The following is a 54,728-nucleotide window of genomic DNA, read 5'->3' as shown; positions in this document are numbered from 1 at the left end:
GCGTATCCTCGACGGCCAGATGGGCAATACCGCCCTGGCGCTGCTCAAGCATCCAGCGATTCCCGCCGGCCGGCTGATGACCGAGCTGGTGTTCCGCACCCACTGCCCGGCGCCCAAGCGGCTGCACCTCAACCGCTTCCTGCCAGCCACCGCGGTGCGCGTGCTACTCGACGAGTCCGGCGCCAACCTCTCCGACAAGGTCTCGTTCAGCGGACTGTCCAAGAACCTGCAGAAGGTCAAGAAGGCAGTCGCCCGCGATCTGATCAAGAGCCGCCACGATCAGCTGCGTGAACTACTGGCTCAGGGTGAAGCCGAAGCCGAGCGCGAGCTACCCAGCATTGTCGAGGCGGCCCAGACCCGTATGCGCGACACGCTTGACGCCGAACTGGCGCGGCTGAAGGCGCTGGCCGAACGCAACCCGGCCGTGCGCGCCGATGAACTTCAGGCCCTGATCGACGAACGCAGCGCCCTCGACGCGGCGATCGAAGGCACCCGCCTGAGGCTCGATGCGGTGCGCGTGATCGTGACCGTCGACCACGACAGCCGCTGAACCGGCTCGGCGGCGTTCAGTCGAGGATTGCCGCCAGCGCCTTGTCCAGGGTCGGATAGGTGAAAGTGAATCCGGCCGCTTCCAGGCGCGCCGGGCGCATGTCGGCGCCGGTCAGCAGTAACTGCGACATCTCGCCAAAGGCGGCCTTGAGCACCACTGCCGGCACCGGGAAGATCGCCGGACGCCCCAGCTGTCGCGCCAGTGCTCGGCTAAAGGCGGCATTGGTCACCGGATGCGGCGCCGAGCCGTTGAAGGGCCCCTCCAGCTCATCGCGTTCGAGCAGAAACTCGATGGCCCGCACCAGATCCTCGCGATGCACCCAGGGCATGAACTGGCGCCCATCGCCGAAACGCCCGCCCAACCCCAGCTTGAACGGCGGCAGCATCTTCTGCAGGCTGCCACCGCCCTGGTCGAGCACCAGCCCAATGCGCAGCAGCGCAACCCGGGTGCCGTGCTCCGTCGCCCCCCGCGCCACGCTCTCCCAGCGCTCGCAAAGCCGATGCGCAAATTCGTCATGGGGGACCGTCTCCTCGGTGACCGGCTGCTGGCCGGGCTCTCCCTGTTTTGGCTGGGCGCCGTAGAAGCCCATCGCCGACGCCGATACCAGCACCCGAGGTGCCTGACCGCTAGCCGCCAGCTTGGCGCACAGCATCACCAGATCCTGGGTAACGTCGACCCGCGAGTCGATCAGGCGGCGCTTCTGCTCATCACTCCAGCGCTTGGCGGCAATCGACTCACCGGCCAGGTTGACCAGCGCCTCGGGGGTCGCCTCGAGAGACTCCAATACGTTGCCGATGACCTGGGTACCCGCCGGCAACCGCCGGCGGGCGGCGTCCGGGTCGCGAGACACCACCATCAGCTCGTGCCCGGCCTCCGCCAGTCGCTGGCACAGCCGCTGCCCAACGAAACCGCTGCCGCCGGTGATCAAGATGCGCATGGCCAAGCTCCCTTTTCCGAGTCAATGATAGGTTTGCCACAAGTTATACAACTCTTGTACCACACCTGATAATCTAACGGACATCCTTTCAACGACATGGATAACGCCATGCCTCCGTCTCTTTCAAGCATAGCGGTGATCGGCGCCGGCATCGCCGGCCTCAGCTGTGCACGCACGTTGCGCGCCGCTGGCCACACAGTCACCGTGTTCGACAAAAGCCGCGGCCCCGGCGGCCGCCTCTCCAGTCGTCGCGCCCCAGGCGCCATCGTCGACCTCGGCGCCCAGTACTTCACCGCCCGCGATCCGCTCTTTCAGGCCGAGCTGACCCACTGGCTCGATCGTGGCCTGGTTCGCCCCTGGCCCACATCGCTGTGGCGTATCGACGCCCAGGGTTGGCAGCCACACCGCGATACCCACCCGCGATACTGTGCCGTACCACGCATGAGTGCACTCACCCGCCACCTAGCCGAGGGCCTCGAGCTGGTCAGCGAGGCACGCATCGTCGACCTCGAGCGGCGGCCGAGCGGCTGGTATCTCCAGGACGATCGGCAGCATCGTTACGGCCCCTTTCAGCGCCTGGCCATCAGCGCTCCGGCGCCTCAGGCCGAAGCGCTGGTGGCGGCACACGACGCCGTCCTGGCCAAGGCGTGCCACCGCGTCGAGCAATTAGCCTGCTGGGCCGGCTATGCGCTGTTCGATACCCCGCTGCCCAACCTCGAGGGGGTCGAGCGCGACTGGCAGGCGGCATTCGTCAATCACGGTCCGCTGCGCTTCGTGGCGCGCAACGATCATAAGCCGGGCCGCGGCGAACAGGGCGAGAGCCTGACCCTGCTGGCCACCGCCGAATGGAGCCAGACATGGCTGGAACAGCCCGCCGAGCGGGTCGCCGACGCCCTCTATGCGGCTCTGCGCGAGCTACTACCGGCCAGTGTCCAGCCTGCGGCTCCACGGCTGCTGGCAGCACACCGCTGGCGCTATGCCCAACCGCTTAGTGGCGCAGCGGGTCCCGGCTTCCGTCTCGGCCAGGATGGCCTTGCACTGTGCGGGGACGGCTGGTTGGGTCCGCGGGTCGAAGACGCCTGGTGCTCCGGTCATCGCCTCGCCCAGCGCTGGCTTGCCATGCCCCAGCGTGATCATGCTGCCAGCCGCTCCCAACGTTGATATAGCGAGTCTCGCTGTCGGTCAGCGGCAAGGCTAGAATAGCCTCGCTTTATACAGGGGCATTGCCCTGTACAATATTTTGCACCATCCTGTACATAAGATACGTTATGGTGATCGCTGCCATTGATCACCCCTATGAACGAGAGGCATCAGAGCGCATGAGTGACAAGGCGACCCACCCGGCCGATGCGCCGCTTTACCCGATTCGCGAAGTCTCGCGCCTGACCGGTGTGAACTCGGTGACCCTGCGCGCCTGGGAGCGTCGCTACGCCTTGATCTGTCCGCAGCGTACGCCCAAGGGACATCGACTGTATGCCCGCGATGACATCCAGCGCATCGAGAGTATCCTGCAGTGGCTCAATCGCGGCGTACCGGTCAGCCAGGTGCGTGAACTGCTCGACCAGCCGCGTAGCGTCGACGCCCCGGAACCCGCCGCCGGTGACTGGCCCAGTCAGCGCCAGCAGCTGATCGCCGCCGTCGAAAGCCTCGACCTGACGCGCCTCGATACGCTCTATAACCAGTGCATGGCGCTCTATCCGGTCAGCACCTGCCTCAGCGAGCTGTTGAAACCGGTGGTCGAGTCACTCGAGGAGCACTGGGACGAACAGCTCGGTGCTGCCCTGCAGCGCCGCACTCTGGAAGCCTTCCTGCGCACCCGCATCGGCACCCGGATCTACCATGCCAACCTGGGCAGCCAGGGCACCACCGTGCTGATCAACCGCCTGCCCGATGATCAGGGCACGCTGTGGGACCTGCTGATCGCGCTGGCCGCCAGTCAGGCCGGTTATCGGGTGCAGCTATTCGATGCACCGCTGCCGCTCAACGAGCTGCCGCTGGCGATGGAGCGTCTCAAGGCTGGCGCACTGCTGCTGTGCAGCGGTCAGTCCGAGCGCGCCGACCTGATCCGCCGCCAGCTGCCGCGCCTCGCCGACCAGCTCGAGGTGCCGGTGGGCCTGTGCGGCCCCATCGCCCGGATCCGCGCCAGCGATCTCGCCGACAGCCAGATCGCCGTGCTCGGCGATGATCCGCTACAGGCCATGACGCGTCTGACACCGCTGCTGCGCAACTGACCCCGCGCCGGTTGAACAAGGATGTCCGCCATGAACGCTCGCCTCGTCTGGTTTCGCAGCGACCTGCGCACCCATGACAACACCGCCCTCAGTGAGGCTGCCGCCCAAGGACCGGTGATTGCCGTGTTCCTGCGCTGCCTCGAGCAGTGGCAGCAGCACGGCCACGGCGCCAACAAGCTCGACTTCTGGGGACGCGGCGTGGCTGCCCTGCGCGAGGATCTGGCCGGGCTCAATATCCCGCTGCTGCATCGCGATATCGACCGTTTCGATGCCGCTCCCGAGGCGCTGCTGGCGATCGCCCGCGAGCACGGCGCCTGCGCGCTGCACTTCAACGCCGAGTATCCGCTGGATGAGCAGCGCCGCGATGCGGCGGTGATCAGCGGCTTGGAGTCCGCCGGCCTGACGGTGCATGCTCACCGTGATGCGGTGGCCTTCACCCCCGGTGAGCTGCTCACCGGTCAGGGTGACTATTACAGCGTATTCACGCCCTTCGCCAAGGCCTGGCACCGCCAGCTCGATGGTAATCGCCTGGCGCTGCGCAACGCCCCCGCACCTCAGCCGCGCCTGCCCGTGGACAGCGACCCGCTACCGCCCCTGCCTCGTCTCGACGATAGCCCCATCGACGGCCGCCATTGGCCCGCCGGCCAGAGCGCCGCCGCCGACCGCCTGGAGCGCTTCCTGCGCTATCGCGGCAGGCACTACCGCGACCAGCGCGACTTTCCGGCGGTACGCGGCACCAGTGAGTTATCCCCCTACCTGGCGCTGGGGATGATGTCCCACCGTCAGTGCCTGCAGGCGGTGATGGGCGAGAATGGCGGCCAGCTGGCCGACGGCGATGCTGGCCTTACCGCCTGGGTTAGCGAGCTGATCTGGCGCGAGTTCTATCAACATATCGTGGTCGGGTTTCCGCGGGTATGCCAGCATCGCGCCTTCCAACAGCACACCGAAGCCCTCGCCTGGCGCGACGACGAGGCCGGCTTCACCGCCTGGTGCGAGGGGCGCACCGGCTATCCGCTGGTTGACGCGGCCATGCGCCAACTGGTGCAGACTGGCTGGATGCATAACCGCTTGCGGATGGTCACCGCCATGTTCCTGACCAAGCACCTGCTGATCGACTGGCGGCGCGGTGAGCGTTTTTTCCTGCGTCATCTGATCGACGGCGAGTTCGCCGCCAACAACGGCGGCTGGCAGTGGGCCGCCTCCACCGGCACCGACGCCGCCCCCTACTTTCGCATCTTCAACCCCACTACCCAGTCGACGCGCTTCGATCCGCAGGCCGATTTCATTACCGAATTTGTACCGGAGTTGTCCAGCGTGCCCGTCAAGAAGCGCCACGCCCCCGTCAGCGACCTGCTCGACAGCGCCGCTTACCCGCCCCCGATCGTCGACCACAGAGCCGCCCGGGCACGCGCACTGGATGCCTTCAAGGCACTGAAAGACTGACCCTCCCTGGACCACCTCGAACGGAGCCAGCCCATGCACCGGGACCCGACCCTGGAGTCGTTCTGCGACTTCTTCAACAAGCTCGACAAAACCTCTACAAAAATGCTGCCAGAGGTATACACTAGGGATGTGGTGTTCCAAGATCCCCTGCATCGCATCACCGGGATCGAGGCCCTGATCGGCTACTTCGATCGGCTCTATGCCAATGTCGAGACGTGCCACTTCGCATTCGGCGAGCGCCAACGTCAGGCCGACACCGCCTTCGTCACCTGGACCATGACCCTGCGTCATCCCAGGCTCGCCGGCGGACGGGACTACCACGTAGAGGGCTGTTCGCAGCTGCATTTCGCAGCAAGCGACGGCCCTGACGGCGAGCGGGTCTGCCGGCATCGCGACTACTTCGATGCCGGCGCCCTGCTCTATGAACGGCTGCCGCTGCTCGGCAGCGTGATTCGCCAGGTAAAGCGCCGCGCCGGCTAGGCATTGAGATAAGCAGTGCATCCAGCCTCGCTTCGGCCGCGTACCTGACAATGACGGCCGATGCCGTCGAATCGATGGCCAGGAGGAGGCATGACCGCACTGCAACAACCGCGCCGCATCTGGTTGACCGGGGCAACGTCCGGTATCGGACTGGCGCTTGCCGAGCGGCTGCTGGCCGACGGTCACCGCGTGGCGCTGAGCGCCCGCAATGTCGACAAGCTCGACGCATTGGCATCAGGCTTCGACAAGGCGTTGGTGGTACCTCTCGACGTCAGTGATCGTAACGCTGTGCGCGTCGCCGGTCAGCACCTCGAGACCCAGCTCGGCGGCCTCGATCTGGCGATACTCAACGCCGGCACCTGCGAATATCTCGATGCCCGCCACTTCGACGTGGATCTGGTCGAACGGGTATTCGCCCCCAATTTCTTTGGCGCCCTTTACGCCATGGAGTCGGCACTGCCGCTGCTACGCCGCGCCCGCGACCAGGACGGCAGTCGCCCGCTGCTGGCCGCCACCTCTAGCGCCTCGGCCTACCTGCCACTGCCCCGCGCCGAGGCCTATGGCGCTTCCAAGGCAGCGCTCAGTTATTTTCTGGAATCGCTGCGCCTCGATCTTGATGCCGAAGGCATCGACGTCAGCGTGATCCATCCGGGCTTCGTCAAGACGCCGCTCACCGACCGCAACGACTTCCCGATGCCGATGCGCATCAGCGCCGAACAGGCCGCTACGGCTATCGTCAAGGGCCTCGACCGACGCCAGCTCGACATCCACTTCCCGCGTCGCTTCACCAATCTAGTGAGGCTGATGGGCATCCTGCCGCCGCGGCTGCGCCGACGCCTGGGCCTGCGCATGGTGAAAGCCCCCCAGGCCGATGAGCAGACCAGCGGAGGTGACGCATGACGTCGCGCCAGCGTATCGCCATCGTCGGCAGTGGCATCAGCGGCATGGCCGCGGGCCACTATCTCGCCGCCCGACACGAGGTAACCCTGTTCGAGGCCGACAGTCGGCTCGGCGGTCACACCGCGACCATCGATGTCAGTCTCGATGACCGCGACTACGCCATCGACACCGGCTTCATCGTCTTCAATGATTGGACCTACCCGCACTTCCAGCAGCTGATGGCCACACTCGGGGTGGCCAGTCAGCCCACCGAGATGAGCTTTTCGGTGCACGAGACCGGGCGCGACTTCGAGTACAACGGCCATACTCTGGCGACACTGTTCGCCCAGCGGCGCAACCTGCTGCGTCCGCGCTTCTACCGGATGCTCCGCGACATCCTGCGCTTCAACCGCCAGGCCAGCGACGATCTCGCCGCCGAACGCCTCGATCCCGCCATGACCCTGGGCGACTACCTCGATGCTGGCGGCTACGGCGAGGACTTCCGCACCCGCTACCTGCTGCCCATGGGTGCCGCTATCTGGTCGGCGAGCATCGCCGACCTGATGGCCTTTCCGCTGCAGTTCTTCGTCGGATTTTTCCGCCATCATGGCCTGCTGTCGGTCAGCGATCGCCCCCAGTGGTACACCCTGGTGGGCGGTTCCCGCGCCTATATTCCGGCGCTGACAGCGCCCTATCGTGAGCGCATTCGACTGGCCAGCCCGGTACAAGCGATTCGCCGCGACGCCCGAGGGGTCACCCTGACCAGCCGGCACGGCGAGGAGCGCTTCGACCAAGTGGTGCTGGCCTGCCACGCCGACCAGGCGCTGGCCATGCTCAGCGACCCGAGCGCAGAGGAGCGCGAGATTCTCGCCGCGCTGCCGTATCGATCCAACGAGGTGGTGCTGCACACCGATACTCGGCTGTTGCCGCGCCGACAGCGCGCCTGGGCCAGCTGGAACTACCGTCTCGACGGTCGCGACGCCGATGCCCGTGTGTCGGTGACCTATGACATGAATATCCTCCAGCGCCTCGAGGCGCCACACACCTTCTGCGTGACGCTCAACGACAGCGAGGCCATCGATCCAGACAAGGTGCTGGGTCGCTTCGACTATGCCCACCCCCAGTTCACCCTAACCGGGGAGGCCGCCAAGGCCCGCCACGCCGAGATCTCCGGACCGGCTCGCCGCACCCATTTCTGCGGTGCCTACTGGCGCAGCGGCTTTCACGAAGATGGCGTGTGGAGCGCGCTGCGCGTGGCCAGGGGGCTGGGCTGCAACGAGCAGGCCCACTCGGCCAACGCCGGGCGGATCACCGATGCAGGCATCCCGGCATGATGGCGACCCCTCACTCACGTATCTACCGCGGCGAGCTGCGCCATCGCCGCTTTACGCCACGATCTCACGCCTTTCGCTATCAGGTGTGGATGGCATGGCTCGATCTCGACGAGTTGCCGGCGCTGTTCGACGGCGTACCCGGCTTCAGCGCCCGCCGTCCCGCGCTGGCGCGCTTCCGCCGCGAAGACTATCTGTCGCCTCACGATCGGCCACTGGCCGAGGTAGTGCGCGAAGAACTGGCTCGACAGCTGGGCAGTGCACCGGACGGCCGCATCTGCCTGCTGACTCAGCTGCGCACCCTGGGGATGGGATTCAACCCGATCTCGCTGTATTACGCCTACGACGCTGCCGGCGCGTTGCGAGCGGTGCTCGGCGAGGTCAGCAACACGCCCTGGCGCGAGCGCACGCGCTACGCCTGCGCCGTGGACCCGGCACGCCACAGCCACGCCGCCGAATTCGCCAAGGCAATGCATGTGTCGCCCTTCAATCCCATGGACATGACCTACCGCTGGCGCTTCAACGACCCGGGAGAGCGGCTGATGATGCATATGGAGAACTGGAAGGACGACCGCTGCCACTTCGACGCCACCCTGACCCTGGAGGCGCGACCGGCGACACGCGGCGTGCTGCTGACCAGCCTGGCTCGCCAGCCTTGGATGAGCCTCAAGACCCTGGCCGGCATCCATTTCGAGGCGCTGCGGCTATGGGCCAAGGGCGTCCCGGTTCATGACCACCCCCATCGCGAGGAGACACCGTCGTGAGTACGACACGCTCTGCCACCTCATCGGATCTGCCGCGTCACGGCAGCCGCCTGACCCGTCTCGTCAAGCCGCGCCTGCTGGCCCAGCTGGACGCCCTGGAAGGCGGCCAGGTCACCGTGATCGAAGGCGACCATTGCCAGCGGCTGGGCCGCGGGGGGCCCCTCAAGGCCACTGTCCGCGTGCGGCGCGCTGACGCCTGGAAGCGCCTTGCGCTGGGCGGCACGGTAGGGGCTGCTGAGGCCTACATGGACGGCGACTGGGACTGCGACGACCTGGTCACCCTGACGCGGCTGTTTGCCGCCAACCTCGAACGCGTCAATGGCGAGGTCGAGAACGGTAGCGCACGCCTCGGCCGCTGGCTGCTGAGCGCGCTCTATGGCCTGCAGCGCAACACCCTGAGCGGCTCGAAGCGCAACATCTCGGCCCACTACGACCTCGGCAACGACCTGTTCGAGACCTTTCTCGACCGCGAGCACTGGATGTACTCGAGCGCGTTGTTTCCTCACGCCGAGGCAAGCCTCGAGCAAGCCTCAACCCACAAGCTCGAGGTGATGCTCGACAAGCTCGATGTCCAGTCCCATCACCATCTACTGGAGATCGGTACCGGCTGGGGCGGGCTGGCGATTCACGCCGCCAAGACGCGCGGCTGCCGGGTGACCACCACCACCATCTCCGCCGAGCAGTATGCGCATACCGCGCAGCGCATCGAGGCGGAGGGACTCGGCGGGCAGATCACCCTGCTGCTGCAGGACTATCGAGAGCTGCAGGGGCGTTACGACCGCCTGATATCGGTGGAGATGATCGAGGCGGTAGGCCATCAGTATCTGGATACCTATCTGGCCACCCTCGACCGGCTGCTCGCCGACGACGGCCAAGCGATGCTGCAGGCCATCACTATCCGTGATCAGCGCTTCGAGGCGGCCAAGCGCGAGATGGATTTCATCAAGCGTTACATCTTTCCGGGCGGTTTCCTGCCCTCACATCACGCCATCCTTGCCAGCCTCAGCCGGCGCACCAGCCTCAACGTGCTGGCGCTGGATGAGATCGGCCTGCACTACGCTCGCACCCTGCGCGAGTGGCGCCAGCGCTTCGAGGCCAGCATCGACACCATTCGCCGCCTAGGCTACGACGAACGCTTCATCCGCATGTGGCGCTACTACCTGTGCTACTGCGAGGGCGGTTTTCTGGAACGCACCATCGGCACCTGCCATCTGTTGCTGGCCAAGCCCGGCGCGCGCCCGGCACCGCTGACCGGCGCCGTATGAGCCTCAAGGACCCGCAGGTACGGCGTGCGTTGTATAACGTGGCGGCTTTCCAGGTCGGCTGGTTCAGCTGTGTGCTGGGGGGCTCGCGGATCGGTGGGCTAGTGGCCGCGCTCATCATCAGCGCTCACCTGCTGCGACTGGCGGGTCCTGGGGAGTGGCGCTGGCTGGTCGGCTTCGCCGCCCTCGGGCTGCTGGTAGACGGCGGTTTGAGCCTGGCTGGCGGCTTCGTTTTCGGCGCCGACCACTGGGGGGTGCTGCCGCTATGGCTGTGGCTGCTGTGGCCGCTGTTCGCGACCCTGTTGCATCATTCGCTGCGCTGGCTGTGGCAGCGTCCGTGGCTGGCGGTCCTCGGCGGCGCCACCAGCGGCCCGTCGTCGTATTTCGCCGGGGCTCACCTGGCCGGCGTCGAGCTAGCGCCTTGGCTGCTGCCGGCACAGGCCGTCGTCTGGGCCCTGCTGTGCCTGTGGCTGTGCCGTCGGATCGGCCAGGTGCAGCTGCCTGACCGGGCTCAGGCCGGCTGAGCTTCGCGTAGCTGTGAGGCCTCGAGCTCCTCTGCCGGCAGCGGCCGCGAGAACAGGAAGCCCTGCACCAGAGGACAGCCGTGCTGGAGCAGGAATTCGCGCTGGGCCTCGGTCTCCACGCCTTCCGCGATGACGACCAGATCGAGGCCTCGCGCCATCGCCAGGACAGCGCTGACGATCGAGGCATCCGCCGGATCGTCGGGGAGGGCGCGGATGAACGCACGGTCGAGCTTTAGCTTGTCCACGGGCAGCCGCTTGAGATAGCTCAACGATGAGTAGCCGGTCCCGAAGTCATCGATGGCGATCTGGTGGCCCAAGGTGCGTAACGCCTCCATACGGGGGTAGATGTCGCCTGCCCGATCATCGAGCAGCACCGACTCGGTCAATTCGAGCCCCAGCAGGCTAGCCGGCAGCTGATGCTGCGTCAGGCAGGCGGCCAGCCGTGATTCGAGATCCCCCTGGATCAGTTGAATCGCCGAGATATTGATCCACAGCGGCACCGCCGGCATACCTGCCGCACGCCAGCTGGCCAACTGCGCCACGGCGCGCTCCACCACCCAGTTGCCCAGCGCACTCATCATGCCATGGCGTTCGGCCAGGGGGATGAAATCGCCGGGAGAGATCATGCCGTGCTGGGGATGTCGCCAGCGCAGCAGCGCCTCCATGCCGGCTATCTCACCGCTATCGAGACGGTGCTGGGTCTGGTAGTGCAGCTCGAGCTGGCTGCCGCTGGCCAGCGCCGCGCGCAGGTCGTTGACCAGCGCCAGCTGACGGTCGCCGGCGACATCCAGCGAGGGGCGGAAGCGCTGGTCGTGATTGCGGCCGTGGCGCTTGGCGCTGTACAGCGCCGACTCCAGGCGCTGGAATAGCACCCCGGAGTCGCGACCATCCTCAGGCGCCCGACAGCTGCCGATGGTCAAACCCAGCCGCAGGCTATGGCCATTGAGCTCGAATGGCTCGCTGAGATGGGCACGCAGACCGGCGACCCACTTGTCGTGATCGTCGAAGGTCGTGGTGCGAATCACCATGAACTCGTCACCGCCCAGGCGGCCGACCACGCCGCCCGCGACATGCCCGGCGAGGCGCTGGCCGAAGCGCGCCAGCAGCCGGTCGCCGAGGTCGACGCCCATGGCATCGTTGACCGCCTTGAACCCGTCGATATCGATCAGCGCGATATCCAGGCCCTCGCCGGCGCGCAGGTGACGCAGCCGTGAGGTCATCAGGTCGTGCAGGCGACGCCGGTTGGGCAGGCCGGTCAGCGGATCCTCGAAGCCGATCCGGCGCAGGTCCTGCTCGCGGGCCTTGTGGCGCGAGATATCGGTGAACATGCCGACATAGTGGCTGATGCGACCGCGCTCATCCGGGCAGGCCTGAACGCGCAGCCACTCGGGGTATTCGTCGCCGTGCTTGCGGCGGTTCCAGATTTCGCCTTCCCAGCGGCCGGTGGTGGTCAACGACTGCCAATAACGCTCGTAGAACACCTTGTCATGACGCCCGGCGGAGAGCATTGACGGGTCCTGGCCCTCGACGTCCTCACTGGCATAGCCAGTGATCTTGGTGAAGGCCGGATTGACCGCGACGATGCGGTTACGCGCATCGCTGATCATCACGCCATCCTCCGAGAGCATCAACGCCGCCTCGGAGAGGCGTGCACGGCGGTGCTCGTGGCGCACCTGGCGCCAGGCATCGAACAGACCGAGCGCGATGATCGTCACCACCGTCAGGCGCAGCCACACACCCGGCAGCCAGCTCACTGCAGCCAGGCCAGCCAGAGCCAGCCAGACCAGCGGCCGGCTAAGCGAGAAGCGCGGCCACATGGCACAATGTCGTGAAATCTGGAATCAATGCGTTACCCTGTCGCCGTGGCTGGTTGTCATCATCATTAGGTTATCGGCATCATGCTCCCAGGCTGAAGGGCAATGCAAAAAATGCCTGCCAACGCATAAGCCGACGGCTGGCGTGCAATCGCCGCCCGCTGTCAGTAGAATGCAGCCAGCTCCGCGCGCCGCGGTTCACAATAAATTCGACTCTCGGAACGACTCAGTGACCAAGCAAGAATCCTATAGCCGTGACGAGCTGCTGGCATGCAGCCGAGGCGAACTGTTCGGCCCGGGCAATGCCCAGCTGCCGGCCCCCAACATGCTGATGCTCGATCGCATCGTGCGCATCAACGAGGCAGGCGGTGATCACGGTAAAGGCGAGCTGATCGCCGAGCTCGATATCACCCCCGATCTATGGTTCTTCGACTGCCACTTCCCCGGCGACCCGGTGATGCCCGGCTGCCTGGGCCTCGATGCCATGTGGCAGCTGGTCGGATTCTATCTCGGCTGGCTCGGCCACCCCGGCCGAGGCCGCGCGCTGGGCTGCGGTGACGTCAAGTTCTCCGGCCAGATCCTGCCCGAGGCCAAGAAGGTCACCTACCATATCAATATCAAGCGCATCATCACCCGGCGCCTGATTCTGGGCATGGCCGACGGCACCGTGACCGTCGACGGCCGCGATATCTATCAGGCCAACGACCTGCGCGTCGGCCTGTTCACCTCCACCGCGAATTTCTGACAGGAGGCTTCCATGCGACGAGTGGTAGTCACCGGACTTGGCATCGTGTCGTGCCTCGGCAACGACCGGGATCAGGTCCTCGATGCGCTCAAGGCAGGGCGCTCGGGCATTCGCTTCAAGGATGAATACGCCGAGCGCGGCTTTCGTAGTCAGGTCGCCGGCGTGGTCGATATCGACCTCGATGCCCTGATCGACCGCAAGCTGCGCCGCTTCATGGGCGACGCCGCGGCTTATGCCTACGTTTCCATGGCCCAGGCTATCGAGGATGCCGGGCTGACCCCCGAGCAGGTATCCCACGAGCGCAGCGGCCTGATTGCCGGCTCCGGCGGTGCCTCCAGCGCCAACCAGGTCGAGGCCGCCGACGTGATGCGCGAGAAGGGCCTGCGCCGCGTGGGGCCCTATCGGGTGACCCGCACCATGGGCAGCACCGTCTCCGCCTGCCTGGCCACGCCGTTCAAGATCAAGGGCGTCAATTACTCGATCTCCTCGGCCTGCGCCACCTCGGCCCACTGCATCGGCAGCGCCGTAGAACAGATCCAGCTCGGCAAGCAGGACGTGGTGTTTGCCGGCGGCGGCGAGGAGGAGCACTGGACCCTGTCGTGCCTGTTCGACGCCATGGGCGCGCTCTCGACGCACTACAACGACACCCCGACCAAGGCCTCGCGGCCCTACGACACGGCCCGCGACGGCTTCGTCATCGCCGGCGGCGGTGGCATGCTGGTGCTCGAGGAGCTCGAACACGCCAAGGCCCGCGGCGCCAAGATATATGCTGAGGTCACCGGCTACGGTGCCACCTCCGATGGTCACGACATGGTAGCCCCCTCCGGCGAGGGCGCCGCGCGCTGCATGCGTCAGGCGTTGGCCACCGTGAATGGCCCCATCGACTACATCAATACCCACGGCACCTCGACGCCGGTGGGCGATGTCGCCGAGCTCAAGGCGATCCGCGAGGTGTTCGGTGACCAGACCCCGGCGATGAGTTCGACCAAGTCGCTGACCGGCCACTCGCTGGGCGCCACCGGCGTGCAGGAAGCGATTTATTCGCTGCTGATGATGGAGAATGACTTCATCGCCGCCTCGGCCAATGTCGATGATCTCGACGAGCAGGCCGCCGGCTTCGATATCGTCACCCAGCGTCGTGATAGCGCCCAGGTCAACCGGGTACTCTCCAACAGCTTCGGCTTCGGCGGCACCAACGCCTGCCTGGTGCTGGAGACGTTCAACGACTGATCGCATCCACACCGCCAATCTTGTGCAAACGATAACGGCGCCTCGAGAGGCGCCGTTATCGTTGCGGCATCAGCTGGACAGCCGACACCAGGCCAGACGTCATCAGCCGGGCAGCGCTTCGCCGCGCCCGACCGCCGCAGCGGGCCGCGGCACCTCGGAAATGTCCGTCAGCTGCTCCTCGATCCACGCCTCGACCTCGGCCAATACCGTTTCGGGACTGCGCCCGCGGGTATCGATCGGCTCACCGACCCGCACCGACAGCCGCCCGGGATTCTTCACCCAGTGGCGCCCAGGCCAGCGCTCACCGGCGTTATGCGCCACCGGCAGCACCGGCATGCCGGCGCGGCAAGCGATCACCACGCCACTCTTGTTGTAGTGGCGCCGCTTGCCCGGCGCGACTCGCGTACCCTCGGGGAAGATCAGCACCGACAGCCCCTCCTCCAGGCGCTGCTTGCCCTGGCTCAGCACCTGACGCATGGCCCTGGCCGGTTTGGAGCGATCCAGGGCGATGGGATGCAGCAGCCGCAGCCCCCAGCCGAATATCGGGATATTCAGCAGCTCGCGTTTGAGCACCGTGCATACCGGCGGCTTGAGCACCTGCAGAAACAGCGTCTCCCACTCGCACTGGTGGTTGGCGAGGATCACGCAGGGCGCATCGGGCAGGTGCTCACGGCCACGGATGTCGTAGCGCACCCCGCAGCTGATCCGGAACCAGGCAATGATAGTGTGGTTATACAGGTTCAGCAGGCGATAGCGACCGCCCAGCGGCAGCAACGGCGCCAGCGGCAGGAACAGTACCCCGCACACCAACATGGTCAAAAAATACCCGGCATAGAACAGCAGGCTGCGCAGCAGGTTCATGACGCCGCTCCACCGCTGCGACTGTGGCACCAGGCATCGAGCATGCGCCCGACCTCGAGCCGCCAGGGTTTCTGATGCACGCCGAAAGCCTCCAGCACCCGTCGGCAGTTGAGCACCCGACGCAGCGGCTGGTCGTGGTGGTGCTTGAGCGCCTTGAGCGGCCCCAGCTCGACCTTCTCCCCCAGCCCTTCGAGCCGCGTAGCAAGCTGAGTGCGCACCATCGAGGCGAAGGTATAGCCGCTGACCGGTTCGGTGCCCGCCAAGTGATAGGCGCCCCAGGCCTGAGCACCGCAGTGTTGCTGGTGCAGCATGCCGAACAGGGCCATGGCCGCGGCATCCGCCGAGGTCGGACAGAAGATCACATCCTCAGCCACCCGCACCTCATCACCGGCCAGCAGGCTATCGATCAGCTCACTGAGCCAGGCACTGGCGCCATCCAGGGCAAACAGCGGCCCCAGGCGAACGATCAGATGCTCGGCGTACTGCTGGCGAATCCGATCGCCGACCTGAATCAGCCGCCTCAGACTCTCATCCCGCGGCGCCGGAATCACATGCTCGTCGATCGGTGCGTCGTGACCATCCTCGTAGAGCTGATCGGAGACACACCACACCAGCGGCGTGCGCGTCACCCGACAGGCTTCCAGGCACGCCTCCACCGCCTCGGCGTGGGCGACCACTGCCGCCGGCTCGGCGCTGATCGGCCTGGCCAGCGGCGGAATCACCAACGCATCTGGCGCCAGCTCGGTGAGCGCCTCGGCGCTGATCGCCGGTCGCTCCTCTATCATCAGCCGGGTGTCACTGCGCCGGTTGGCCTCGCGCGCCAGCGCCAGGCTCAGGCAGTGGCCGGCATCGAGTATCAGCAGTTTCACGATCAGAACGGGATTTCGTCGTCGAAGTCGTCGAAACTGCCCGGCGCCGGCGCGCCATAGTTATTGCCCTGCTGCTGACCGCCTTGGGCCGGCGGCTGCTGAGGCGCAGGCTGTGGCGCCGGCTGCTGTGGCCGCGGCTGACCGCCGCCCTGGCCAAAGCCGCCTTGGGGCGGCGGCTGCGGGGCATTGCCGCCCTGCTGACCATATCCCCCCTGCTGGCCGTAACCGCCTTGCTGCGGCATATTGCCCTGCTGCTGGAAATCGCCGCCCTGGCCGCCGCCGCGGCTGTCGAGCATCTGCATATCATTGCAGACGATCTCGGTGCTATAGCGGTCCTGACCGTCCTGACCCTGCCACTTGCGGGTCTGCAGGCGGCCCTCGACGTAGATCCGCGAGCCTTTCTTGACGTACTGCTGGGCGATCTCGGCCAGCTTGTTGAACAGCACCACGGTGTGCCATTCGGTACGCTCCTGACGCTGACCGCTCTGACGGTCGGTCCAGCTGTCAGTGGTGGCAATGCGCAGATTGGCCACCGGGTTGCCGGAAGGCAGGAAGCGCACCTCCGGGTCCTGACCGAGATTCCCGATCAGAATGACCTTGTTTACTCCACGAGCCATGTCTCGCTCCTTGATTGCCGGGCGACGCCAGGACGCCCCTGTGACTTGTTGACCACCAGCCAGCGGCTAGTGGTTTCGCTTGATCCCCGCCACGCGGGCCAGGGCATCGCTGTCGAGACGCTGGCGATCGACCTTGAGATAGGCCAGTCGCTCTTCCGGCACCACCAGTACGTCCTCCACCCCGGCCACGTCGGCAAAACGCTCCATCAGCGTCTCCAGGGCATCGCCATGCGCTTGCTCGTCCAACGCTACCACCTCACTGGCCAGATGGCGCGGTGCCGGCATCCCCCAGATCGCCGCCAGCCACCCCAGGCCAACCAGCGCACTGCCATAGAATACCGCATCAAGGCCCCACTGTTGGGCCAAGGCACCACCCAGCACGCCGCCGAGAAAGGCCCCCAGGAACTGGCTGGTGGAGTAGACCCCCATGGCAGTGCCCTTGGCCCCCGCCGGTGCCAGCTTGCTAAGCATCGAGGGCAGCGTCGCCTCGAGCAGGTTGAACGCGGTAAAGAAGCCCAGCAGCAGCAGCCCAAGCGACACCCAGGTGACCGGCAACGCTCCAAGCCCCAGCAAACACAGCGCCATGCTGGCCACCGCCACCAAGAATACCCCGCGCATGCGCTGGCGTTTCTCGGCAACGATCACCAGCGGCACCATCACCACGAAGGCCAGCGCCATCACCGCAAAATAGACCCAGCCGTGGTGCGGCAAGGCAATGCCGACCTCCAGCAGGCGAAACGGCACGGCGACAAAGATCGCCATCAGGATCAGGTGCAGGGCAAAGATCGAGATATCCAACCGCACCAAGTCGCTACGCCCCAGGGTGGCCTTGAGCTGAGCGCGGTCGAGCAGCACGTCGCGATGGCGCAGCCGTCGCGGTGCCTGGGGCACCAGCCGCCACAGTACCAGCAGACTCACCGCCGCCAGCAGCGCGGTGAACCAGAATACCCCGGCCAGGCCGAAGCCGCTGGCCAGCCACGGACCTAGCACCATGGCCAAGGCAAAGGCGAGACCGATCGACATGCCGATAGTGGCCATGGCCGCCGTGCGCACCTGCTCGCGGGTCTGATCGGCCAGCAGCGCCATGATCGCGGCAGCCACCGCGCCGCTGCCCTGCAGGCAGCGGCCCAGGATCACTCCGCCAATGCTGTCGGCCTGTGCAGCGACCACACTGCCAAGCATGAACAGCATCAGCCCCCCCGCGATCACCGCCTTGCGCCCGATGCGGTCGGAGAGCAGCCCGAAGGGAATCTGCAGGATCGCCTGGGTCAGCCCGTAGGCACCCAGCGCCAGACCCACCAGCAGCGGCGTGGCGCCGGCCAGGTCGTCGGCATACAGCGCCAATACCGGCAGCACCATGAACAGCCCCAGCATGCGCGAGGCATACAGGCTGGCCAGGCCAATGATGGCGCGGCGTTCGGTGACTAACAGCAGACCAGAGAGCATGCGCAATGCAACGTATCGGACTCGTATGGGCGGGTGCGGGGCACCCGATGGTGATGGACCAAGTATTCTACCCACTCGCCGCCGCACAGGGAATCCATCAGCCACTACCGCTTTCTATCATGCGGCTTTGCCGCGACTCATGGCGGGGCCGTATAATCGAACTTTTGCGCAGCGCACGAGGTGGCAATGGACAGGATTCTGGTCAGGGGTGCGCGCACCCACAACCTCAAGCAGATCGACGTCGAGCTACCCCGCGACAAGCTGATCGTGGTGACCGGGCTTTCAGGCTCGGGCAAGTCATCGCTGGCCTTCGATACGCTCTATGCTGAAGGCCAGCGCCGCTACGTCGAGTCGCTCTCGACCTACGCGCGCCAGTTCCTGTCGATGATGGAGAAGCCCGATGTCGACCATATCGAGGGGCTGTCGCCAGCGATCTCCATCGAGCAGAAGTCCACCTCCCACAACCCGCGCTCCACCGTCGGTACCATTACCGAGATCTACGACTACCTGCGCCTGCTGTTTGCCCGTGCTGGTACGCCGCGCTGCCCAGAACACGGTGAGGACCTGGAAGCTCAGACCATCTCGCAGATGGTCGACCAGGTGATGGCCCTGCCCGAGGGCAGCAAGCTGATGCTAATGGCGCCGGTGATCAGCGGGCGCAAGGGTGAACACCTGCAGCTGCTCGCCGAACTGCGCGCCCAGGGCTTCGTGCGGGCGATGATCGACGGCCAGATTCTCGAACTCGATGACATCGCCCCGCTGGACAAGAACAAGAAGCACGACATCAGCGTGGTGGTCGACCGCATCAAGGTCCGCGATGGCCTGCAGCAGCGCCTGGCCGAGTCCTTCGAGACGGCCCTGGGACTGGCCGACGGCGTGGCGGTAATCCACTTCATGGACGGCGACGCCGAGGACATCAACTTCTCGGCGCGCTTCGCCTGCCCGGTGTGCGGCTACTCGATTGCCGAACTCGAGCCGCGCATGTTCTCGTTCAACAATCCCGCCGGCGCCTGTCCGACCTGCGACGGTCTCGGCGTCCAGCAGTTCTTCGATCCGTCCAAACTGATCAGCCACCCGGAGCTCTCCCTGGCCGAAGGCGTGATCAAGGGCTGGGATCGGCGCAGCGTCTACTACTTCAATCAGCTGCAGGCGGTGGCCGATCACTACCGCTTCGCTCTCGAAACGTCCTGGCAAGACCTCGCCCGCCACGAGCAGGACGTGATCCTGCACGGCAGCGGCCACGACGACATCGCCTTTAGCTACGTCAACGACCGCGGTCGCAAGGTCACCCGCGAGCACCCCTTCGAGGGCGTGCTGCCCAACATGCAGCGGCGCTACCGCGAGACCGAATCCAACATGGTGCGCGAGGACCTCGCCAAGTACCTCGCCGTGCAACCCTGCCCCAGCTGCCACGGCACGCGACTTCGCCAGGAGTCGCGCCACGTCTATATCGATGATCGCACCCTGCCGGAAATGGTGCGGATGCCGATCGGCGAAGCGCTACGCTATTTTCAGCAGCTCTCGCTGCCGGGCCGCAAGGGCGAGATCGCGGTCAAGATCGTCAATGAGATCCAGGCGCGCCTGGAGTTTCTGGTCAATGTCGGCCTCGACTACCTCAACCTGGAACGCAGCGCCGAGACCCTCTCCGGCGGCGAGGCCCAGCGCATCCGCCTGGCCAGCCAGATCGGCGCCGGCCTGGTGGGGGTGATGTACATTCTCGACGAGCCCTCCATCGGCCTGCACCAGCGCGACAATGACCGGCTGCTCAAGACGCTGGTCCACCTCCGCGACCTGGGCAATACCGTCATCGTGGTCGAGCACGACGAGGAAGCGATCCTCGCCGCCGACCATGTGCTCGACATCGGCCCCGGTGCCGGCGTCCACGGTGGCCAGATCGTGGCTCAGGGCACCCCGCAGCAGATCAAGGACAGCACCCAGTCGCTGACCGGCCAGTACCTGGCCGGCACGCGGCGCATCGAGGTGCCACCGTGGCGGATACCGGGCAACCCGGAGAAACAGCTACGCCTCACCGGCGCCAGCGGCAACAACCTGCAGGACGTCACCCTGACGCTGCCGCTGGGACTACTGATCTGCGTCACCGGCGTCTCCGGCTCTGGCAAGTCGACGCTGATCAACGGCACCCTGATGCCGATCGCCGCCCGCGAGCTCAACCGCGCCACCACCCTAACCCCAGCGCCCTACACCAACATCGACGGCCTCGACCAGCTCGACAAGGTCATCGATATCGACCAGAGCCCTATCGGCCGCACCCCGCGCTCGAACCCCGCCACCTACACCGGCATCTTCACGCCGATCCGCGAGCTGTTTGCCGGCACCCAGGAGGCCCGCTCGCGGGGCTACAAACCGGGGCGCTTCAGCTTCAACGTCAAGGGCGGACGCTGCGAGGCGTGCCAGGGCGAAGGCATGATCAAGGTCGAGATGCACTTCCTGCCCGATATCTACGTGCCCTGCGACGTCTGCAAGGGCAAACGCTACAACCGCGAGACCCTGGAGATTCAGTACAAGGGCAAGAGCATCCACGAAGTACTGGAGATGACCGTGGAAGAAGCGCTGGAGTTCTTCTCACCGGTACCGGCCATCGCCCGCCGCCTGCAGACGCTGCTCGACGTCGGGCTCTCCTATATCCGCCTAGGGCAGAGCGCCACCACGCTCTCCGGCGGCGAGGCGCAGCGCGTCAAGCTGGCCCGTGAGCTGGCCAAGCGCGACACCGGCCAGACCCTGTATATCCTCGACGAACCCACCACCGGCCTGCACTTCGAGGATATCCGCCAGCTGCTCACGGTGCTGCACCGCCTGCGCGACCATGGCAACACCATCGTGGTCATCGAGCACAACCTCGATGTGATCAAGACCGCCGACTGGGTCATCGACCTCGGCCCCGAGGGCGGCTCAGGCGGCGGCCAGATCATCGCCGAGGGCACCCCCGAGCAGGTCGCCAGCATCGACCAATCCCATACCGGCCACTTCCTCCAGCCGCTGCTGGCACGCGCCAAGAGCCAGCAAGCCGAGCCACGGGCCACGAGCGCGGCGGAAACCTGACCAAGCGGGAAGCCACCAATGGTGAGCGGCGCCGGGGACAGGTCGTAGCGGGGGTTCGATTCCAGGGAAGGAATCGGTAGCGCCCATGGACGGGTTCACAGCGCCCCCGCGAAGACCTGTCGACGGGAAGCCGCGTTGAAAAGGCGATCACTGGCAATTAGTAATAAAAAACCGGCTCCTCGAAAGGAGCCGGTTTTGCTTTCAGCGCTATCCGTGCCGAAGGCAACGCCGGGGATCACTCCTCAGCGGCAGCCTCTTCGGCGATCGGACGGTCGACCAGTTCGACGTAGGCCATGGGCGCGTTGTCGCCGGTGCGGAAACCGCACTTGAGAATACGGACGTAACCGCCCGGACGCTCGACGTAACGCGGACCCAGCTCATTGAAGAGCTTGCCGACCGTTTCCTTGGAGCGGGTGCGGCTGAAGGCCAGACGACGGTTGGCGACGCTGTCCTGCTTGGCCAGGGTGATCAGCGGCTCGATATGACGACGCAGTTCCTTGGCCTTGGGCAGGGTAGTCTTGATCATTTCATGCTCGACCAGCGACACGCACATGTTCTTGAACATGGCCTGGCGATGCGAGCTGGTACGGTTTAAGTGGCGACCACTCTTACGATGACGCATGGTTGTGATTCCTTACCAAACTGGGACTCGAGTCGACGCTCACGCGGAGGCCTTGTCGTCCTTCAGGCTTGCCGGCGGCCAATTCTCCAACCGCATGCCGAGGGACAGACCGCGCGCTGCCAACACGTCCTTGATTTCGTTCAACGACTTCTTGCCGAGATTCGGGGTCTTCAACAGCTCCACCTCAGTGCGCTGGATCAGATCGCCGATGTAGTAGATATTCTCGGCCTTCAGGCAGTTGGCACTGCGGACGGTCAACTCGAGATCGTCTACGGGACGCAGCAGGATGGGATCGATATGATCCTCTTCCTCCTCCACTTCCTGTTCCTTGTCGGCTTCCAGGTCGACGAACGCACCCAACTGCTCCTGCAGAATGGTGGCGCTGCGACGGATCGCCTCTTCCGGATCCAGTGTGCCGTCGGTCTCCAGGTCGATGACCAGCTTGTCGAGGTCGGTACGCTGCTCGACACGCGCCGCTTCCACGGCATAGGAAACCCGGCGAACGGGGCTGAAGGTCGCATCCAGCTGCAGGCGACCAATGGCCCGTGATTCGTCATCCGCACCAAGGCGGGTATCCGCCGGCTCATAGCCACGGCCGCGAGCGATCTTGAGCTGCATCTGCAGATCTGCGCCCTCGTTGACGTGGGCGATGACGTGCTCGGGGTTGACGATCTCGACGTCGTGGTCGGTGGCGATGTCACCCGCGGTCACGACGGTCGGGCCCTGCTTGTTCAGCGAGAGCACCGCCTCGTCGCGGCTGTGCATCTTGATTGCCACGTCCTTGAGGTTCAGGAGGATTTCGATGACGTCTTCCTGGACCCCTTCGATCGCACTGTACTCATGGTCGACGCCAGCGATCTCGGCTTCTACCACGGCACAGCCGGGCATGGACGAGAGCAGGATGCGACGCAGAGCATTCCCCAGGGTGTGACCGAAGCCGCGCTCGAACGGTTCGAGCACGATCTTCGCGTGGTGCGCGCTGATCTCTTCGACCTTGATATCGCGAGGACGGAGAAACTCTGTCACTGAACGCTGCATATGAACACCTTTCAGGCTGCCAAACGGATACTCGGTACTCTGAACCGGACCCTTGCGGGCCCGGCATCACCCACGGGGTGATTACTTCGAGTACAGCTCGACGATCAGGTTTTCGTTGATGTCGGCAGACAAGTCGCCACGTTCAGGCAGAGCCTTGAAAGTGCCTTCCATCTTCTTGGAGTCGACGTCGATCCATTCCACATCGCCCCGGTTGGCAGAAATCGCCAGCGCGGACTGGATGCGGGCCTGGTTCTTGGCCTTCTCGCGAACGGACACCACGTCACCCGGCTTGACCTGGTAGGACGCCACGTTGACGCTCTTACCGTTGACGGCAATCGCCTTGTGACTCACCAGCTGACGCGCTTCAGAGCGAGTCGAGCCGAAGCCCATGCGGTAGACGACATTGTCCAGTCGGGATTCGAGCAGTTGCAGCAACACTTCGCCGGTCGCGCCCTTGATGCGGGCCGCTTCCTTGTAGTAATTGCGGAACTGCTTTTCGAGTACGCCGTACATGCGACGCACTTTCTGCTTCTCACGAAGCTGCAAGCCGTAGTCGGAAAGACGCTGACGGCGCTGGCCGTGCACACCCGGGATCTGCTCGGATTTGCACTTCTTCTCGAAGGGAGTGACACCGCTCTTCAGAAAGAGATCGGTACCCTCACGACGAGACAGTTTGCACTTCGGTCCAATGTAACGAGCCATGAATCTGTCTCCTTAAACGCGGCGTTTCTTCGGCGGACGGCAGCCGTTGTGGGGAACGGGCGTCGCGTCGGTGATGCTTTGCACGCGGAAACCGGCGGCGTTGAGCGCGCGCACGGCGGATTCACGGCCGGGACCGGGGCCCTTGACCAGCACGTCGACGTTTTTCACACCATACTCGGCTGCAGCAGTCGCTGCACGTTCGCTTGCCACTTGAGCAGCGAACGGGGTGCTCTTGCGAGAACCACGAAAACCCGAACCACCGGCAGTCGCCCATGACAGAGCGTTGCCCTGGCGGTCTGTGATCGTCACGATCGTGTTGTTAAAAGAGGCATGGATGTGGGCAACCGCATCCACTACCTGCTTTTTCACCTTTTTACGGTTACTACGCGGGTTAGCCATGTTGATGTTTCTTCCTGTCTTAACGCCAGAACATGCGTGTTATTTGCGGATCGGCTTGCGCGGGCCCTTGCGGGTACGCGCATTGGTCTTGGTACGCTGACCACGCAGCGGAAGACCACGACGATGACGCAGACCACGGTAGCAACCCAAGTCCATGAGACGCTTGATATTCAGCGTCACATCACGACGAAGGTCACCTTCTACGGTGTACTTGCCGACTTCAGAACGCAGGGTGTCCAGTTCTTCATTGGACAGGGCCTGGATCTTGGTGGTCGGCGCAATACCGGCTGCTGCACAGACTTCCTCTGCGCGAGTGCGGCCAATCCCGAAGATATAGGTCAGCGAGATCGCCGCATGCTTGTTGTCCGGGATATTGACGCCTGCAATACGGGCCATCAGCTTACTCCGAAGTTTGCGAAAAACCGCTTGAATGGCTGCGCGGGCGAATCGCTGTATCGCGCTTCACTCCGCTCGCCGATTCAATCGGCGTTTTCTGAGCGGCTTGCTCGATTAATCATCTACAAAAGGCGCAACAGCATACCCCTTTCCCTCCCAGAGGGCAAGGGGCATGCCGGCACCCGGTTGAATCACAGGCCAGGGATCAACCCTGGCGCTGCTTGTGCCGCGGTTCGATGCAGATAACGCGCACGGCGCCATTGCGTCGAATGATCTTGCAGTTACGGCACATTTTCTTTACGGAAGCTCGAACTTTCATCGTTCTCTCCAAATCGCAACGGCGCGCCTCAGCGCATGATGCCGCCGCTACCGTAGCCTTTCAGGTTGGACTTCTTCATCACCGACTCATACTGGTGCGACATGAGATGCGACTGCACCTGGGCCATGAAGTCCATGATGACCACGACCACGATCAGAAGCGAGGTACCGCCGAAGAAGAACGGCACGTTCCAGGCCACGATCAGGAACTGGGGCATCAGGGAAACCGCAGTGATGTACAAGGCACCAAACAGGGTCAGACGGGTCATGACCTTGTCGACATAGCGAGCGGTCTGCTCGCCAGGGCGTATGCCCGGCAGGAAGGCCCCTGACTTCTTGAGGTTGTCAGCGACATCCTTGGGGTTGAAGACCAGCGCTGTGTAAAAGAAGCAGAAGAATATCACCGCCGCGCCGAAAAGCAAGATGTAAAGCGGCTGTCCTGGCCCGAGAGCCAGTGATGCCGTCTGCAGCCAGTCCATGCCCTCACCGGCACTTACCCACTGGCCGAGCGAGGCGGGGAACAGCAGGATGCTCGACGCGAAGATCGCCGGGATAACACCCGCCATGTTGACCTTCAGCGGCAAATAGCTGCTCTGACCTGCATACATCTTGTTACCCACCTGGCGTCGCGGATAGTTCACCGTGATGCGGCGCTGGCCGCGCTCGATGAACACCACGAATGCCACGGTGGCGACACCCAGTACCGTCAACGCCAGCAGCGGCAGGACATTCCAGGCACCCTCATTGCGAGCCAGCTCGAACGCCTGACCCACAGCGCCCGGCAGGCCTGCAACGATCCCGGCAAAGATCAGCAGCGAAATACCGTTGCCGATGCCCTTCTCGGTGATCTGCTCCCCCAGCCACATCATGAACACGGCGCCAGCGACGAAGGTCGTCACCGCCGTGAAATAGAAGCTGAAGTCAGCGGTATAAGCGATGCCTTGCCCCGCCAGGCCGACGGACATGCCGACCGCCTGGATGAAGGCCAACAACACCGTACCGTAGCGCGTGTACTGGCTGATCTTGCGACGACCGGCTTCGCCTTCCTTCTTGAGCTGCTCAAGATGGGGCGAGACCGCAGTCAGCAGCTGCATGATGATCGACGCCGAGATGTACGGCATGATGCCGAGGGCGAAGATACTCATGCGCTCCAGGGCGCCACCCGAGAACATGTTGAACATGCCCAGGATGGTGCCCTGCTGCTCCCTGAACAAGGCAGCAAGCTGGTCAGGATTGATACCGGGCACGGGGATGTGGGCACCGATCCGGTACACCACGATGGCGAGGAGCACGAAGCGCAAACGCGCCCACAGTTCACCCAGACCGCTGCCCATCGCCGGCATGTTTCCTGACTTAGCCATTTAGTCCTCTACCTTGCCACCGGCGGCTTCGATCGCGGCACGGGCACCCTTGGTGACCTTGATGCCGCGGACGGTAACCGCCTTGTTCAGTTCGCCGGAGAGGATCACCTTCGCATGCTGCGTGGCGTCCTTGAGCACGTTGGCATCCTTGAGGGACTGCAGGGTGACCTCATCACCCGCGACCCTGGCCAGTTCGGCCAGGCGCACTTCCTCGGACACCAGCGACTTCATGGAGGTGAAGCCGAACTTGGGCAGACGCCGCTGCAGCGGCATCTGGCCGCCCTCGAAACCGGGCTTGACCGAGCCACCGCTGCGCGACTTCTGGCCCTTGTGGCCACGGCCACCGGTCTTGCCCAGACCGGAGCCGATGCCACGACCGACGCGCTTCTCGGCGTGCTTGGAGCCCGGTGCCGGGCTCAGGCTATTGAGTTTCATGGATTACTCTCCCTCAACGCGCACAAGGTAATTAACCTTGTGGATCATGCCGCGTACGGCAGGGGTGTCTTCCAGTTCAACCGAGTGACCAATACGGCGCAGCCCGAGGCCTTTCATGGTGGCCTTGTGCTTGGGCAGGATGCCGATGGAACTACGGATCTGGGTAACCTTGAGTGTTGCTGCCATGGTGTCTTACCCCGTGATCGCTTCGACAGACAGGCCGCGCTTGGCGGCGATGTCGTCCGGAGACTGCATGGAGGCGAGACCGTTAATGGTCGCGCGCACCACATTCACCGGGTTGGTGGATCCGTAGCACTTGGCCAGGACGTCGTGGACGCCAGCCAGCTCGAGCACGGAGCGCATGGCACCGCCAGCGATGATCCCGGTACCCTCTGAGGCCGGCTGCATGTACACCTTGGAAGCCCCGTGACGGGCCTTCACCGGATACTGCAGCGTATGGCCGCTGAGGCTGACCTTGATCATGTTGCGGCGCGCCTGGTCCATGGCCTTCTGGATCGCAACCGGCACTTCACGCGCCTTGCCACGACCGAAGCCGACACGACCATTGCCATCGCCAACGACGGTCAGTGCGGTGAAACCGAAGATACGGCCACCCTTGACCACCTTGGCGACACGGTTGACCTGCACGAGCTTCTCTTGCAGATCACCGTTGTTCTGTTCGTTCTTCGCCATCGTAAAAACCCTTTAAAATTCCAGGCCGCCTTCACGAGCGGCGTCGGCCAGGGCCTTGACACGACCGTGGTACTTGAAACCAGCCCGGTCGAAGGCAACCTGAGTGATGCCCGCTTCCTTAGCGCGCTCGGCAATCAGTGCACCGACCTTGGAGGCAGCGTCTGAGTTACCGGTCGCACCCTCGCGCAGGGCCTTGTCCAGCGTCGACGCGCTGGCCAGGACCTTGCCACCATCCGGCGAGATAATCTGCGCATAGATGTGGCGAGGGGTACGGTTTACGCACAGGCGGAACACGCCCAGCTCGCGAATCTTGGCGCGAGCGCGGCGGGCACGACGGAGACGAGATTCTTTCTTCGCGTTCATAACCCTGCCTTACTTCTTCTTGGCTTCTTTGCGGCGGACCTGCTCGTCGCCGTACCGGATACCTTTGCCCTTGTAGGGCTCGGGCGGACGGAAGGCGCGGATTTCCGCGGCAACCTGGCCGAGCTGCTGCTTGTTCGCGCTTTTCAGCACGATCACGGTGTTCTTCGGGGTTTCCGCAGAGACACCTTCCGGCAGCGTATATTCGACCGGGTGGGAGAAGCCGAGTGTCAGGTTGAGCGTCTTGCCACTTGCCTGGGCACGATAGCCGACGCCATTGATCTCGAGGGACTTGGTAAAGCCCTCGCTTACACCGGTGACCATGTTCTGGACCAGTGCACGGGTAGTGCCGGCCATCGCCCAGCTTTTGGCAGACTCGCTCGGCGCGAAGGTCAGCTGACCCTCTTCCTGGCCGAGAGCCACGTCTCCATGAACGGTCATGGACAACGTGCCCTGAGCGCCCTTGACGGACAGCTGATCGCCGTCGAGCTTGACCTCGACGCCGCTAGGCAATTTAACCGGATATTTGGCTACGCGGGACATTCCAAACTCCTAGAATACGGTGCAGATGACTTCGCCACCGACACCAGCCTGACGAGCCGCACGATCGGTCATCACGCCATTAGAGGTGGAAACGATCGCGACACCCAGGCCATCGGCGACTTTCGGCAGTGCGTCCTTGCCCTTGTACTGGCGCAGGGAAGGCTTTGACACCCGCTGAATGTTTTCGATGACGGCCTTACCCTCGAAGTACTTGAGGGTCACGGTCAGCTCGGGCTTGGTACCTTCAGCGACGGCGAAGTCGTTGATGTAGCCCTCTTCCTTCAATACGCGGGCCACCTCGACCTTCAGCTTGGAGGACGGCATGGTGACCGTCTCCTTGGTGGCCATCTGCGCATTGCGGATACGAGTGAACATATCCGCCAGCGTATCTTGCATGCTCATTACGTTGCGCTCCTGATGATTCTACGTGGCGTTACCAGCTGGACTTCTTGAGTCCAGGGACATCGCCACGCATGGCGGCTTCACGCAGCTTGTTGCGGCCGAGACCGAACTTGTTGTAGAAACCGTGCGGACGGCCGGTGATGCGGCAGCGGTTGCGCTGACGAACCGGGCTAGAGTCGCGCGGCAGCTGCTGCAGCTTGAGCTGCGCGTCGAAGCGCTCTTCGTCGGAAGCGTTCACGTCGTTAATGATGGCCTTGAGCTCGGCACGCTTGGCAGCGTACTTCGCGACCAGCTTGGTACGCTTGAGCTCACGCTCTACCATGCTTTTCTTTGCCATGATCCCACCCTTATTTCTTGAACGGGAAGTTCAGCGCGCTCAGCAGCGCACGACCTTCTTCATCGGTGTTGGCAGTGGTGGTGATGGTGACGTCCAGACCACGGATCCGATCGATCTTATCATATTCGATCTCCGGGAAGATGATCTGCTCACGCACCCCCATCGAGTAATTGCCACGACCGTCGAAGGACTTCGGGTTGAGACCACGGAAGTCACGTACGCGGGGGATCGCGATATTCACCAGGCGGTCCAGGAAGTCCCACATACGCGCACTGCGCAGTGTGACCTTGATACCAATGGGCCAGCCTTCACGCACCTTGAAGCCCGCGATGGACTTGCGTGCCTTGGTCACCATCGGCTTCTGACCGGAGAGCTTCTCCAGGTCGGCGATGGCATTTTCGATCAGCTTTTTATCGCTGGTCGCTTCGCCGATACCCATGTTCAGAGTCACCTTGGTGATCCGGGGTATCTGCATAACGTTGGCGTAGCTGAACTGCTCTTTGAGTTGAGCTGCCACCTCGTTCTGATAACGTTCTTTCAAGTTCGCCATTGTGCTACCCGACTCGCGTTAGGCGTCGATCTGCGTCTGCGTCGACTTGTAGATACGTACCTTGGTACCGTCTTCCTTCACCTGGAAGCCGACGCGATCCGCCTTACCGGTCTCCGAATTGAAGATGGCTACGTTGGACGCGTGAATCGGAGCCTCGCGCTCGACGATACCGCCCTGATTGCCCGCCATGGGATTGGGCTTGGTGTGACGCTTGATCATGTTCACACCGGACACCACGAAGCGGTTTTCGAGAACCCGCTTAACGGTGCCGCGCTTGCCCTTGTCCTTGCCGGCGATGACGATGACTTCATCATCACGTTTGATCTTTTGCATATCCGCCTCGCTCCTTACAGCACTTCAGGCGCCAAGGAAATGATCTTCATGAACTTCTCGTTACGAAGCTCACGAGTGACCGGACCGAAAATACGGGTACCGATCGGCTGCTCGTTGGTGTTGTTCAACAGAACCGCCGCATTTCCATCGAAGCGGATCAGCGAACCGTCGGGACGACGGACGCCACTACGGGTGCGAACGACCACTGCCTTGAGGACCTGGCCTTTCTTGACCTTGCCCCGCGGAATGGCTTCTTTCACCGTTACCTTAATGACATCACCCACGCGGGCATAACGACGGTGTGAACCGCCCAGCACCTTGATGCATTGCACCCGGCGCGCTCCGCTGTTGTCGGCGACATCCAGCATTGTCTGAGTCTGAATCATCGGTTTTCTCCAAACCTAATCTGACTGCACTGGTTTCGAAGGCGCTTGTCGAGCTCAGCCCTTGGCTTGCTCGACCACCTCGACCAACGTCCAGGCCTTCTTCTTGGACAGGGGACGCGATTCCTGAATGGAAACGGTGTCGCCAGCCTTGGCCTGATTCGCCTCGTCATGGGCGTGCAGCTTGGTGGAGCGCTTCATGTACTTACCATAGATCGGGTGACGCTCGCGGCGCTCGATCATCACGACGATGGACTTGTCCATCTTGTCGCTCACCACCTTGCCGGTGAGCGTACGGGCTTTCTTTTCTTCGGCCATCTCAGTCACCTGCCTTCTCGTTGAGCACAGTCTTCACGCGGGCGATATCCCGACGGACCTGCTTGAGCAGATGAGTCTGGCTCAGTTGGCCGGTGGCCTTCTGCATGCGCAGGTTGAACTGCTCGCGGAGGAGTTCAAAGAGCTGCTCGTTGAGCTCTTCTACTGACTTTTCACGAATTTCCTGGGCTTTCATCACATCACCGTCCGTTTCACAAAGGTGGTGGAGACCGGAAACTTCTGAGCGGCCAGGCTGAACGCCTCGCGTGCCAGCTCTTCAGAAACGCCTTCGATCTCATACAGGACACGGCCTGGCTGGATCTGTGCGACCCAGTACTCAACCGAGCCCTTCCCCTTACCCATACGGACTTCCAGGGGCTTCTTGGAGATCGGCTTGTCCGGAAACACGCGGATCCAGATCTTGCCGCCACGCTTGACGTGACGGCTGATGGCACGACGACCCGCTTCGATCTGGCGGGCGGTGACGCGACCGCGACCGGTGGCCTTGAGGCCATACTCGCCGAAACTCACCTTGCTTCCGCGATGCGCCAGGCCACGGTTACGGCCTTTCTGCATCTTGCGGAATTTCATACGCTTGGGTTGTAACATCGATTCGCTCTCCCCTTACCTGGAACCTTTCTTCTTGGAGGGCGCGTTCGTCGGCTGCTTAGCCTTGGCGCGAACCTCTTCGATGCCCCCGAGGATTTCACCCTTGAAGACCCAGACCTTGACACCGATGATGCCGTAGGTGGTCTTGGCTTCGTAGGTGGCGTAGTCGATGTCCGCACGCAGGGTGTGCAGCGGCACGCGACCTTCGCGGTACCATTCGGTACGGGCGATTTCTGCCCCGCCGAGTCGACCTGACAGCATCACCTTGATACCACCGGCGCCGAGGCGCATGGCGTTCTGTACGGAACGCTTCATGGCGCGACGGAACATCACGCGGCGCTCGAGCTGGCCGGCGATGTTCTGCGCGACGAGCTGGGCGTCGAGCTCCGGCTTGCGGACCTCTTCGATGTTGACGTGCACCGGCACACCCATCATCTGGGTAACGTCGCGACGCAGGCGGTCGACGTCTTCACCCTTCTTGCCAATCACGATGCCCGGGCGGGCAGTGTGAATGGTGATGCGGGCGTTGTTAGCCGGGCGCTCGATGTGGATGCGGCTCACGGACGCATTCTTCAGACGCTCCTCGAGGAAGCGACGCACTTCGAGATCGTTGTTCAGCTTGTCGGCATAGGCACCGCGCTCGGCGTACCACACCGAGGTATGGTCTTTAACGATACCCAGCCGAATACCTGTCGGATTTACTTTCTGACCCATCTGGTCGACTCCTACTTCTCGGCTACCTTGACGGTGATGTGGCAGGTGCGCTTCAAGATACGATCCGCACGGCCTTTGGCGCGCGGCTGGATGCGCTTGAGCGTCATGCCCTCATCGACACAGATGGTCGAGACACGCAGCTCGTCGATGTCCATGCCGTTATTTTCTTCCGCATTCGCGATGGCGGACTGAAGCACTTTCTTGACCAGCTTGGCAGCCTTCTTCGGTGAGAAGGTCAGCAGGTCAATAGCTTCGGCGACCGGTTTACCGCGCACCTGGTCAGCCACCAAACGGGCCTTCTGGGCGGATAAACGAGCGCCACGCAGCTTAGCTGTGACTTCCATCTCTCAATCCTCTCTGGCTTACCGTTTGGCTTTCTTGTCCGCCGCATGACCGCGATAAGTGCGGGTGGCAGCGAATTCGCCCAGCTTGTGGCCAACCATTTCCTCGGAGACATGCACCGGGACGTGTTGGCGACCGTTATGGACTGCAATGGTGAGGCCCACCATGTTCGGCAGGATCATGGAGCGACGCGACCAGGTCTTGATCGGTTTGCGGTCGCTCTTCTCCACTGCAGCCTCAACCTTCTTCAGCAGATGAAGGTCGATAAAAGGACCTTTCTTCAGTGAACGTGGCACAGCCGTTACCCCTTAATGTGTGTTACTTGGCCTTGCGGCGACGAACGATAAGCTTGTCGGTGCGCTTGTTCTTGCGGGTCTTGTGGCCCTTGGTGGGGATGCCCCACGGGGAGACCGGGTGACGACCACCGCTGGTGCGGCCTTCACCGCCACCGTGCGGGTGATCCACCGGGTTCATTGCCACGCCGCGAACAGTCGGACGCACACCTCTCCAGCGCTTCGCACCGGCCTTGCCAAGTTGACGCAGGCTGTGCTCGGAGTTGCTCACTTCACCCAGGGTCGCACGGCACTCGGCCAGGACCTTGCGCATCTCGCCGGAGCGAAGACGCAGCGAAGCGTAATTGCCTTCGCGGGCGACCAGCTGAGCGCTGGTACCGGCGCTGCGTGCGATCTGAGCACCCTTGCCGGGCTTCAGCTCGATGCAGTGCACGGTGGAGCCCACCGGGATGTTACGCAGCGGCAGGGTGTTGCCCCGCTTGATGGCTGCGTTAACGCCGGACTCGAGGGTATCGCCAGCCTTCACGCCCTTGGGCGCGATGACGTAGCGGCGCTCGCCGTCCAGGTACTTAAGCAGTGCAATATGGGCACTGCGGTTCGGATCGTACTCGATACGCTCAACGACGGCGGGAACGCCATCCTTGGTGCGCTTGAAGTCGACCAGACGATAGTGCTGACGGTGACCACCGCCCACGTGACGGGTGGTGATGCGACCGTTGTTGTTACGTCCACCGGACTTGGACTTCTTCTCAAGCAGCGGCGCGTAAGCGCGGCCCTTGTAGACCTCGTCGTTGACGATCTTGACGACGTGACGACGACCGGCGGAAGTGGGTTTAGTCTTGACTACTGCCATGATCCGTACTCCTGCCCTTATTCGGCGCCAGAGAAGTCTTCGAGCGTCTCGCCCGCGGCCAGGGTCACATACGCCTTGCGGTAACCCTTGCGCTGGCCGATGCCATGTGCGGTGCGTTTGGTCTTGCCCTTCATGTTCAGGACCTGCACGCGATCGACCTTCTTGCCGAATAGGGCCTGGACGGCCTTCTTGATTTCCGGCTTGGTCGCGTCGTCCGCCACCTTGAACACATACTGGTTGCGTTCAGCGGCGAAAGCGGCCTTCTCGGTCATGTGCGGACCAAGCAGAACCTTGAATACACGTTCCTGGTTCATGCCAGCTTCTCCTCGAATTTACGCAGAGCAGAGACGGTGACCAGCACCTTGTCGAAGGCAACCAGGCTCACCGGGTCGGCGGCGGCGACGTCCACCACATCCACGCTGGGGATATTGCGGGCAGCCAGATAGAGCTTCTCATCGACCTCTTCGGTGACGATCAGCACCTTTTCCAGGCCCAGCTCGCCGAGCTTGGCGACCAGCTGCTTGGTCTTGGGTGCGTCGACGGTGATCTCCTCGATCGCCACCAGACGCTCCTGACGCACCAGCTCCGAGAGGATCGAACGCATGGCCGCGCGGTACATCTTGCGGTTGACCTTCTGCGAGTGGTCCTGCGGACGGGCCGCAAAGGTCACACCACCGCTACGCCACAGCGGCGAGCGAATGGTACCGGCACGCGCGCGGCCAGTGCCCTTCTGACGCCATGGCTTCTTGCCACCGCCGCGCACGTCGGAGCGGTTCTTCTGACCACGGGTACCCTGGCGGCCACCGGCCAAATAGGCGGTAACGACCTGGTGCACCAGTGCTTCGTTGAATTCTTTGCCAAAGGTCGCATCGGACACTTCGACAGTGCCGGCGCTGGCACCTGCAAGATTCAAATTCATCGGTTCCAACCCCCTCAGCGAGCTTTGACGGAAGAGCGCACGACGACATCACTACCCGGCGCGCCAGGTACGGCACCCTTGATCAGTAGCAGGTTGCGTTCGGCGTCGACACGGACGACTTCCAGGCTCTGCACGGTGCAGCGGACGTTGCCCATCTGACCGGCCATCTTCTTGCCTTTGAACACGCGACCCGGGGTCTGGCACATGCCAATAGAACCCGGCGCACGGTGGGCCAAGGAGTTGCCGTGGGTGTTGTCCTGGGTGCGGAAGTTCCAGCGCTTGACGGCGCCCTGGAAACCCTTGCCCTTGGAGGTACCGGTCACATCGATGATCTGACCAGCTTCGAAGAGGGATACGGTGAGCTCGCCACCCACTTCCGGAGCTTCGTCGCCTTCGGCAAGACGGAATTCCATCAGTGAACGACCGGCCTCGGTACCTGCCTTGGCAAACTGTCCAGCTTGCGCTTTGGTCAGGTGCTTGGCCTTGCGGGAACCGGTTGTTACCTGGACCGCGCTGTAGCCGTCGACATCGACGGTCTTGACGCGAGTCACGCGGTTAGGCTCAACCTCGATAACGGTTACGGGCACAGAGGCACCGTCTTCGGTGAAGACACGAGTCATGCCCGCCTTCTTACCGACTAAACCGATAGTCATGTTCAGTCTCCTAATAGTGTACGGGGCTATCACCCGCTATGGCTGCCCTTTCCAGAGCATTCCACTAGCACGTTGTATGACGCCATCCCGGCGTGGCGGCTGCTGCTCGGTACATCGACCGGCGCTGGGCCGCGAGTGTCTAGTGAGGTCTCAGTCGAGTTTGATTTGCACGTCCACGCCAGCGGCGAGGTCGAGCTTCATCAGCGCGTCAACGGTCTTTTCGGTGGGTTCGACGATGTCGAGCACACGCTTGTGAGTGCGGATCTCATACTGGTCGCGCGCGTCCTTGTTGACGTGCGGCGAGATCAGGATGGTGTAGCGCTCACGATTGGTCGGCAGCGGGATCGGACCGCGCACCTGAGCACCGGTACGCTTGGCGGTTTCAACGATCTCCGCGGCGGACTGGTCGATCAGGCGATGGTCGAACGCTTTCAACCGAATGCGAATCTTCTGGTTCTGCATTTGCCCTAAACTCCAATGGATGTCGACGGCGCGAGCCGTCTACCCACGCATTCAAAGGATGCGCATTATAGGCATGGCGTCCGCCGGAGTCAAACACTCTGGCGAAAACATGCGCAGAAAGGGGGCCCCCGCAGGAGCCCCCTTCGATCATCGGGCGAGCCTAAGGCTTACTGGATGATCTTGGCGACAACGCCGGCGCCGACGGTACGGCCGCCTTCGCGGATCGCGAAGCGCAGGCCATCTTCCATGGCGATCGGTGCGATCAGGGTGACAACCATCTTGACGTTGTCGCCCGGCATGACCATCTCGACGCCTTCCGGCAGTTCACAGGTACCGGTCACGTCAGTGGTACGGAAGTAGAACTGCGGACGATAGCCCTTGAAGAACGGCGTGTGACGACCACCCTCGTCCTTGGACAGCACGTAGACTTCGGCTTCGAAGACGGTGTGCGGCGTGATGCTGCCCGGCTTGGCCAGGACCTGACCACGCTCGACGTCGTCACGCTTGGTACCACGCAGCAGCGCGCCGACGTTCTCACCAGCACGACCTTCGTCGAGCAGCTTGCGGAACATCTCGACACCGGTAACGACGGTCTTGGTGGTGTCCTTGATACCGACGATCTCGATCTCTTCGCCAGCCTTGACGACACCGCGCTCGACACGACCGGTGACCACGGTACCGCGACCGGAGATAGAGAACACGTCCTCGATCGGCATCAGGAACGGCTGATCGATGGCACGCTCCGGCTCCGGGATGTACTCGTCCAGGGCCTTGATCAGGTTGGCAACGGCGGTGGTACCCATGCCGTTGTCGTCTTCACCGTTCAGCGCCATCAGCGCGGAGCCGATGATGATCGGGGTGTCGTCACCCGGGAAGTCGTACTCAGACAGAAGTTCACGAACTTCCATCTCGACCAGCTCGAGCAGCTCTTCGTCGTCGACCATGTCGGCCTTGTTCAGGAACACGACGATATACGGCACGCCGACCTGACGCGACAGCAGGATGTGCTCGCGAGTCTGCGGCATGGGGCCGTCGGCGGCGGAACAGACCAGGATAGCGCCGTCCATCTGGGCAGCACCGGTGATCATGTTCTTGACGTAGTCGGCGTGGCCCGGGCAGTCGACGTGAGCGTAGTGACGCTCTTCGGACTGATACTCAACGTGAGCGGTGGCGATGGTGATGCCGCGCTCGCGCTCTTCCGGAGCGTTGTCGATGCTGTCGAACTGGCGCCATTCGCCGCCGAACACCTCGGCAGACACGCGGGTCAGGGCCGCAGTCAGCGTGGTCTTGCCGTGGTCGACATGACCGATGGTGCCGACGTTGACGTGCGGTTTGGAACGTTCAAATTTTTCCTTAGCCACTGCTATAACCTCTTTACGTTAGCTAACGGTTAACCGTTCTGGTTGATGACGGCTTCAACGACGCTGGAGGGCGCCTCGTCGTACTTTGCAAACTCCATGGAGTAGCTTGCGCGGCCCTGGGTCTGAGAGCGCAGGTCGGTTGCATAACCGAACATCTCGCCCAGCGGCACCATTGCGCGGATGATCTTGCCCGAAGACGAGTCATCCATGCCCTGCACCAGACCGCGACGACGGTTCAGGTCGCCCATGACGTCACCCATGAACTCCTCGGGGGTCACGACTTCGACCTTCATCATCGGCTCCAGCAGCACGGCCTTGGCCTTCTTGGCACCTTCTTTGATCGCCATTGAAGAGGCGATCTTGAACGCGGTCTCGTTGGAGTCCACGTCGTGATAGGAGCCATCATACAGCGTGACCTTGACGTCGATCATCGGGTAACCCGCGATGACACCGTTTTGCAGCTGCTCATAGGCCCCTTTCTCGACGGCGGGGACGTATTCCTTGGGAACCACGCCGCCGACGATTTCGGAGGAGAACTTGAAGTGAACTTCTTCGTCCTCTTCCTTTTCCGCTTCGGTGAACGGCTCAATGCGAAGGTAAACATGGCCGAACTGGCCACGACCGCCGGACTGACGCACGAACTTGCCTTCCTGCTCGACGCTGCCGCGGATGGTCTCGCGGTAGGCGACCTGCGGCTTGCCGATATTGGCCTCGACCTTGAACTCGCGACGCATGCGGTCAACGATGATGTCGAGGTGCAACTCACCCATCCCGGAGATGATGGTCTGGCCGGTCTCTTCGTCAGTCTGGACGCGGAACGACGGGTCTTCCTGGGCCAGCTTGCCCAGTGCCACGCCCATCTTCTCCTGGTCGGCCTTGGACTTCGGCTCGACGGCCACCGAGATCACCGGATCCGGGAACTCCATGCGCTCGAGGACGATCTTGTCGTTGAGATCGCACAGGGTGTCACCGGTAGTGACGTCCTTGAGGCCGATACAGGCGGCAATATCGCCGGCGTAGACCTCTTTGATCTCCTCGCGCGAGTTGGAGTGCATCTGCACGATACGGCCGACGCGCTCCTTCTTGCTCTTGACCGAGTTGAAGATGCTGTCGCCCGACTTAAGCACGCCGGAGTAGACGCGAATAAACGTCAGGGTGCCGACGAACGGGTCAGTGGCAATCTTGAACGCCAGGGCCGCGAACGGCGCGCTGTCGTCAGCCTCGCGGGTAGCGATGGTGCCATCCTTGTCGTCGAGCTCACCCTCGATGGCCTTGACCTCGGTGGGTGACGGCATGTACTCGATCACGCCGTCGAGCACCGCCTGGACGCCCTTGTTCTTGAACGCCGAACCGCAGGTCACCAGCACGATCTCGTTAGCCAGGGTGCGCGCACGCAGGCCAGCCTTGATCTCTTCGATGGACAGCTCACCGCCCTCGAGGTACTTGTCCATCAGCTCTTCCGAGCCTTCGGCAGCGGCCTCGACCATTTCCTCGCGGAACTTCTCGGCGGTCTCCTGCAGCTCGGCGGGAATGTCGGCCAGGTCATAGCTCATGCCCAGGTCGGCCTCGTTCCACAGAATCGCCTTCATCTGCAGCAGGTCGATGACGCCCTTGAACTCGTCCTCGGTGCCCCAGTTGATCTGGATCGGCACGGCGTTGGCGCCGAGACGCTCCTTGAGCTGGTCGACGACCATGAAGAAGTCGGCACCGGCGCGGTCCATCTTGTTGACGAACACCATGCGCGGCACTTCGTACTTGTTGGCCTGGCGCCACACGGTCTCGGTCTGCGGCTGCACACCGGAGGAGCCGCACAGTACGACGACTGCACCGTCGAGCACGCGCAGCGAGCGCTCCACCTCGATGGTGAAGTCGACGTGCCCCGGGGTGTCGATGATGTTGATGCGGTGCTCATCGAACTGCTTGTTCATGCCCTGCCAGAAGCAGGTAGTCGCCGCAGAGGTGATAGTGATACCACGCTCCTGCTCCTGCTCCATCCAGTCCATGGTGGCGGCGCCATCATGGACTTCGCCGACCTTGTGTGACAGACCGGTATAGAACAGGACACGCTCGGTGGTGGTAGTTTTACCGGCGTCAACGTGGGCGACGATACCAATGTTGCGGTAACGCTTGAGCGGAGTCTTGCGTGCCACGATGGAATTCCCCATTGGTTGGATAGGCTGCCCGCCAGGGCAGCATATCGTGTATGGAAGTCGGCGAACGTGCCGTGCTTAGAACCGGTAGTGGGAGAAGGCCTTGTTGGCTTCTGCCATGCGGTGCACGTCTTCACGCTTCTTGACTGCCGCACCCTTGCCTTCGGCGGCATCCAGCATTTCGCCGGCGAGACGCTGCACCATGGTCTTTTCACCACGGTTGCGAGCAGCGTCTACCAGCCAGCGCATCGCCAGGGCCTGACGGCGAGAGGGACGGACTTCCACGGGCACCTGGTAAGTCGCACCACCGACCCGACGTGACTTGACCTCGACCATCGGCTGGATGGTTTCCAGCGCCTTGTCGAAGATCTCCAGCGGCTCTTCCTTGCTGCGCTCGACAACGATATCCAGCGCACCATAGACGATCTTCTCAGCAACAGACTTCTTGCCGCTGATCATCAGGTGGTTCATGAACTTGGCCAGGCGCTCACTTCCGAACTTGGGATCCGGCAGAATCTCGCGCTTCGCTGCTACTCTTCTTCTAGGCATGATAAGCCCTCAGGTAAAGGGTCCTTCAGGTAAACTCGCGACTCGCCCCTCGGGGCCGCACGACCTTACTCTTATCTGACCGTTGCAATACTAGGTGTCTAACGCCCAGGTTAGGACTTCGGACGCTTGGTGCCGTACTTGGAACGGCCCTGCTTACGGTTCTGGACACCGGAGGTGTCGAGCGCACCGCGCACGGTGTGATAGCGCACACCCGGCAAATCCTTGACACGACCGCCACGAATCAGGACCACGGAGTGCTCCTGAAGGTTGTGACCTTCACCGCCGATGTAGGAAGAGACCTCGTAGCCGTTGGTCAGGCGCACGCGGCAGACCTTACGCAGGGCCGAGTTCGGCTTCTTCGGGGTGGTGGTGTAGACGCGGGTGCAAACGCCGCGCTTTTGCGGGCAGGCCTGCAGCGCCGGCACGTCGCTCTTGGCGACGGGACGCTTGCGCGGCTTGCGCACGAGCTGATTGATAGTTGCCATGGTCTGTTGCTGACTCCAATGGTTGCCTTGGCCTTTTTAGCGGGTGCGGGCGTACCCACCCCACTATTGAAGGCTGCGCATTCTACTGTCTTGCTGCAATGCCCGTCAAGCCTGGGCCCGACCAGTGCGGCACCGCTTGCGGTGCCGCACTGAAAGACACTGCCTAGATGTCGTCATCATCGGCATCGAGGGCGGTGAGCTGAGCGCCCAACTCCTGCTCGACGTCGAAGGCCGACGGAGCGAGCGTTCGCTCGGCGTCTTCACGCTTGCGCTTGCGCTCGGCGTGGTGGGTGAGGCCAGTACCGGCCGGGATCAGACGTCCCACCACCACGTTTTCCTTGAGGCCGCGCAGGTAATCGCGCTTGCCGGTGACTGCCGCTTCGGTCAGTACCCGTGTGGTCTCCTGGAAGGAGGCCGCAGAGATGAACGACTCGGTAGCCAGGCTGGCCTTGGTGATGCCGAGCAGCAGACGATCGTACTTGGCCGGGAATTTCTCATCCGCGACCAGACGTGCGTTCTCTTCCAGCACCCGCACCAGCTCGACCTGATCGCCGGTGATGAAGCTGGAGTCACCGGCATCGGTGATTTCGATCTTGCGCAGCATCTGACGCACGATCACTTCGATGTGCTTGTCGTTGATGCCCACGCCCTGCAGACGGTAAACCTCCTGGACCTCGGCGGTGATGTACTTGGCCAGCTCCGTGACACCCAGCAGGCGCAGGATGTCGTGGGGGTTGCTGGGACCATCGGAGATCACCTCGCCCTTCTCCACGGTCTCGCCTTCGAACACCGCGATCTGACGCCACTTGGGAATCAGCATCTCGAAGGGATCGCCGGATTCCGGGGTAATCGCCAGACGCCGCTTACCCTTGGTCTCCTTGCCGAAGCTGATCACGCCGCTGATCTCGGCGAGGATCGCCGGCTCTTTCGGCTTGCGCGCTTCGAACAGGTCGGCGACCCGCGGCAGACCACCGGTGATGTCCTTGTTACCGGACGCCTCCACCGGGATACGCGCGACGACTTCACCGATGCCCACCTTGGCACCATTCTCCGCCGAGATGATCGCCTTGCCTGGCAGCAGATACTGCACCGGGGTATTGGAGCCCGGCAGCGCAACGTGCTGGCCAGCATCGTCGGTGAGCATGACCATCGGGCGCTTGTCGCGACCGGCGGCAGGGCGTGACGCTGACTCGATCACTTCGATCGACGACAGGCCAGTCATCTCGTCCACGCTGCGGTGGATGGAGATGCCTTCTTCCATGTCGATGTACTGCACCTTGCCCTCGACCTCGGCGACGATCGGGTGGGTGTGCGGATCCCACTTGGCGACGGCCTGGCCGGCGTCGACCGCGTCGCCGTCCTTGACCGACAGCTCGGCACCGTAGGGCAGCTTGTAGTACTCACGCTCGCGGCCGTGGTCGTCGGCAACGGCCAGGGCGCTGGAGCGCGAGACCACCACCAGCTTGCCATCGGCACGCTCCACCGACTTGATGTTGTGCAGACGTACGCGGCCGCCGTGCTTGACCTGCACGCTGTCCACTGCCGAGGCCCGCGAGGCGGCACCACCGATGTGGAAGGTCCGCATGGTCAGCTGGGTGCCCGGCTCGCCGATCGACTGGGCAGCGATGACGCCCACCGACTCGCCGATGTTGACCTGATGACCGCGCGCCAGGTCGCGACCATAGCAGGCAGAACAAACACCGTGTGCCGTTTCACAAGCGATGGTCGAGCGCACCACGATTTCGTCAACGCCCATGGTGTCGAGCTCGGCGCACCACTTCTCGTCGAGCAGCGTGCCACGTGCGATCAGCACCTCATCGGTGGCCGGATCGATGACATCCTTCGCCACCACGCGGCCCAGTACGCGCTGTGCCAAGGAGACGATGATATCGCCACCCTCGATGACCGGATGCAGCGTCAGGCCCTCTTCGGTGCCACAGTCAGTCTCGGTGATCACCAGATCCTGGGCCACGTCGACCAGGCGACGGGTCAGATAACCGGAGTTGGCGGTCTTGAGGGCGGTATCCGCCAGACCCTTACGCGCACCGTGAGTCGAGATGAAGTACTGAAGTACGTTCAAGCCCTCACGGAAGTTAGCGGTGATCGGGGTCTCGATGATCGAGCCGTCGGGCTTGGCCATCAGGCCACGCATCCCCGCCAGCTGGCGGATCTGGGCGGCGCTACCACGGGCCCCGGAGTCGGCCATGATAAACACGCTGTTGAACGAGTCCTGCTCTACCTCGTTGCCGTCGCGGTCGACCACGGTCTCCTTGGAGATACCCGCCATCATCGCCTTGGCCACCTTGTCATTGGCCTTGGACCAGATGTCGATGACCTTGTTGTACTTCTCGCCGGCGGTGACGAGACCGGAGGAGAACTGGTCCTCGATCTCCTTCACCTCGTCCTCGGCGCCATCCACGATACCCTTCTTGGAATCAGGGATGACGAAGTCGTTGACGCCGATGGAGGCACCCGACCAGGTCGCCAGGCGGAAGCCGGTGTACATCAGCTGGTCGGCGAAGATGACCGCTTCCTTGAGACCGGCGCGGCGGTACACCTCGTTGATCAGCTTGGAGATCGCCTTTTTCTTCATCGGCTGGTTGACCAGCTCGAAGGGCGCGCCCTTGGGCAGGATGCGGAACAGCAGCGCACGACCGACGGTAGTGTCGTAGATCGATGTCTGCTCGATCAGCTCGCCGCCCTCTTCTTCGGCCAGGTACTCGGTCAGGCGCACCTTGACCCGGGCGTGCAGCGACACGCTCTGGGTGCCGAAGGCGCGCTCGACTTCCTTGAGGTTGGCGAACACCATCGCCTCGCCCTTGGCGTTGATCTTCTCGCGGGTCATGTAATACAGACCCAGCACCACGTCCTGAGAGGGCACGATGATCGGCTCACCGTTGGCCGGCGACAGCACGTTGTTGGTGGCCATCATCAGCGCACGGGCTTCGAGCTGGGCTTCCAGGGTCAGCGGTACGTGCACCGCCATCTGGTCACCGTCGAAGTCGGCGTTGTAGGCGGCACACACCAGCGGGTGCAGCTGGATCGCCTTGCCCTCGATCAGCAGCGGCTCGAAGGCCTGGATGCCGAGGCGGTGCAGGGTCGGGGCGCGGTTGAGCAGCACCGGGTGTTCGCGAATGACATCGGCCAGGATGTCCCACACCTCCGGCAGCTCGCGCTCGACCATCTTCTTGGCAGCCTTGATGGTCGAAGCATAGCCCTGGGACTGCAGCTTGGAGTAGATGAACGGCTTGAACAGCTCCAGCGCCATCTTCTTGGGCAGGCCGCACTGGTGCAGGCGCAGGGTCGGGCCCACGGTGATCACCGAACGACCGGAGTAGTCGACCCGCTTGCCCAGCAGGTTCTGACGGAAGCGACCCTGTTTGCCCTTGATCATGTCGGCCAGGGACTTCAGCGGCCGCTTGTTGGAGCCGGTGATGGCGCGGCCGCGGCGACCGTTGTCGAGCAGGGCGTCCACCGACTCCTGCAGCATGCGCTTCTCGTTGCGCACGATGATATCCGGCGCATTGAGGTCGAGCAGCCGCTTGAGGCGGTTGTTGCGGTTGATCACCCGGCGATACAGATCGTTGAGATCCGAGGTCGCGAAGCGGCCACCGTCCAGCGGCACCAGCGGGCGCAGGTCCGGCGGCAGCACCGGCAGCACTTCCATGACCATCCACGCCGGGGCATTGCCCGACTTGTAGAAGGCTTCCAGCAACTTCAGGCGCTTGGAGAGCTTCTTGATCTTGGTCTCGGAGTTGGTCTGCGGAATCTCTTCACGCAGGCGATCGATCTCCTCGGCCAGGTCGATATCCTTGAGCAGCGCCTGGACCGCTTCGGCACCCATGCGGGCGTCGAAGTCGTCACCAAACTCTTCAAGTGCCTCGAAGTACTGCTCGTCGTTGAGCAACTGACCGCGCTCCAGCGTGGTCATGCCCGGGTCGATGACCACGAAGCTCTCGAAGTAGAGCACCCGCTCGATGTCGCGCAGGGTCATGTCCAGGAACATGCCGATACGCGACGGCAGCGACTTCAGGAACCAAATGTGCGCCACCGGCGAAGCCAGCTCGATATGCCCCATGCGCTCGCGGCGCACGGCGGCCTTGGTCACTTCGACGCCGCACTTCTCGCAGATGATGCCGCGGTGCTTCATGCGCTTGTACTTGCCGCACAGGCACTCGTAGTCCTTCACCGGACCGAAGATCTTGGCGCAGAACAGGCCATCCCGCTCCGGCTTGAAGGTGCGGTAGTTGATGGTCTCGGGCTTCTTCACTTCGCCGTAGGACCAGGAGCGGATCATGTCCGGCGACGCGAGCGTAATCTTGATCGCGTCGAACTCTTCGGACTGAGCCTGCGATTTGAGGACTTTCACCAAATCTTTCATTGGGGGGCTCCTAGCTCTCTAACTCGATATCGATGCCCAGCGAGCGGATTTCCTTCACCAGCACGTTGAAGGACTCCGGCATGCCTGCCTGCATGGTGTGGTCGCCGTCGACGATGCTCTTGTACATCTTGGTCCGCCCTTCGACGTCGTCGGACTTGACCGTGAGCATCTCTTGCAGCGTGTAGGCGGCGCCATAGGCCTCCAGGGCCCATACCTCCATCTCGCCGAAGCGCTGACCACCGAACTGCGCCTTGCCGCCCAGCGGCTGCTGAGTGACCAGCGAGTAGGAGCCGGTAGAACGCGCGTGCATCTTGTCATCGACCAGGTGGTTGAGCTTCAACATATACATGTAGCCCACCGTCACCGGCCGGTCGAAGGGTTCGCCGGTACGCCCATCGGAGAGCGTCATCTGACCGGAGTCCGGCAGGTCGGCGAGGGTCAGCAGGTGCTTGATTTCGTGCTCCTTGGCGCCGTCGAAGACCGGGGTCGCCATGGGCACGCCGCCCCGCAGGTTCTTGGCCAGCGCAATCACCTCGTCGTCGGACAGCGAGTCGATGTCCTCATGACGGGTGCCCGCGGTGTTGTAGATCTCGCCGAGGAACTCGCGGATCTCGCCGACCTGCTGGTCGCGGGCCTCGCGCAGCATGCGCTCGATCTTCATGCCCAGGCCACGCGCCGCCATGCCGAGGTGGGTCTCGAGAACCTGACCGACGTTCATCCGCGACGGCACGCCCAGCGGGTTGAGGACCACATCGACCGGCTCACCGCCGGCGTCGAAGGGCATATCCTCGATCGGCATGATCGCCGAGATGACACCCTTGTTACCGTGACGCCCGGCCATCTTGTCGCCTGGCTGGATGCGCCGCTTGACCGCCATATAGACCTTGACGATCTTGAGCACGCCCGGCGCCAGATCATCGCCCTGGGTCAGCTTGCGCTTCTTGTCCTCGAAACGCTCGTCCATCTCCTTGCGACGGTTCTCCAGCTGCTCATCGGCCTGGGCCAGCAGCTCGTTGAGCGACTCGTCCTGCAGACGCAGCTTGAACCACTGCTGACGCGGCAGCTCGTCGAGGTACTCCTCGCTAAGCACATCGCCCTTCTTGAGCTTGGGCCCGCCGTTGACACTCTGGCCGTCGAGGGTGCGCTTGAGGCGCTCGAAGGTGGCATCTTCGGCGATGCGATAGGTCTCCTGGAGGTCCTTGCGCACCTCGTCGAGCTGCATCTGCTCGATGGACAGGGCTCGGGAGTCCTTCTCGACACCGTCACGGGTAAAGACCTGGACGTCGATCACGGTACCGCGCATGCCGGTCGGCGCGCGCAGCGAAGTGTCCTTCACGTCGCTGGCCTTCTCACCGAAGATGGCACGCAGCAGCTTCTCCTCCGGGGTCAGCTGGGTCTCGCCCTTGGGCGTGACCTTGCCGACCAGGATGTCACCGGGACCGACCTCGGCGCCGATATACACCACACCCGCCTCGTCGAGCTTGCCAAGCGCCGATTCACCGACGTTGGGAATGTCCGAGGTAATCTCCTCGGCGCCCAGCTTGGTGTCACGGGACACACAGGTCAGCTCCTGGATATGGATGGTGGTGAAGCGATCTTCCTGCACCACGCGCTCCGAGACCAGGATCGAATCCTCGAAGTTGTAGCCGTTCCAAGGCATGAAGGCGATGCGCATGTTCTGGCCCAGCGCCAGATCACCCATGTCGACGGACGGACCGTCGGCGAGAATGTCGCCGCGCGCCACTTCGTCGCCGGGGCGCACGATGGGCCGCTGGTTCATGCAGGTGTTCTGGTTGGAGCGCACGTACTTGGTCAGGTTGTAGATATCGACGCCGGCTTCGCCGCCGATGATCTCATCCTCGTTGACCCGCACCACGATGCGCTTGGCGTCGACCGAATCGATCACGCCACCGCGGCCGGCCACGGCGCAGACGCCGGAGTCACGAGCCACGAAGCGCTCCATGCCGGTGCCTACCAGCGGCTTGTCGGCACGCAGCGTCGGTACCGCCTGGCGCTGCATGTTCGAGCCCATCAGGGCGCGGTTGGCGTCATCGTGCTCGAGGAACGGGATCAGCGCCGCCGCCACCGACACTACCTGGCGCGGCGAGACGTCCATCAAGGTCACCTTGTCGGGCGCCATGAAGGTGGTCTCACCACGGTGACGCACCTGTACCAGGTCGTCGACCAGCTTGCCGGCCTCATCCACGGTCGCCGAGGCCTGGGCAATGATGAAGTCACCCTCCTCGATCGCCGAGAGATGTACCACGTCGTCGGTGACCTGACGATCCACGACCTTACGATACGGCGTCTCGAGGAAGCCGTAGCTGTTGGTGTGACTGTAAGTGGCCAGCGAGTTGATCAGGCCGATGTTGGGGCCTTCCGGGGTCTCGATCGGGCACAGACGGCCATAGTGGGTGGCGTGTACGTCACGCACCTCGAAGCCGGCCCGCTCGCGGGTCAGACCACCCGGGCCGAGTGCTGACACACGGCGCTTGTGAGTGACCTCGGAGAGCGGGTTGTTCTGATCCATGAACTGCGACAGCTGGCTGGAACCGAAGAACTCCTTGACCGCCGCGGCGACGGGCTTGGCGTTGATCAGGTCCTGGGGCATCAGGCCTTCGCTCTCGGCCATCGACAGGCGTTCCTTGACCGCACGCTCGACGCGCACCAGGCCAACGCGGAACTGGTTCTCGGCCATCTCGCCAACGCAGCGGATGCGGCGGTTACCCAGATGGTCGATGTCATCGACGTCGCCGAAGCCGTTGCGGATCGCAATCAGCTCCTTGAGCACATCGAGGATGTCCTGATTGTCGAGCACCCCGGAACCGGTGTCGCCTTCGCGACGCAGGCGGCGGTTGAACTTCATGCGGCCCACGCCCGACAGGTCGTAGCGATCCTCGCTGAAGAACAGGTTGCGGAACAGCGTCTCGGCGGCCTCCTTGGTGGGCGGCTCGCCAGGGCGCATCATGCGATAAATCTCGACCAACGCCTCGAGCTGCGACCGAGTGGTATCGAGCTTCAGGGTGTCGGAGATGAACGGACCGCAGTCGAGATCGTTGGTGTACAGCGTCTCGAGGGTGGTGATGCCGGCCTGGGCCAGCTTCTCCATCAGCTCCGGCGTGATCTCGGTGTTGCACTCGCAGATCAGCTCACCGCTGTTGGGATCGACCTGATCGCGGGCCAGGGTCTTGCCGTACAGGTACTCCATCGGCACCTCGAGACGCTCGAGGCCCGACTTCTCCATCTGCCGGATATGCTTCTGGGTCACCCGGCGGCCTTCCTCGACGATCACGCTGCCATCAACATCCTTGATGTCGAAGGTGGCGGTCTCGCCACGCAGGCGTGACGGCACCAGATCCACCGAGAAGCCGGACTTCTCGATGTGGAAGGTGCTGGTCTCGAAGAACTGCTCGAGGATCTCCTCGGCGCTCATGCCCAGCGCACGCAGCAGCACCGACGCCGGCAGCTTGCGGCGACGGTCGATGCGCACGAACACGCTGTCCTTGGGATCGAACTCGAAGTCCAGCCACGAACCGCGATAAGGAATCACCCGGGCCGAGTAGAGCAGCTTGCCGGAGGAGTGGCTCTTGCCCTTGTCGTGATCGAAGAACACGCCCGGCGAGCGGTGCAGCTGGGAGACGATGACCCGCTCGGTACCGTTGACCACGAAGGTACCGTTCTCGGTCATCAGGGGGATCTCCCCCATGTAGACTTCCTGCTCCTTGATATCCTTGATCGCCTTGTTGGATGACTCGCGATCGTAGATGATCAGGCGCACCTTGACGCGCAGCGGTGCAGAGTAGGTGACGCCGCGCAGCTGGCACTCCTTGACATCGAAGGCCGGGGTGCCGAAACGGTAGCTGACATATTCGAGCGCGGCATTGCCCGAGAAGCTCTCGATCGGGAAGACCGACTTGAAGGCGGCATTGAGGCCGATCTCCATGCGCTCTTCCGGGGCCCGATCCTGCTGGAGGAAGTCGTAGTAGGAATCAAGCTGGATGGCCAGCAGGTAGGGCACATCCATCACTTGGGGCAGTTTGCCGAAATCCTTGCGGATGCGTTTTTTCTCAGTGTATGAGTAAGCCATCTGTATTCCCCAGCTTGTTCACCATGGGTGACCGATGCGTGTCGGCGCCACCCGACGAGAGCACTACCGTCAGGCGCTGACGGCAAGCTCCCATATGAGAGCTCGCCGTCGGAATTCGGCTAGCGGCTACGCCAAACGTGGCGGCCGGCTAGTAACAACAGAAAAAGGCCGGTAGCGGGCGTCCCGCCACCAGCCGTGGAAGCTTACGCAGCGCGTGAAGCCATGGGCACAAGAGTTACTTGAGCTCCACAGACGCGCCGGCTTCTTCCAGCTTCTTCTTGGCTTCTTCGGCGTCGTCCTTGGACATCGCCTCTTTGATGGTCGCCGGCGCGCCGTCGACGGCACCCTTGGCTTCCTTCAGACCCAGGCCAGTGATCTCGCGAACCACCTTGATCACGTTGACCTTCTTCTCGCCAGCGCCGGTCAGCACCAGGTCGAACTCGGTCTGCTCTTCGGCGGCGGCGGCTTCGCCACCAGCCGGGCCAGCCACGACGGCGGCAGCGGCGGACACGCCGAACTTCTCTTCCATCGCTTCAATCAGCTCGGCGACTTCCATCACGGACATGTCGGCGACGGCGTTGATGATGTCTTCTTTGGTCAGTGCCATGTTTCACATTCCTAACTTTGCGGGAGGCTCGGTCACCCCGAGCGCTCGTAGATACAGTGTTCGATTCAGACAGCGGGATCGAGTTCGCCGATCAGGCGGCCTCTTCCTGCTTCTGGTCACGCAGCGCAGCGAGAGTCCGAACCAGCTTGCCAGCGGACGCTTCCTTCATGACGGACATCAGCTTGGCGATGGCCTCGTCGTGGGTCGGCAGCGTTGCCAGGCGATCCAGGTCGGAAGCCGGGATGAACTCACCCTCGTATGCCAGCGCCTTGACCTCGAAGTCCTTCTCACCCTTGGCAAACTCCTTGAACAGACGGGCGGCAGCGCCCGGGTGCTCGTAGGAGAAGGCCAGCATGGTCGGACCTGAGAACGTCTCGTTGAGGCACTCCCACGGAGTGCCCTCGAGGGCGCGACGTGCCAGAGTGTTGCGGACAACACGAATCTGCACGCCATTCTCGCGGGCCTGCTTGCGCAGGTCGGTCATTGCCCCTACGGCAACGCCACGCGAGTCGGCAACGACGACGGAGAGCGCATCTTTGGCCGCTTCACTGACCTCGGCAACGATCGCTTTCTTGCCTTCGAGTGCTAGTGGCACAGTGATCACTCCTTCGTGCCGGAAGCCCGTATCGAGCATTCCGGTGGTTACCATCTCCCCCCACTCGCCAGTCGGCCCAGCGGGGGTACCGGGTGATGGTGCTCACCAGAAGACTGGCGGCCACACCATCTGCGCAGGCTCCCTCAAAGGGCGATTAAGCCGCTCGTTCGACGATCGAAGAGCGGCACCTGCGGTCTTTGACGGCGCCCCGCCGTTACGCCTTAACGCCGCGTACGGGGACCGCAAAGTTACTGCCTGTTGCGTCGACGCTCGGCTGACTTACACCAGCGCGGAGTGGTCGACGGTGATGCCCGGGCCCATGGTGGTGGACAAGGTCATCTTCTTGAAATACACACCCTTGGACGTGCTCGGCTTGAGCTTCTTGAGGTCGGCGACCAGCGCTTCAAGGTTGCCCTTGATCGCGGTGGCGTCGAAATCGACCTTGCCCAGGGTGGTGTGAATGATGCCGTTCTTGTCGGTACGGAAGCGCACCTGACCGGCCTTGGCATTCTTGACGGCGGTGGCCACGTCCGGGGTCACGGTGCCGACCTTGGGGTTCGGCATCAGGCCGCGCGGACCGAGAATCTGGCCCAGCTGGCCGACCACACGCATGGCATCCGGCGACGCGATGACCACGTCAAAGTCGAGCTGGCCCTTCTTGACCTGCTCGGCCAGGTCATCCATACCGACGATATCGGCACCGGCTTCCTTGGCGGCATCGGCGTTGGCACCCTGGGTAAAGACGGCAACGCGCACGTCCTTGCCAGTACCATTGGGCATGACGGTCGCGCCACGCACCACCTGGTCGGATTTACGCGGATCGACGCCGAGGTTGATGGCGACGTCCAGCGACTCCTTGAACTTGACGGTGGACAGCTCATTGAGCAGCGCCACGGCCTCTTCCAGGGAGTAGACCTTACCGGCCTCGAGCTTTTCGTTGATCAGCTTGGCACGCTTGGTCAATTTAGCCATGATCAGAGGCCCTCCACGTTGAGGCCCATGCTACGGGCACTACCGGCAATGGTACGCACTGCGGCGTCGAGATCGGCAGCCGTCAGATCCGGCTCCTTGGTCTTGGCGATCTCTTCGAGCTGCTCGCGGGTCACGGTACCGACCTTCTTCTTGTTCGGCTCGCCCGAGCCGGACTTGATACCAGCGGCCTTCTTCAGCAGCACGGCTGCCGGCGGCGTCTTGGTGATGAAGGTGAAGCTACGGTCGGAATAGACGGTGATCACCACGGGCGTCGGCAGACCCGGCTCGATGTCCTGGGTCTCGGCGTTGAACGCCTTGCAGAATTCCATGATGTTGACACCGTGCTGACCCAGCGCGGGGCCGACGGGGGGACTCGGATTGGCCTTACCAGCTGCGACCTGCAGCTTGATGTAAGCCTGTACTTTCTTTGCCATGTGTAGACTCCAGTTGGGTAATAGCGCCTTGCGGCTCCCCGGGTTAATGAGCCAAGCGGCTCATACGACAATGCTCAGGACGAGACTTAGTCCTTCTCGACCTGTGAAAACTCGAGTTCGACAGGGGTCGCGCGACCGAAGATCAGCACGCTGACCTGCAGGCGACTCTTGTCGTAGTTGACCTCTTCGACCACGCCGTTGAAGTCGGCGAAGGGGCCGTCGACAACACGTACCGACTGACCCGGCTCGAACAGGGTCTTGGGTCGCGGCTTGTCGGTTCCGTCCTGCACGCGACGCAGGATGGCATCAGCTTCCTTCTGGGTGATCGGCGCCGGCTTCTCCTTGGTACCACCGATGAAGCCCATTACACGGGGCGTCTCGTTAACCAGGTGCCAGGTGCCATCATCCATCTCCATCTCGACCAGCACATAGCCGGGATAGAACTTGCGCTCGCTCTTGCGACGCTTGCCGTCGCGCATCTCTACCACTTCCTCGGTCGGCACTAGAATCTCGCCGAAGCGGTCCTCCATGCCATACATCTTCACGCGCTCGGCGAGCGAGCGCATGACATGCTTCTCGAAACCGGAGTAGGCATGCACGACATACCAACGCTTGGACATGGAATCTCCTAACCGATGACGCCGGACATCGCCCAGCCTAGAATGGTGTCCATCAGCCACAGCATCAGGCCCACCACCAGCACCGCCACCAGCACGATGGCAGTGGTCTGAATGGTCTCGGGGCGGGTCGGCCAGACCACACGCTGGATCTCTTTGCGCGCGCTGCGAGCAAGCTCAAGCAGGTCGCGCCCCTTGGTAGTGGTAAAGCCGATCACTGCGGCCAGCGCACACAACGCCACAACGCCCAGCACCCGATAGAGGATGGCCTGATCGGCGAAATAGGCGTTACCGACTACGGCAACGACCACCAGGGAAACGACCACCGCCCACTTGAGCCCGTCGTGGCGCGACTCCTGCACCTCGGCGTTATGTTTCATGAAAACGAGACTCCTCAGGGTGCGGCAATCGAAACATGAAAGTATAAGAGATAACGCCAGCCTGGGGAAGACTGGCAGGCCAGGAGGGAATCGAACCCCCAACCTGCGGTTTTGGAGACCGCTGCTCTGCCAATTGAGCTACTGGCCTGTATCGGCGCTGCCGCTTCACCCCTTTTGCAGGCGGCCTACGCAACAGCGGGCGCAATGATAGCGGAAGCTTCTCCGCCTTACAACCCCCGGCACGCCTCCGGGAAAAGAAAAGGCGAGCACTCGGCTCGCCTTTTCAATATGGAGCTCATGGACGGATTTGAACCGTCGACCTCACCCTTACCAAGGGTGTGCTCTACCCCTGAGCTACATGAGCAAAACGCTTGATCCACTGCCCTGACCAGAAACTGGAGCGGGTAGCGGGAATCGAACCCGCACCATCAGCTTGGAAGGCTGAGGTTCTACCATTGAACTATACCCGCTTACCCACTCTTGCGGCCGACGCGACAGCATATCGGCAATTCGTGGTGGAGGGGGAAGGATTCGAACCTTCGAAGCTTTCGCGGCAGATTTACAGTCTGCTCCCTTTGGCCACTCGGGAACCCCTCCAGGCCGCGGCAAATTCTACCGCTTTTCTCAGATCTGTCAAGTGCTTACCCAGCAAGTTCTCAATACTTCCCGGGCAGCCCTGCGGCTGAGAACGCGCAAAATTATGTCAAAGCAGCATCGAGAAGGCAAGCCCTGCACGAATCTTTTCCAGCGCCACCGGCGGCGGAACACTCGGCGCACCAGACAGTCGACCGGCGCGCTCGGCGCTGGTTAGCGGGAAGCAGGCCTCCAGGCCGCCATACACCATGTCCGGCCACAGCGCATGGGGCACGCGCATGCCACGGGAGATGACCCGGGCATCGCCGCCAGTGAGCAACAATGGCATGGCCACACCCTCACGGTCGCATACCTCGGCGTAAACGCGATTCACCGCGCTTACCGCGGCCATGTAGATGCCGTGATTGACCGCCTCGACGGTGTTCTTGCCCGGCGCCAGGAGCTCATCCGCTTCGCTATCGGGATCAATGGCCACATTGCGCGTCCCCAGCTGGAGGCTTTCCTTCATCAGGCGTAGTCCCGGCAGGATGTAGCCGCCCAAGTGACGCCCTCCAGGCAGCACGAAGTCGATGGTGATGGCGCTTCCGCAATCAACGCTGCAGCAGCCGCCAGCCAAGTGGTAGCTGGCTAGCGTCCCCATCCAGCGGTCAACACCTAGGCGCGACGGCTCCTCGTAGCCGTTCGTTACTCCCAGTGCCTCGCGGGTCGAGCGGGCCACGTGCACCACACCGACCCGCCGCCGCAGCAGAGCCACGGTGTCCTGCAGCACTGCACGGCGCGCCACGCTGGAAATACGTACCGCCTCCACCACGTCGAGATCGGGAATATCGGAGCCTGGTCGCCACTCCTCTCGCGTCCACACTGCCCCGCGCGAGCGAATCTCACTGCTGACACTATCCTTGAGGCGCCACTTGGAGAGCGTATTGCCGATATCCAGGTCGAGAATCATGAACGTCCACGCACGCTGATTTCACCACCTGCCAGGCGCCGCTGCTCATTATTGTGACGTACCAACAGGTTGCCTGACGCATCGATTCCTTCAACGCGGGCTGTATAGCGTGTGCTCTGCTGGATGACCTCGATCTCCTGGTCGGCATAGGCATGGCGCCGCATCCACGCTTGTTGCCAGGTGGAAAATCCCTGCTCCTCATAGCCTGACAGCAGATCAAGCAGCCCCGCCACCAGCTCCGACGCCAGCCGATTGCGCGACACGTCCGGCGTCACGTCATGTACCGCGGCTACCGGCTGCTCGATGCGCGCTCGTATCTCCTCGGGCAGGTCCACATTCAGCCCCAGCCCGACCACCACCTCGCAGGGGCCCGCCAGATCGCCGCTGACCTCGAGCAATATGCCAGCCAGCTTGGCCAGTCCGTGCGGCGTCTTGAGCAGCACATCATTAGGCCACTTGAGGGCTACTTCGAGACCGTGTCGCTCAAGCACCTCAGCCACTACTACACCGACGGCCAGGCTCAACCCTTCGAGAACATTGGCGCCACTTTCGAACCGCCAGCCTACCGAGAGCATCAGACTACGTCCCCAAGGACTCTCCCAGCCGCGCCCACGACGCCCACGACCGGCACTCTGAGACTCAGCCAAACACGCCTCGCCGTGCCCTGCCCCCTGCGCAAAACGCTCGCGCAGCAAGGCATTGGTGGACGCCAACTCCTCTTCGATGATCAGGCGGCTCAAGCGGGTCCGGCTATCGCGGGGCAGCCGGGCGACGATGTCGGCACCGTCGAGCAACTCCAGCGGTGTGGCCAGTCGATAGCCCAGCCCCTTGACCGCCTCGAGAGGAACATCCATCGCCTCGAGTTTCTTGAGCTGCTTCCATACCGCTGTCCGCGACACACCAAGCTGCTCCCCGAGCTGCTCGCCGGAATGAAATTCGCCATCGCGCATCAAGCGGATCAGGTCACCAATGGTCATTACAACGGCCCCAGCCGGGAAAACTCATATTCTATCGGAAGCGGGCTACCGGCGGGAATGCCGCGACCAAAGTGCAACTCAATCATCCGGCCTCAAACGACAACTCCCCAGCCTCTGGAAGGCTGGGGGGTTGAATGAAGATGGGAGCCCCACAAACGACGAAGCCCCGACCATCTCATGATGATCGGGGCTTCTAAATAAGTGCCTGACGATGACCTACTCTCGCATGGGGAGACCCCACACTACCATCGGCGCTGAGCGGTTTCACTGCTGAGTTCGGCATGGGATCAGGTGGTTCCCGCACGCTATGGTCGTCAGGCGAAAAACGGAGGAATCATGCCAACGATACGTCTCAACGCATCCGCAACTGCGTCGTAATCCACAGACCCCTTGGGGTTATATGGTCAAGCCTCACGGGCCATTAGTACACGTTAGCTCAACACATTGCTGTGCTTCCACACCGTGCCTATCAACCAGCTAGTCTCGCTGGGCCCTTCAGGAGGCGCAAGGCCTCA

At 63.1% G+C, this 54,728-nt stretch carries 61 protein-coding genes, 4 tRNA genes and 2 rRNA genes (1 of these 67 running past the window's edge); 13 read left to right on the top strand and 54 right to left on the bottom strand.

Annotation, left to right across the window (positions count from 1 at the left end):
* Nucleotides 1-550: the end of an RNA polymerase-associated protein RapA gene (gene rapA, locus BLT16_RS16855; protein ID WP_089659661.1), read on the top strand. The gene continues 2,399 nt to the left of window position 1, outside the view; the window shows 550 of its 2,949 coding nt (coding positions 2,400-2,949); its start codon lies off the left edge, out of view; it ends in the stop codon at nt 548-550.
* A gap of 16 nt (nt 551-566) precedes the next feature.
* On the opposite strand, the gene BLT16_RS16850 is transcribed toward rapA, so the two are convergent.
* Nucleotides 567-1,487, bottom strand: coding sequence for a TIGR01777 family oxidoreductase (locus BLT16_RS16850; RefSeq protein ID WP_089659660.1), 921 nt, complete (start codon nt 1,485-1,487; stop codon nt 567-569).
* 108 nt (nt 1,488-1,595) lie between these two features.
* Between BLT16_RS16850 and BLT16_RS16845 the strand changes: the two genes are divergently transcribed.
* From BLT16_RS16845 to BLT16_RS16805, 9 genes are all read left to right on the top strand, one after another.
* Complete coding sequence (locus BLT16_RS16845) at nt 1,596-2,648, top strand: NAD(P)/FAD-dependent oxidoreductase (RefSeq protein ID WP_245701732.1); 1,053 nt, start codon at nt 1,596-1,598, stop codon at nt 2,646-2,648.
* Between the two features lie 158 nt (nt 2,649-2,806).
* Nucleotides 2,807-3,718 carry a MerR family transcriptional regulator gene (locus BLT16_RS16840; protein WP_089659762.1) on the top strand — a complete coding sequence of 304 codons (912 nt, stop codon included), beginning with the start codon at nt 2,807-2,809 and terminating at the stop codon, nt 3,716-3,718.
* 30 nt (nt 3,719-3,748) lie between these two features.
* Nucleotides 3,749-5,161 carry a deoxyribodipyrimidine photo-lyase gene (gene phrB, locus BLT16_RS16835; protein ID WP_089659658.1) on the top strand — a complete coding sequence of 471 codons (1,413 nt, stop codon included), beginning with the start codon at nt 3,749-3,751 and terminating at the stop codon, nt 5,159-5,161.
* Between the two features lie 33 nt (nt 5,162-5,194).
* Nucleotides 5,195-5,641, top strand: coding sequence for a nuclear transport factor 2 family protein (locus BLT16_RS16830; protein ID WP_089659657.1), 447 nt, complete (start codon nt 5,195-5,197; stop codon nt 5,639-5,641).
* 90 nt (nt 5,642-5,731) lie between these two features.
* Nucleotides 5,732-6,541 (top strand): SDR family NAD(P)-dependent oxidoreductase, encoded by an 810-nt coding sequence (locus BLT16_RS16825; protein ID WP_089659656.1) that lies wholly within the window; start codon nt 5,732-5,734, stop codon nt 6,539-6,541.
* Nucleotides 6,538-7,854, top strand: coding sequence for an NAD(P)/FAD-dependent oxidoreductase (locus tag BLT16_RS16820; RefSeq protein ID WP_089659655.1), 1,317 nt, complete (start codon nt 6,538-6,540; stop codon nt 7,852-7,854). Before BLT16_RS16825 ends, BLT16_RS16820 begins: the two co-directional genes overlap by 4 nt.
* Nucleotides 7,851-8,615: a DUF1365 domain-containing protein gene (locus tag BLT16_RS16815; protein WP_089659654.1), complete on the top strand. Its 765-nt coding sequence runs from the start codon at nt 7,851-7,853 to the stop codon at nt 8,613-8,615. Before BLT16_RS16820 ends, BLT16_RS16815 begins: the two co-directional genes overlap by 4 nt.
* A complete protein-coding gene (locus BLT16_RS16810) occupies nt 8,612-9,880 on the top strand; it encodes an SAM-dependent methyltransferase (protein WP_089659653.1) in 1,269 nt (422 codons plus the stop codon). The genes BLT16_RS16815 and BLT16_RS16810 overlap by 4 nt, the downstream gene beginning before the upstream one ends.
* The gene (locus BLT16_RS16805) at nt 9,877-10,401 is read left to right on the top strand and encodes a DUF2878 domain-containing protein (protein ID WP_089659652.1); all 525 of its coding nucleotides are present in this window, start codon (nt 9,877-9,879) and stop codon (nt 10,399-10,401) included. Before BLT16_RS16810 ends, BLT16_RS16805 begins: the two co-directional genes overlap by 4 nt.
* Here the strand turns inward: BLT16_RS16805 and BLT16_RS16800 are convergent.
* Entirely contained in the window at nt 10,389-12,218 is a 1,830-nt protein-coding gene (locus BLT16_RS16800; RefSeq protein ID WP_089659651.1) for a putative bifunctional diguanylate cyclase/phosphodiesterase, read from the bottom strand. The genes BLT16_RS16805 and BLT16_RS16800 overlap by 13 nt on opposite strands.
* Nucleotides 12,219-12,444: 226 nt before the next feature.
* On the opposite strand from BLT16_RS16800, the gene fabA reads away from it, so the two are divergent.
* Together fabA and fabB are read left to right on the top strand one after the other, a co-directional pair.
* Complete coding sequence (fabA, locus tag BLT16_RS16795) at nt 12,445-12,960, top strand: 3-hydroxyacyl-[acyl-carrier-protein] dehydratase FabA (protein WP_089659650.1); 516 nt, start codon at nt 12,445-12,447, stop codon at nt 12,958-12,960.
* Nucleotides 12,961-12,972: 12 nt separating this feature from the next.
* Nucleotides 12,973-14,190: a beta-ketoacyl-ACP synthase I gene (gene fabB / locus BLT16_RS16790; RefSeq protein ID WP_089659649.1), complete on the top strand. Its 1,218-nt coding sequence runs from the start codon at nt 12,973-12,975 to the stop codon at nt 14,188-14,190.
* A 102-nt stretch (nt 14,191-14,292) separates the two neighbouring features.
* Here fabB and BLT16_RS16785 read toward each other — a convergent pair whose 3' ends face one another.
* The 4 genes from BLT16_RS16785 to BLT16_RS16770 form a co-directional block, all read right to left on the bottom strand.
* Nucleotides 14,293-15,051, bottom strand: coding sequence for a lysophospholipid acyltransferase family protein (locus BLT16_RS16785; protein ID WP_089659648.1), 759 nt, complete (start codon nt 15,049-15,051; stop codon nt 14,293-14,295).
* Nucleotides 15,048-15,920 (bottom strand): sugar nucleotide-binding protein, encoded by an 873-nt coding sequence (locus BLT16_RS16780; protein WP_089659647.1) that lies wholly within the window; start codon nt 15,918-15,920, stop codon nt 15,048-15,050. Before BLT16_RS16780 ends, BLT16_RS16785 begins: the two co-directional genes overlap by 4 nt.
* Nucleotides 15,921-15,922: 2 nt before the next feature.
* On the bottom strand, nt 15,923-16,537 hold the full coding sequence (locus tag BLT16_RS16775; protein ID WP_089659646.1) for a single-stranded DNA-binding protein: 615 nt from the start codon (nt 16,535-16,537) through the stop codon (nt 15,923-15,925).
* 66 nt (nt 16,538-16,603) lie between these two features.
* Nucleotides 16,604-17,989: an MFS transporter gene (locus BLT16_RS16770; RefSeq protein WP_089659645.1), complete on the bottom strand. Its 1,386-nt coding sequence runs from the start codon at nt 17,987-17,989 to the stop codon at nt 16,604-16,606.
* A gap of 180 nt (nt 17,990-18,169) precedes the next feature.
* On the opposite strand from BLT16_RS16770, the gene uvrA reads away from it, so the two are divergent.
* Nucleotides 18,170-21,043 carry an excinuclease ABC subunit UvrA gene (uvrA, locus tag BLT16_RS16765; protein ID WP_089659644.1) on the top strand — a complete coding sequence of 958 codons (2,874 nt, stop codon included), beginning with the start codon at nt 18,170-18,172 and terminating at the stop codon, nt 21,041-21,043.
* A 235-nt stretch (nt 21,044-21,278) separates the two neighbouring features.
* Here the strand turns inward: uvrA and rplQ are convergent, their stop codons facing one another.
* From rplQ to BLT16_RS16525, 48 genes are all read right to left on the bottom strand, one after another.
* The gene (rplQ, locus tag BLT16_RS16760; RefSeq protein ID WP_076749583.1) at nt 21,279-21,665 is read right to left on the bottom strand and encodes a 50S ribosomal protein L17; all 387 of its coding nucleotides are present in this window, start codon (nt 21,663-21,665) and stop codon (nt 21,279-21,281) included.
* A gap of 39 nt (nt 21,666-21,704) precedes the next feature.
* Nucleotides 21,705-22,703 (bottom strand): DNA-directed RNA polymerase subunit alpha, encoded by a 999-nt coding sequence (locus tag BLT16_RS16755; protein ID WP_089659643.1) that lies wholly within the window; start codon nt 22,701-22,703, stop codon nt 21,705-21,707.
* A gap of 81 nt (nt 22,704-22,784) precedes the next feature.
* Nucleotides 22,785-23,405: a 30S ribosomal protein S4 gene (gene rpsD / locus BLT16_RS16750; protein ID WP_089659642.1), complete on the bottom strand. Its 621-nt coding sequence runs from the start codon at nt 23,403-23,405 to the stop codon at nt 22,785-22,787.
* A 12-nt stretch (nt 23,406-23,417) separates the two neighbouring features.
* Nucleotides 23,418-23,804 carry a 30S ribosomal protein S11 gene (gene rpsK, locus BLT16_RS16745; RefSeq protein WP_011505752.1) on the bottom strand — a complete coding sequence of 129 codons (387 nt, stop codon included), beginning with the start codon at nt 23,802-23,804 and terminating at the stop codon, nt 23,418-23,420.
* A gap of 39 nt (nt 23,805-23,843) precedes the next feature.
* A complete protein-coding gene (gene rpsM, locus BLT16_RS16740; protein ID WP_089659641.1) occupies nt 23,844-24,200 on the bottom strand; it encodes a 30S ribosomal protein S13 in 357 nt (118 codons plus the stop codon).
* Between the two features lie 205 nt (nt 24,201-24,405).
* On the bottom strand, nt 24,406-24,519 hold the full coding sequence (gene rpmJ / locus BLT16_RS16735; protein ID WP_009099023.1) for a 50S ribosomal protein L36: 114 nt from the start codon (nt 24,517-24,519) through the stop codon (nt 24,406-24,408).
* A 28-nt stretch (nt 24,520-24,547) separates the two neighbouring features.
* Nucleotides 24,548-25,879 carry a preprotein translocase subunit SecY gene (gene secY / locus BLT16_RS16730; RefSeq protein WP_089659640.1) on the bottom strand — a complete coding sequence of 444 codons (1,332 nt, stop codon included), beginning with the start codon at nt 25,877-25,879 and terminating at the stop codon, nt 24,548-24,550.
* A complete protein-coding gene (gene rplO, locus BLT16_RS16725; RefSeq protein ID WP_089659639.1) occupies nt 25,880-26,314 on the bottom strand; it encodes a 50S ribosomal protein L15 in 435 nt (144 codons plus the stop codon). It abuts the gene before it with no gap.
* Between the two features lie 3 nt (nt 26,315-26,317).
* On the bottom strand, nt 26,318-26,500 hold the full coding sequence (rpmD, locus tag BLT16_RS16720; protein ID WP_076749592.1) for a 50S ribosomal protein L30: 183 nt from the start codon (nt 26,498-26,500) through the stop codon (nt 26,318-26,320).
* A gap of 6 nt (nt 26,501-26,506) precedes the next feature.
* Complete coding sequence (gene rpsE, locus BLT16_RS16715; protein ID WP_089659638.1) at nt 26,507-27,007, bottom strand: 30S ribosomal protein S5; 501 nt, start codon at nt 27,005-27,007, stop codon at nt 26,507-26,509.
* Nucleotides 27,008-27,019: 12 nt separating this feature from the next.
* Complete coding sequence (gene rplR / locus BLT16_RS16710) at nt 27,020-27,370, bottom strand: 50S ribosomal protein L18 (protein WP_089659637.1); 351 nt, start codon at nt 27,368-27,370, stop codon at nt 27,020-27,022.
* A gap of 9 nt (nt 27,371-27,379) precedes the next feature.
* The gene (gene rplF / locus BLT16_RS16705) at nt 27,380-27,910 is read right to left on the bottom strand and encodes a 50S ribosomal protein L6 (protein WP_089659636.1); all 531 of its coding nucleotides are present in this window, start codon (nt 27,908-27,910) and stop codon (nt 27,380-27,382) included.
* Nucleotides 27,911-27,919: 9 nt separating this feature from the next.
* Entirely contained in the window at nt 27,920-28,312 is a 393-nt protein-coding gene (gene rpsH / locus BLT16_RS16700) for a 30S ribosomal protein S8 (protein ID WP_089659635.1), read from the bottom strand.
* Nucleotides 28,313-28,343: 31 nt separating this feature from the next.
* Complete coding sequence (gene rpsN / locus BLT16_RS16695; RefSeq protein WP_076749599.1) at nt 28,344-28,649, bottom strand: 30S ribosomal protein S14; 306 nt, start codon at nt 28,647-28,649, stop codon at nt 28,344-28,346.
* A 10-nt stretch (nt 28,650-28,659) separates the two neighbouring features.
* Nucleotides 28,660-29,199, bottom strand: coding sequence for a 50S ribosomal protein L5 (rplE, locus tag BLT16_RS16690; RefSeq protein WP_089659634.1), 540 nt, complete (start codon nt 29,197-29,199; stop codon nt 28,660-28,662).
* A gap of 18 nt (nt 29,200-29,217) precedes the next feature.
* The gene (gene rplX / locus BLT16_RS16685; RefSeq protein ID WP_009723895.1) at nt 29,218-29,532 is read right to left on the bottom strand and encodes a 50S ribosomal protein L24; all 315 of its coding nucleotides are present in this window, start codon (nt 29,530-29,532) and stop codon (nt 29,218-29,220) included.
* Between the two features lie 14 nt (nt 29,533-29,546).
* The gene (rplN, locus tag BLT16_RS16680) at nt 29,547-29,918 is read right to left on the bottom strand and encodes a 50S ribosomal protein L14 (RefSeq protein WP_076749602.1); all 372 of its coding nucleotides are present in this window, start codon (nt 29,916-29,918) and stop codon (nt 29,547-29,549) included.
* 54 nt (nt 29,919-29,972) lie between these two features.
* A complete protein-coding gene (gene rpsQ, locus BLT16_RS16675; RefSeq protein WP_089659633.1) occupies nt 29,973-30,233 on the bottom strand; it encodes a 30S ribosomal protein S17 in 261 nt (86 codons plus the stop codon).
* A gap of 1 nt (nt 30,234) precedes the next feature.
* Nucleotides 30,235-30,426, bottom strand: a complete 192-nt coding sequence (rpmC, locus tag BLT16_RS16670; protein WP_076749605.1) for a 50S ribosomal protein L29 — start codon at nt 30,424-30,426, stop codon at nt 30,235-30,237.
* Nucleotides 30,426-30,839 (bottom strand): 50S ribosomal protein L16, encoded by a 414-nt coding sequence (gene rplP, locus BLT16_RS16665; protein ID WP_076749606.1) that lies wholly within the window; start codon nt 30,837-30,839, stop codon nt 30,426-30,428. The genes rpmC and rplP overlap by 1 nt, the downstream gene beginning before the upstream one ends.
* A gap of 15 nt (nt 30,840-30,854) precedes the next feature.
* Complete coding sequence (gene rpsC, locus BLT16_RS16660) at nt 30,855-31,553, bottom strand: 30S ribosomal protein S3 (RefSeq protein WP_089659632.1); 699 nt, start codon at nt 31,551-31,553, stop codon at nt 30,855-30,857.
* An 11-nt stretch (nt 31,554-31,564) separates the two neighbouring features.
* On the bottom strand, nt 31,565-31,897 hold the full coding sequence (rplV, locus tag BLT16_RS16655; protein WP_076749609.1) for a 50S ribosomal protein L22: 333 nt from the start codon (nt 31,895-31,897) through the stop codon (nt 31,565-31,567).
* Between the two features lie 18 nt (nt 31,898-31,915).
* Nucleotides 31,916-32,191, bottom strand: a complete 276-nt coding sequence (rpsS, locus tag BLT16_RS16650; RefSeq protein WP_008959165.1) for a 30S ribosomal protein S19 — start codon at nt 32,189-32,191, stop codon at nt 31,916-31,918.
* A 22-nt stretch (nt 32,192-32,213) separates the two neighbouring features.
* On the bottom strand, nt 32,214-33,041 hold the full coding sequence (gene rplB, locus BLT16_RS16645; protein WP_089659631.1) for a 50S ribosomal protein L2: 828 nt from the start codon (nt 33,039-33,041) through the stop codon (nt 32,214-32,216).
* A 17-nt stretch (nt 33,042-33,058) separates the two neighbouring features.
* Nucleotides 33,059-33,355, bottom strand: a complete 297-nt coding sequence (gene rplW, locus BLT16_RS16640) for a 50S ribosomal protein L23 (protein ID WP_076749611.1) — start codon at nt 33,353-33,355, stop codon at nt 33,059-33,061.
* On the bottom strand, nt 33,352-33,960 hold the full coding sequence (gene rplD, locus BLT16_RS16635) for a 50S ribosomal protein L4 (protein ID WP_089659630.1): 609 nt from the start codon (nt 33,958-33,960) through the stop codon (nt 33,352-33,354). The genes rplW and rplD overlap by 4 nt, the downstream gene beginning before the upstream one ends.
* 14 nt (nt 33,961-33,974) lie before the next feature.
* Complete coding sequence (gene rplC, locus BLT16_RS16630; RefSeq protein ID WP_089659629.1) at nt 33,975-34,613, bottom strand: 50S ribosomal protein L3; 639 nt, start codon at nt 34,611-34,613, stop codon at nt 33,975-33,977.
* Between the two features lie 150 nt (nt 34,614-34,763).
* A complete protein-coding gene (rpsJ, locus tag BLT16_RS16625; RefSeq protein ID WP_016419080.1) occupies nt 34,764-35,075 on the bottom strand; it encodes a 30S ribosomal protein S10 in 312 nt (103 codons plus the stop codon).
* A 167-nt stretch (nt 35,076-35,242) separates the two neighbouring features.
* Nucleotides 35,243-36,436 (bottom strand): elongation factor Tu, encoded by a 1,194-nt coding sequence (gene tuf, locus BLT16_RS16620; protein WP_089659628.1) that lies wholly within the window; start codon nt 36,434-36,436, stop codon nt 35,243-35,245.
* Between the two features lie 29 nt (nt 36,437-36,465).
* Nucleotides 36,466-38,586, bottom strand: coding sequence for an elongation factor G (fusA, locus tag BLT16_RS16615; protein ID WP_089659760.1), 2,121 nt, complete (start codon nt 38,584-38,586; stop codon nt 36,466-36,468).
* A 78-nt stretch (nt 38,587-38,664) separates the two neighbouring features.
* Nucleotides 38,665-39,135 carry a 30S ribosomal protein S7 gene (gene rpsG, locus BLT16_RS16610; protein ID WP_089659627.1) on the bottom strand — a complete coding sequence of 157 codons (471 nt, stop codon included), beginning with the start codon at nt 39,133-39,135 and terminating at the stop codon, nt 38,665-38,667.
* Between the two features lie 110 nt (nt 39,136-39,245).
* Nucleotides 39,246-39,620 carry a 30S ribosomal protein S12 gene (rpsL, locus tag BLT16_RS16605; RefSeq protein WP_089659626.1) on the bottom strand — a complete coding sequence of 125 codons (375 nt, stop codon included), beginning with the start codon at nt 39,618-39,620 and terminating at the stop codon, nt 39,246-39,248.
* A gap of 163 nt (nt 39,621-39,783) precedes the next feature.
* Complete coding sequence (gene rpoC / locus BLT16_RS16600; protein WP_089659625.1) at nt 39,784-44,001, bottom strand: DNA-directed RNA polymerase subunit beta'; 4,218 nt, start codon at nt 43,999-44,001, stop codon at nt 39,784-39,786.
* 10 nt (nt 44,002-44,011) lie between these two features.
* Complete coding sequence (gene rpoB, locus BLT16_RS16595) at nt 44,012-48,088, bottom strand: DNA-directed RNA polymerase subunit beta (protein ID WP_089659624.1); 4,077 nt, start codon at nt 48,086-48,088, stop codon at nt 44,012-44,014.
* 235 nt (nt 48,089-48,323) lie between these two features.
* Entirely contained in the window at nt 48,324-48,695 is a 372-nt protein-coding gene (gene rplL / locus BLT16_RS16590; RefSeq protein WP_089659623.1) for a 50S ribosomal protein L7/L12, read from the bottom strand.
* A 91-nt stretch (nt 48,696-48,786) separates the two neighbouring features.
* Nucleotides 48,787-49,290: a 50S ribosomal protein L10 gene (gene rplJ, locus BLT16_RS16585; protein WP_089659757.1), complete on the bottom strand. Its 504-nt coding sequence runs from the start codon at nt 49,288-49,290 to the stop codon at nt 48,787-48,789.
* Nucleotides 49,291-49,569: 279 nt separating this feature from the next.
* Nucleotides 49,570-50,262, bottom strand: a complete 693-nt coding sequence (gene rplA, locus BLT16_RS16580; RefSeq protein WP_089659622.1) for a 50S ribosomal protein L1 — start codon at nt 50,260-50,262, stop codon at nt 49,570-49,572.
* Between the two features lie 2 nt (nt 50,263-50,264).
* The gene (rplK, locus tag BLT16_RS16575; RefSeq protein ID WP_075880571.1) at nt 50,265-50,696 is read right to left on the bottom strand and encodes a 50S ribosomal protein L11; all 432 of its coding nucleotides are present in this window, start codon (nt 50,694-50,696) and stop codon (nt 50,265-50,267) included.
* 86 nt (nt 50,697-50,782) lie between these two features.
* Nucleotides 50,783-51,316, bottom strand: coding sequence for a transcription termination/antitermination protein NusG (gene nusG / locus BLT16_RS16570; RefSeq protein WP_089659621.1), 534 nt, complete (start codon nt 51,314-51,316; stop codon nt 50,783-50,785).
* A gap of 8 nt (nt 51,317-51,324) precedes the next feature.
* Nucleotides 51,325-51,693, bottom strand: coding sequence for a preprotein translocase subunit SecE (secE, locus tag BLT16_RS16565; RefSeq protein ID WP_089659620.1), 369 nt, complete (start codon nt 51,691-51,693; stop codon nt 51,325-51,327).
* A gap of 72 nt (nt 51,694-51,765) precedes the next feature.
* Nucleotides 51,766-51,841, bottom strand: a tRNA-Trp gene (locus BLT16_RS16560).
* 141 nt (nt 51,842-51,982) lie between these two features.
* Nucleotides 51,983-52,057, bottom strand: a tRNA-Thr gene (locus tag BLT16_RS16555).
* Between the two features lie 32 nt (nt 52,058-52,089).
* Nucleotides 52,090-52,163: transfer RNA gene (locus BLT16_RS16550), tRNA-Gly, on the bottom strand.
* A gap of 43 nt (nt 52,164-52,206) precedes the next feature.
* Nucleotides 52,207-52,290 (bottom strand) — tRNA-Tyr (locus BLT16_RS16545).
* A gap of 106 nt (nt 52,291-52,396) precedes the next feature.
* Nucleotides 52,397-53,236, bottom strand: coding sequence for a type III pantothenate kinase (locus tag BLT16_RS16540; RefSeq protein WP_089659619.1), 840 nt, complete (start codon nt 53,234-53,236; stop codon nt 52,397-52,399).
* On the bottom strand, nt 53,233-54,213 hold the full coding sequence (locus BLT16_RS16535; protein WP_089659618.1) for a biotin--[acetyl-CoA-carboxylase] ligase: 981 nt from the start codon (nt 54,211-54,213) through the stop codon (nt 53,233-53,235). The genes BLT16_RS16540 and BLT16_RS16535 overlap by 4 nt, the downstream gene beginning before the upstream one ends.
* 203 nt (nt 54,214-54,416) lie before the next feature.
* Nucleotides 54,417-54,532 (bottom strand): 5S ribosomal RNA (gene rrf, locus BLT16_RS16530).
* 81 nt (nt 54,533-54,613) lie between these two features.
* Nucleotides 54,614-54,728, bottom strand: a 23S ribosomal RNA gene (locus BLT16_RS16525); the annotation flags it as partial.

Source organism: Franzmannia pantelleriensis (genome assembly GCF_900102875.1).
Lineage (GTDB): Bacteria > Pseudomonadota > Gammaproteobacteria > Pseudomonadales > Halomonadaceae > Franzmannia > Franzmannia pantelleriensis.
Note: the sequence above shows the minus strand (reverse complement) of the source record. Positions and strands in the feature narration are given on the sequence as shown.

What these genes read in the sequence shown, in the direction of transcription:
- BLT16_RS16850 (WP_089659660.1), bottom strand. Translation starts at nt 1,487, where the DNA reads ATGCGCATCTTGATCACCGGCGGCAGCGGTTTCGTTGGGCAGCGGCTG.
- BLT16_RS16845 (WP_245701732.1), top strand. Translation starts at nt 1,596, where the DNA reads ATGCCTCCGTCTCTTTCAAGCATAGCGGTGATCGGCGCCGGCATCGCC.
- BLT16_RS16840 (WP_089659762.1), top strand. Translation starts at nt 2,807, where the DNA reads ATGAGTGACAAGGCGACCCACCCGGCCGATGCGCCGCTTTACCCGATT.
- phrB (WP_089659658.1), top strand. Translation starts at nt 3,749, where the DNA reads ATGAACGCTCGCCTCGTCTGGTTTCGCAGCGACCTGCGCACCCATGAC.
- BLT16_RS16830 (WP_089659657.1), top strand. Translation starts at nt 5,195, where the DNA reads ATGCACCGGGACCCGACCCTGGAGTCGTTCTGCGACTTCTTCAACAAG.
- BLT16_RS16825 (WP_089659656.1), top strand. Translation starts at nt 5,732, where the DNA reads ATGACCGCACTGCAACAACCGCGCCGCATCTGGTTGACCGGGGCAACG.
- BLT16_RS16820 (WP_089659655.1), top strand. Translation starts at nt 6,538, where the DNA reads ATGACGTCGCGCCAGCGTATCGCCATCGTCGGCAGTGGCATCAGCGGC.
- BLT16_RS16815 (WP_089659654.1), top strand. Translation starts at nt 7,851, where the DNA reads ATGATGGCGACCCCTCACTCACGTATCTACCGCGGCGAGCTGCGCCAT.
- BLT16_RS16805 (WP_089659652.1), top strand. Translation starts at nt 9,877, where the DNA reads ATGAGCCTCAAGGACCCGCAGGTACGGCGTGCGTTGTATAACGTGGCG.
- BLT16_RS16800 (WP_089659651.1), bottom strand. Translation starts at nt 12,218, where the DNA reads ATGTGGCCGCGCTTCTCGCTTAGCCGGCCGCTGGTCTGGCTGGCTCTG.
- fabB (WP_089659649.1), top strand. Translation starts at nt 12,973, where the DNA reads ATGCGACGAGTGGTAGTCACCGGACTTGGCATCGTGTCGTGCCTCGGC.
- BLT16_RS16785 (WP_089659648.1), bottom strand. Translation starts at nt 15,051, where the DNA reads ATGAACCTGCTGCGCAGCCTGCTGTTCTATGCCGGGTATTTTTTGACC.
- BLT16_RS16775 (WP_089659646.1), bottom strand. Translation starts at nt 16,537, where the DNA reads ATGGCTCGTGGAGTAAACAAGGTCATTCTGATCGGGAATCTCGGTCAG.
- uvrA (WP_089659644.1), top strand. Translation starts at nt 18,170, where the DNA reads ATGGACAGGATTCTGGTCAGGGGTGCGCGCACCCACAACCTCAAGCAG.
- rplQ (WP_076749583.1), bottom strand. Translation starts at nt 21,665, where the DNA reads ATGCGTCATCGTAAGAGTGGTCGCCACTTAAACCGTACCAGCTCGCAT.
- BLT16_RS16755 (WP_089659643.1), bottom strand. Translation starts at nt 22,703, where the DNA reads ATGCAGCGTTCAGTGACAGAGTTTCTCCGTCCTCGCGATATCAAGGTC.
- rpsD (WP_089659642.1), bottom strand. Translation starts at nt 23,405, where the DNA reads ATGGCTCGTTACATTGGACCGAAGTGCAAACTGTCTCGTCGTGAGGGT.
- rpsK (WP_011505752.1), bottom strand. Translation starts at nt 23,804, where the DNA reads ATGGCTAACCCGCGTAGTAACCGTAAAAAGGTGAAAAAGCAGGTAGTG.
- rpsM (WP_089659641.1), bottom strand. Translation starts at nt 24,200, where the DNA reads ATGGCCCGTATTGCAGGCGTCAATATCCCGGACAACAAGCATGCGGCG.
- rpmJ (WP_009099023.1), bottom strand. Translation starts at nt 24,519, where the DNA reads ATGAAAGTTCGAGCTTCCGTAAAGAAAATGTGCCGTAACTGCAAGATC.
- secY (WP_089659640.1), bottom strand. Translation starts at nt 25,879, where the DNA reads ATGGCTAAGTCAGGAAACATGCCGGCGATGGGCAGCGGTCTGGGTGAA.
- rplO (WP_089659639.1), bottom strand. Translation starts at nt 26,314, where the DNA reads ATGAAACTCAATAGCCTGAGCCCGGCACCGGGCTCCAAGCACGCCGAG.
- rpmD (WP_076749592.1), bottom strand. Translation starts at nt 26,500, where the DNA reads ATGGCAGCAACACTCAAGGTTACCCAGATCCGTAGTTCCATCGGCATC.
- rpsE (WP_089659638.1), bottom strand. Translation starts at nt 27,007, where the DNA reads ATGGCGAAGAACGAACAGAACAACGGTGATCTGCAAGAGAAGCTCGTG.
- rplR (WP_089659637.1), bottom strand. Translation starts at nt 27,370, where the DNA reads ATGAACGCGAAGAAAGAATCTCGTCTCCGTCGTGCCCGCCGCGCTCGC.
- rplF (WP_089659636.1), bottom strand. Translation starts at nt 27,910, where the DNA reads ATGTCCCGCGTAGCCAAATATCCGGTTAAATTGCCTAGCGGCGTCGAG.
- rpsH (WP_089659635.1), bottom strand. Translation starts at nt 28,312, where the DNA reads ATGAGCATGCAAGATACGCTGGCGGATATGTTCACTCGTATCCGCAAT.
- rpsN (WP_076749599.1), bottom strand. Translation starts at nt 28,649, where the DNA reads ATGGCAAAGAAAAGCATGGTAGAGCGTGAGCTCAAGCGTACCAAGCTG.
- rplE (WP_089659634.1), bottom strand. Translation starts at nt 29,199, where the DNA reads ATGGCGAACTTGAAAGAACGTTATCAGAACGAGGTGGCAGCTCAACTC.
- rplX (WP_009723895.1), bottom strand. Translation starts at nt 29,532, where the DNA reads ATGCAAAAGATCAAACGTGATGATGAAGTCATCGTCATCGCCGGCAAG.
- rplN (WP_076749602.1), bottom strand. Translation starts at nt 29,918, where the DNA reads ATGATTCAGACTCAGACAATGCTGGATGTCGCCGACAACAGCGGAGCG.
- rpsQ (WP_089659633.1), bottom strand. Translation starts at nt 30,233, where the DNA reads ATGGCCGAAGAAAAGAAAGCCCGTACGCTCACCGGCAAGGTGGTGAGC.
- rpmC (WP_076749605.1), bottom strand. Translation starts at nt 30,426, where the DNA reads ATGAAAGCCCAGGAAATTCGTGAAAAGTCAGTAGAAGAGCTCAACGAG.
- rplP (WP_076749606.1), bottom strand. Translation starts at nt 30,839, where the DNA reads ATGTTACAACCCAAGCGTATGAAATTCCGCAAGATGCAGAAAGGCCGT.
- rpsC (WP_089659632.1), bottom strand. Translation starts at nt 31,553, where the DNA reads ATGGGTCAGAAAGTAAATCCGACAGGTATTCGGCTGGGTATCGTTAAA.
- rplV (WP_076749609.1), bottom strand. Translation starts at nt 31,897, where the DNA reads ATGGAAGTCACAGCTAAGCTGCGTGGCGCTCGTTTATCCGCCCAGAAG.
- rplB (WP_089659631.1), bottom strand. Translation starts at nt 33,041, where the DNA reads ATGGCAGTAGTCAAGACTAAACCCACTTCCGCCGGTCGTCGTCACGTC.
- rplW (WP_076749611.1), bottom strand. Translation starts at nt 33,355, where the DNA reads ATGAACCAGGAACGTGTATTCAAGGTTCTGCTTGGTCCGCACATGACC.
- rplD (WP_089659630.1), bottom strand. Translation starts at nt 33,960, where the DNA reads ATGAATTTGAATCTTGCAGGTGCCAGCGCCGGCACTGTCGAAGTGTCC.
- rplC (WP_089659629.1), bottom strand. Translation starts at nt 34,613, where the DNA reads ATGACTATCGGTTTAGTCGGTAAGAAGGCGGGCATGACTCGTGTCTTC.
- rpsJ (WP_016419080.1), bottom strand. Translation starts at nt 35,075, where the DNA reads ATGCAGAACCAGAAGATTCGCATTCGGTTGAAAGCGTTCGACCATCGC.
- rpsG (WP_089659627.1), bottom strand. Translation starts at nt 39,135, where the DNA reads ATGCCTAGAAGAAGAGTAGCAGCGAAGCGCGAGATTCTGCCGGATCCC.
- rpsL (WP_089659626.1), bottom strand. Translation starts at nt 39,620, where the DNA reads ATGGCAACTATCAATCAGCTCGTGCGCAAGCCGCGCAAGCGTCCCGTC.
- rpoC (WP_089659625.1), bottom strand. Translation starts at nt 44,001, where the DNA reads ATGAAAGATTTGGTGAAAGTCCTCAAATCGCAGGCTCAGTCCGAAGAG.
- rpoB (WP_089659624.1), bottom strand. Translation starts at nt 48,088, where the DNA reads ATGGCTTACTCATACACTGAGAAAAAACGCATCCGCAAGGATTTCGGC.
- rplL (WP_089659623.1), bottom strand. Translation starts at nt 48,695, where the DNA reads ATGGCACTGACCAAAGAAGACATCATCAACGCCGTCGCCGACATGTCC.
- rplA (WP_089659622.1), bottom strand. Translation starts at nt 50,262, where the DNA reads ATGGCTAAATTGACCAAGCGTGCCAAGCTGATCAACGAAAAGCTCGAG.
- rplK (WP_075880571.1), bottom strand. Translation starts at nt 50,696, where the DNA reads ATGGCAAAGAAAGTACAGGCTTACATCAAGCTGCAGGTCGCAGCTGGT.
- nusG (WP_089659621.1), bottom strand. Translation starts at nt 51,316, where the DNA reads ATGTCCAAGCGTTGGTATGTCGTGCATGCCTACTCCGGTTTCGAGAAG.
- secE (WP_089659620.1), bottom strand. Translation starts at nt 51,693, where the DNA reads ATGAAACATAACGCCGAGGTGCAGGAGTCGCGCCACGACGGGCTCAAG.
- BLT16_RS16540 (WP_089659619.1), bottom strand. Translation starts at nt 53,236, where the DNA reads ATGATTCTCGACCTGGATATCGGCAATACGCTCTCCAAGTGGCGCCTC.
- BLT16_RS16535 (WP_089659618.1), bottom strand. Translation starts at nt 54,213, where the DNA reads ATGACCATTGGTGACCTGATCCGCTTGATGCGCGATGGCGAATTTCAT.